The sequence below is a fragment of the Candidatus Jettenia sp. AMX1 genome (assembly GCF_030263775.1).
Classification (GTDB): Bacteria; Planctomycetota; Brocadiia; order Brocadiales; family Brocadiaceae; genus Jettenia; species Jettenia caeni.
Window position 1 is genome coordinate 1 of record NZ_SZPP01000036.1, and the last position, 41,581, is coordinate 41,581.

Annotated in this window: 41 protein-coding genes and 2 pseudogenes; 22 read left to right on the forward strand and 21 right to left on the reverse strand. The window is 38.5% G+C overall.

Annotated features, from left to right (window positions below):
* Nucleotides 1–308: 308 nt before the first annotated feature.
* Complete coding sequence (locus tag FBQ94_RS11445) at nucleotides 309–761, reverse strand: hypothetical protein (protein ID WP_007220097.1); 453 nt, start codon at nucleotides 759–761, stop codon at nucleotides 309–311.
* A 114-nt stretch (nucleotides 762–875) separates the two neighbouring features.
* Here FBQ94_RS11445 and FBQ94_RS11450 point away from each other — a divergent pair, with 114 nt between their 5' ends.
* The 3 genes from FBQ94_RS11450 to FBQ94_RS11460 all read left to right on the forward strand — a co-directional run bounded on the left by FBQ94_RS11450 (nucleotide 876) and on the right by FBQ94_RS11460 (nucleotide 2,665).
* On the forward strand, nucleotides 876–1,013 hold the full coding sequence (locus FBQ94_RS11450; protein ID WP_285442141.1) for a hypothetical protein: 138 nt from the start codon (nucleotides 876–878) through the stop codon (nucleotides 1,011–1,013).
* A gap of 589 nt (nucleotides 1,014–1,602) precedes the next feature.
* On the forward strand, nucleotides 1,603–2,247 hold the full coding sequence (locus FBQ94_RS11455; RefSeq protein WP_007220096.1) for an IS3 family transposase: 645 nt from the start codon (nucleotides 1,603–1,605) through the stop codon (nucleotides 2,245–2,247).
* Nucleotides 2,248–2,509: 262 nt separating this feature from the next.
* On the forward strand, nucleotides 2,510–2,665 hold the full coding sequence (locus FBQ94_RS11460) for a hypothetical protein (RefSeq protein ID WP_285442142.1): 156 nt from the start codon (nucleotides 2,510–2,512) through the stop codon (nucleotides 2,663–2,665).
* 688 nt (nucleotides 2,666–3,353) lie between these two features.
* On the opposite strand, the gene FBQ94_RS11465 is transcribed toward FBQ94_RS11460, so the two are convergent.
* The 13 genes from FBQ94_RS11465 to FBQ94_RS11525 form a co-directional block, all read right to left on the reverse strand.
* Nucleotides 3,354–3,806, reverse strand: a complete 453-nt coding sequence (locus tag FBQ94_RS11465; RefSeq protein WP_051006118.1) for a DUF6036 family nucleotidyltransferase — start codon at nucleotides 3,804–3,806, stop codon at nucleotides 3,354–3,356.
* Nucleotides 3,754–4,038: a hypothetical protein gene (locus tag FBQ94_RS11470; protein WP_007220093.1), complete on the reverse strand. Its 285-nt coding sequence runs from the start codon at nucleotides 4,036–4,038 to the stop codon at nucleotides 3,754–3,756. The genes FBQ94_RS11465 and FBQ94_RS11470 overlap by 53 nt, the downstream gene beginning before the upstream one ends.
* A gap of 368 nt (nucleotides 4,039–4,406) precedes the next feature.
* Complete coding sequence (locus tag FBQ94_RS11475; protein WP_007220092.1) at nucleotides 4,407–7,052, reverse strand: dynamin family protein; 2,646 nt, start codon at nucleotides 7,050–7,052, stop codon at nucleotides 4,407–4,409.
* A complete protein-coding gene (locus tag FBQ94_RS11480) occupies nucleotides 7,045–7,566 on the reverse strand; it encodes a hypothetical protein (protein WP_007220091.1) in 522 nt (173 codons plus the stop codon). The genes FBQ94_RS11475 and FBQ94_RS11480 overlap by 8 nt, the downstream gene beginning before the upstream one ends.
* A 4-nt stretch (nucleotides 7,567–7,570) precedes the next feature.
* Entirely contained in the window at nucleotides 7,571–9,604 is a 2,034-nt protein-coding gene (locus tag FBQ94_RS11485) for a dynamin family protein (protein ID WP_007220090.1), read from the reverse strand.
* A gap of 73 nt (nucleotides 9,605–9,677) precedes the next feature.
* Nucleotides 9,678–10,850 carry a hypothetical protein gene (locus tag FBQ94_RS11490; RefSeq protein ID WP_007220089.1) on the reverse strand — a complete coding sequence of 391 codons (1,173 nt, stop codon included), beginning with the start codon at nucleotides 10,848–10,850 and terminating at the stop codon, nucleotides 9,678–9,680.
* Between the two features lie 107 nt (nucleotides 10,851–10,957).
* Nucleotides 10,958–11,161 (reverse strand): hypothetical protein, encoded by a 204-nt coding sequence (locus FBQ94_RS11495; protein ID WP_007220088.1) that lies wholly within the window; start codon nucleotides 11,159–11,161, stop codon nucleotides 10,958–10,960.
* A gap of 310 nt (nucleotides 11,162–11,471) precedes the next feature.
* Nucleotides 11,472–12,137 carry a hypothetical protein gene (locus FBQ94_RS11500; RefSeq protein ID WP_007220087.1) on the reverse strand — a complete coding sequence of 222 codons (666 nt, stop codon included), beginning with the start codon at nucleotides 12,135–12,137 and terminating at the stop codon, nucleotides 11,472–11,474.
* A 619-nt stretch (nucleotides 12,138–12,756) separates the two neighbouring features.
* Complete coding sequence (locus tag FBQ94_RS11505) at nucleotides 12,757–13,137, reverse strand: helix-turn-helix domain-containing protein (protein WP_007220085.1); 381 nt, start codon at nucleotides 13,135–13,137, stop codon at nucleotides 12,757–12,759.
* 600 nt (nucleotides 13,138–13,737) lie between these two features.
* Nucleotides 13,738–14,907, reverse strand: a complete 1,170-nt coding sequence (locus tag FBQ94_RS11510) for an IS4 family transposase (protein ID WP_007220084.1) — start codon at nucleotides 14,905–14,907, stop codon at nucleotides 13,738–13,740.
* Between the two features lie 344 nt (nucleotides 14,908–15,251).
* A complete protein-coding gene (locus FBQ94_RS11515; RefSeq protein ID WP_285442143.1) occupies nucleotides 15,252–16,001 on the reverse strand; it encodes an RluA family pseudouridine synthase in 750 nt (249 codons plus the stop codon).
* Nucleotides 16,002–16,257: 256 nt separating this feature from the next.
* The gene (murJ, locus tag FBQ94_RS11520) at nucleotides 16,258–17,877 is read right to left on the reverse strand and encodes a murein biosynthesis integral membrane protein MurJ (RefSeq protein ID WP_083849122.1); all 1,620 of its coding nucleotides are present in this window, start codon (nucleotides 17,875–17,877) and stop codon (nucleotides 16,258–16,260) included.
* 308 nt (nucleotides 17,878–18,185) lie between these two features.
* Nucleotides 18,186–19,466 (reverse strand): glucose-1-phosphate adenylyltransferase, encoded by a 1,281-nt coding sequence (locus FBQ94_RS11525; RefSeq protein ID WP_007220081.1) that lies wholly within the window; start codon nucleotides 19,464–19,466, stop codon nucleotides 18,186–18,188.
* Nucleotides 19,467–20,459: 993 nt separating this feature from the next.
* Between FBQ94_RS11525 and FBQ94_RS11530 the strand changes: the two genes are divergently transcribed.
* The 6 genes from FBQ94_RS11530 (at nucleotide 20,460) to FBQ94_RS11555 (ending at nucleotide 26,921) form a co-directional block, all read left to right on the forward strand.
* A complete protein-coding gene (locus tag FBQ94_RS11530; protein WP_007220080.1) occupies nucleotides 20,460–21,284 on the forward strand; it encodes a prepilin peptidase in 825 nt (274 codons plus the stop codon).
* Nucleotides 21,285–21,393: 109 nt separating this feature from the next.
* Nucleotides 21,394–22,044, forward strand: a complete 651-nt coding sequence (locus tag FBQ94_RS11535; RefSeq protein WP_007220079.1) for an OmpA family protein — start codon at nucleotides 21,394–21,396, stop codon at nucleotides 22,042–22,044.
* A gap of 8 nt (nucleotides 22,045–22,052) precedes the next feature.
* The gene (hisH, locus tag FBQ94_RS11540) at nucleotides 22,053–22,676 is read left to right on the forward strand and encodes an imidazole glycerol phosphate synthase subunit HisH (RefSeq protein ID WP_007220078.1); all 624 of its coding nucleotides are present in this window, start codon (nucleotides 22,053–22,055) and stop codon (nucleotides 22,674–22,676) included.
* Between the two features lie 175 nt (nucleotides 22,677–22,851).
* Nucleotides 22,852–23,574, forward strand: coding sequence for a 1-(5-phosphoribosyl)-5-[(5-phosphoribosylamino)methylideneamino]imidazole-4-carboxamide isomerase (gene hisA, locus FBQ94_RS11545; RefSeq protein ID WP_040543138.1), 723 nt, complete (start codon nucleotides 22,852–22,854; stop codon nucleotides 23,572–23,574).
* Between the two features lie 177 nt (nucleotides 23,575–23,751).
* Nucleotides 23,752–25,794: an elongation factor G gene (gene fusA / locus FBQ94_RS11550; RefSeq protein WP_007220076.1), complete on the forward strand. Its 2,043-nt coding sequence runs from the start codon at nucleotides 23,752–23,754 to the stop codon at nucleotides 25,792–25,794.
* Nucleotides 25,795–26,345: 551 nt separating this feature from the next.
* Entirely contained in the window at nucleotides 26,346–26,921 is a 576-nt protein-coding gene (locus FBQ94_RS11555) for a DUF3786 domain-containing protein (RefSeq protein WP_007220075.1), read from the forward strand.
* Between the two features lie 146 nt (nucleotides 26,922–27,067).
* Here FBQ94_RS11555 and FBQ94_RS11560 read toward each other — a convergent pair.
* From FBQ94_RS11560 to FBQ94_RS17485, 3 genes and pseudogenes are all read right to left on the reverse strand, one after another.
* Nucleotides 27,068–27,901, reverse strand: a pseudogene (locus FBQ94_RS11560) (IS5 family transposase).
* Between the two features lie 192 nt (nucleotides 27,902–28,093).
* Nucleotides 28,094–28,705, reverse strand: a complete 612-nt coding sequence (locus FBQ94_RS11565) for an IS630 family transposase (RefSeq protein WP_285442147.1) — start codon at nucleotides 28,703–28,705, stop codon at nucleotides 28,094–28,096.
* Entirely contained in the window at nucleotides 28,629–28,979 is a 351-nt protein-coding gene (locus FBQ94_RS17485) for a helix-turn-helix domain-containing protein (protein ID WP_083849120.1), read from the reverse strand. Before FBQ94_RS17485 ends, FBQ94_RS11565 begins: the two co-directional genes overlap by 77 nt.
* Nucleotides 28,980–29,115: 136 nt before the next feature.
* Here FBQ94_RS17485 and FBQ94_RS11570 point away from each other — a divergent pair, with 136 nt between their 5' ends.
* Nucleotides 29,116–29,310 carry a hypothetical protein gene (locus tag FBQ94_RS11570; RefSeq protein WP_007220070.1) on the forward strand — a complete coding sequence of 65 codons (195 nt, stop codon included), beginning with the start codon at nucleotides 29,116–29,118 and terminating at the stop codon, nucleotides 29,308–29,310.
* 617 nt (nucleotides 29,311–29,927) lie between these two features.
* Here the strand turns inward: FBQ94_RS11570 and FBQ94_RS11575 are convergent.
* On the reverse strand, nucleotides 29,928–31,100 hold the full coding sequence (locus tag FBQ94_RS11575; RefSeq protein ID WP_285442144.1) for a putative metal-binding motif-containing protein: 1,173 nt from the start codon (nucleotides 31,098–31,100) through the stop codon (nucleotides 29,928–29,930).
* 451 nt (nucleotides 31,101–31,551) lie between these two features.
* Here FBQ94_RS11575 and FBQ94_RS11580 point away from each other — a divergent pair, with 451 nt between their 5' ends.
* The 12 genes and pseudogenes from FBQ94_RS11580 to FBQ94_RS11625 all read left to right on the forward strand — a co-directional run bounded on the left by FBQ94_RS11580 (nucleotide 31,552) and on the right by FBQ94_RS11625 (nucleotide 39,836).
* Entirely contained in the window at nucleotides 31,552–31,740 is a 189-nt protein-coding gene (locus FBQ94_RS11580; protein ID WP_007220067.1) for a hypothetical protein, read from the forward strand.
* The gene (locus FBQ94_RS17490) at nucleotides 31,725–31,880 is read left to right on the forward strand and encodes a type II toxin-antitoxin system RelE/ParE family toxin (protein ID WP_083849118.1); all 156 of its coding nucleotides are present in this window, start codon (nucleotides 31,725–31,727) and stop codon (nucleotides 31,878–31,880) included. The genes FBQ94_RS11580 and FBQ94_RS17490 overlap by 16 nt, the downstream gene beginning before the upstream one ends.
* A pseudogene (locus tag FBQ94_RS17495) lies at nucleotides 31,879–32,022 on the forward strand (type II toxin-antitoxin system RelE/ParE family toxin); the annotation flags it as partial. The gene FBQ94_RS17490 and the pseudogene FBQ94_RS17495, both read left to right, overlap by 2 nt.
* A gap of 535 nt (nucleotides 32,023–32,557) precedes the next feature.
* The gene (glmM, locus tag FBQ94_RS11585; RefSeq protein WP_040543318.1) at nucleotides 32,558–33,910 is read left to right on the forward strand and encodes a phosphoglucosamine mutase; all 1,353 of its coding nucleotides are present in this window, start codon (nucleotides 32,558–32,560) and stop codon (nucleotides 33,908–33,910) included.
* A gap of 3 nt (nucleotides 33,911–33,913) precedes the next feature.
* Nucleotides 33,914–35,101, forward strand: a complete 1,188-nt coding sequence (gene glmU / locus FBQ94_RS11590; protein WP_007220065.1) for a bifunctional sugar-1-phosphate nucleotidylyltransferase/acetyltransferase — start codon at nucleotides 33,914–33,916, stop codon at nucleotides 35,099–35,101.
* Nucleotides 35,102–35,262: 161 nt separating this feature from the next.
* Nucleotides 35,263–35,499, forward strand: coding sequence for a hypothetical protein (locus tag FBQ94_RS11595; RefSeq protein WP_007220064.1), 237 nt, complete (start codon nucleotides 35,263–35,265; stop codon nucleotides 35,497–35,499).
* A gap of 3 nt (nucleotides 35,500–35,502) precedes the next feature.
* Nucleotides 35,503–35,712: a DUF2283 domain-containing protein gene (locus tag FBQ94_RS11600; protein WP_007220063.1), complete on the forward strand. Its 210-nt coding sequence runs from the start codon at nucleotides 35,503–35,505 to the stop codon at nucleotides 35,710–35,712.
* A 553-nt stretch (nucleotides 35,713–36,265) separates the two neighbouring features.
* On the forward strand, nucleotides 36,266–37,054 hold the full coding sequence (locus tag FBQ94_RS11605) for a hypothetical protein (protein WP_007220062.1): 789 nt from the start codon (nucleotides 36,266–36,268) through the stop codon (nucleotides 37,052–37,054).
* A 433-nt stretch (nucleotides 37,055–37,487) separates the two neighbouring features.
* Complete coding sequence (locus tag FBQ94_RS11610; RefSeq protein ID WP_040543134.1) at nucleotides 37,488–37,952, forward strand: hypothetical protein; 465 nt, start codon at nucleotides 37,488–37,490, stop codon at nucleotides 37,950–37,952.
* A 226-nt stretch (nucleotides 37,953–38,178) separates the two neighbouring features.
* Nucleotides 38,179–38,340 carry a hypothetical protein gene (locus tag FBQ94_RS11615; RefSeq protein ID WP_007220060.1) on the forward strand — a complete coding sequence of 54 codons (162 nt, stop codon included), beginning with the start codon at nucleotides 38,179–38,181 and terminating at the stop codon, nucleotides 38,338–38,340.
* A gap of 257 nt (nucleotides 38,341–38,597) precedes the next feature.
* Nucleotides 38,598–39,263, forward strand: a complete 666-nt coding sequence (locus FBQ94_RS11620; protein WP_007220059.1) for a hypothetical protein — start codon at nucleotides 38,598–38,600, stop codon at nucleotides 39,261–39,263.
* 135 nt (nucleotides 39,264–39,398) lie between these two features.
* A complete protein-coding gene (locus tag FBQ94_RS11625; protein ID WP_285442145.1) occupies nucleotides 39,399–39,836 on the forward strand; it encodes a hypothetical protein in 438 nt (145 codons plus the stop codon).
* Nucleotides 39,837–39,922: 86 nt separating this feature from the next.
* Here FBQ94_RS11625 and FBQ94_RS11630 read toward each other — a convergent pair whose 3' ends face one another.
* From FBQ94_RS11630 to FBQ94_RS11640, 3 genes are all read right to left on the reverse strand, one after another.
* The gene (locus tag FBQ94_RS11630) at nucleotides 39,923–40,330 is read right to left on the reverse strand and encodes a type II toxin-antitoxin system VapC family toxin (protein WP_285442146.1); all 408 of its coding nucleotides are present in this window, start codon (nucleotides 40,328–40,330) and stop codon (nucleotides 39,923–39,925) included.
* Nucleotides 40,311–40,568 (reverse strand): AbrB/MazE/SpoVT family DNA-binding domain-containing protein, encoded by a 258-nt coding sequence (locus FBQ94_RS11635; protein ID WP_007220057.1) that lies wholly within the window; start codon nucleotides 40,566–40,568, stop codon nucleotides 40,311–40,313. Before FBQ94_RS11635 ends, FBQ94_RS11630 begins: the two co-directional genes overlap by 20 nt.
* A gap of 465 nt (nucleotides 40,569–41,033) precedes the next feature.
* A complete protein-coding gene (locus FBQ94_RS11640) occupies nucleotides 41,034–41,249 on the reverse strand; it encodes a type II toxin-antitoxin system HicB family antitoxin (RefSeq protein ID WP_007220055.1) in 216 nt (71 codons plus the stop codon).
* Between the last annotated feature and the right edge of the window lie 332 nt (nucleotides 41,250–41,581).

The window sequence follows — 41,581 nt, forward strand, 5'->3', positions numbered from 1 at the left end:
TTTATCTGTTCCTGCTAGTTTCTTTACGTCCCGTTTCTGTTGCTTCATACTGATATACTTATCCTACAAAATAATTTATGGTACTCTTTCCCTTATTCTTTTAGTATATCAGATATTTATCCGGCTTTGTGCAACAAAGCCACTGCAAACTAATCTACAAAACTTGATACATCAAGAAGGAAGACCTGACCTGTTTCCATTTTTTATAAGCAATCTAGATTCTTTAGCAAATTGGGAAGTTCTTCCACAGTTGTCTCAACTTGTACTTTGTACCGTTCGGAAAGCTTTGTACACTTTATTAAGTAACATCAAAATTCTTCTGTGATAATAGCATTACAATAGGGCACTGCGGTACAGAGAAAACCCAAATCTTTTGTGTCGTTAAGCTCAATTTTTCGAGGCTTTTCACGATCACGAGCAACAATAAGAGTTACAAAGACATCCATTGTATAAATATTTTGGAAGAAACTCATAAACTGATCGGAATTTTTAAAGTTTTTCATAAAATCGCTAAGAGTAATATTTAGACTTTGAAGTACTTCATCGAGTTTTTGGCCTGGTGTACCTTTTGTAAATAAATTAGCAAATTCGAACCGATGGTGCATATCAGTACTGAGCTTTAGTGTCTGCTTTCGGGTATTTTCGAGTTCTTCCAGTGCTTTTTCGTTTTCTTTGTAAACATTCTGGACTAATTTTTTATCGGAAGTACCTATCAGAAATTTTACAGAAAACTCTCTAGAGTTTAATACAGCTTCTGGCATCTTTTTGTTATTCTCAGAGATCCCTAAAATTATAATGGACTGGGATTTTCGGACCAGTAGTTAAGAGTCATTTTTGGTAAAATAGGAGATGAAAGGAGGTCAGAAAAGATAAGGATGAGAAAGAGTTTTCATTCAGAGTTTATGGCAAAAGTAGCTTTGGAGGCAATAAAAGAGGAAAAGACAATAGCAGAGTTGTCTTCAGAATATGAAGTACACAGGACACAGATAGTAAATTGGCAAAAACGAGCATGAGAGGGGATGGTAGAGATATTCCAGGGAAAGGGGGAGAAATTACGAGAAGAATAAGGAGAAAGTAATAGATGAGCTTTACCGGCAGATAGGTCAATTGAAGGTAGAGAACGAATGGCTTAAAAAAAATCTGTACCGTTTGAGCGTTGATGAGAAGAGGCGGTTACTAGAAGTAGGACATAATGGATTAAGTATAACCGACATTCAAGAGGTTTTTATGAGGAGAGGTAAAATGTAATTAATTTTTAAGGGAGTCAGATTTATCTCCCCGGTAAAAACCTTCAGATGTTTTTCTTTTAATCCCAAAGGGATGTCATGATTATAGCAAACAAGAGAACCAAGGGTTTAAACCCCGAAGGGGTGACATTGGTCTCCCATCATATCACCCCTTCGGGGTTATGCATTCATGGGTGTTCATGAGCTATAATCATACCAGCCCTTCGGGCTTAGATTCTCTCCGCTTTATTTTTCTCCGTACCATTACGGCATCTTTTCAGCCTCATTCCAAAGCGATACTACGGTTATAGCAAAAAACGTTATCTTGAACTCAAACATCTATCACATTTTCTATTTCTTCATGAGAACCTCTTGAATGTCAGGTATAAGGAAGCAGTGCGAGCTTTTGGGTCTGCATAGATCAAATGTTTATTATGAACCGGTAGAGGTATCAGATGAGACAATAGAGGTTATGCACCGAATAGATGGGATATTTACCGAGAGTCCATTCTATGGGAGTCGGAGGATAAGAGAGGCATTAAGACGAGAGGGAATTAATATAAGTAGGGAAAGAGTGCAGTCTTTTATGAGACAGATGGGACTGCGAGCAATATATCCGAGAGGGAATTTCAGCAAGAAACAACCTGGGCACAAAATATATCCCTACTTACTAAGTGATATGAGGATCAGTTATCCCAACCAGATATGGGCAAGCGATATCACGTATATTCGGTTAAGGCAAGGGTTTTTATATCTGGTAGCAATAATCGATTGGCACAGTCGTTATGTGTTGTCATGGCGTTTGAGTAATAGCATGGACGTTTATTTTTGTAGAGAGGCATTGGAGGATGCCTTGGGAAAGGGATGTCCAGAGATATTTAACAGTGATCAGGGTTCTCAGTTTACCTGTAATGATTTTACCGGGATTCTCGTGGGTAAAGGAATAGCGATCAGTATGGATGGTCGGGGTCGAGTGTTTGATAACATTTTTACGGAAAGGCTTTGGAGGAGTATAAAGTAACAGGTTCCTTCCATTACCCTTCTGTGCCTGATAATTCATGAATCAATGCATCTAAAAATGAGTAATAAATGGTCTTGACAAACCCGTCCACTTTAAATCTCAGGGTGGAAACCCAATGCAAACCACAAACCTTTCTGAATAATTTGTGTCCGTGTCGATATCTGAAGAGTGCCACCGAGTGCTTTGAGGACTGAGTTCTTGATTTCAGCGCTGAGAACGCAGGTATGTGGAACAATTGCAATATTGTTTTGAAAGATCAACTATGAGTTCTGCAAAACGGCGGCGACGTTCCCAATCTTTAAGTATAGTTGTCTCCATAACATGGATTGCTGATATAGGTACTATTGCTTTACCACTATCAATAGCAGTGCGAAGCGATTTTAATGCCTCTTTAAATGGTTCTCGGAGCTTTAGCTAAGTTCTGGTCTAAATAAATACATTTCGGAAATTCATCTTTTGATTTGGGTAGCATTTTTACGAGTTTGTTGTGAAAATAATTCTTTTTTTCATTTAAAAACTACTTTGGGAAAATACATCTTGTAAACTATAATTATTACATGTCTAAAATTTTCTTAAATCTTTTCAAAAATAAATTTCTAAATTATCTTTAATCTTTATCAAAGGATTTATGCGGTTTATTGAAATTCATTCATACACTTCCTTTTTTCATTAAGTAATGTTGTATGGTTATCTTCAATGTCTTCAATTACAAAGGCTTTGTTAGAAACCGCCTTCCTTTTCTTAATTTAATTGTTCTTCTAATAATATTCAAATAAGAAGTGTCTTTTACTCCAAGCCTATAAAATTCAATGTATTCAAAAGGCGAAGCGCCACAGTCGGGTGGGGCCGGTATTACTTAATAAAATAAATCTTTGTCGAACCCCATGCGGGTTCAAGTTTGCAACTTGAACCCTCTCTGTTTATATTGTTCAAAATTATGTAAATTGCAATACGTTGTTGTTCTACCAAATCATGGGTTCAGGTTGCAAACCTGCACCCGCCATAGTGAAAAGCCGAAAGTCCCTGAGCAATCGTGTCAGCATTTACAAATTCAGTTACTCCAAGTGTCCCTTTGAGCAAGGCTGGCGCAGTCGTTGACTTCCCTGCTACTCTTTTAGTTTTTTCAATTTCTTTACATCTAATAAATCCTGTTCTCTTCCGGTTGCTATTTTATTTTTAATCAATTGGTTTTTTCCTATGAAATAAGTAGAAATCTGAGATTCTCCGAAAGCCCCTTTTTTTCTGTTTTTCCATACTTCTTTCCACTCTACTCCTGTGATAGATGTGAGGATATCTATCCTTACCGGAGGCCTACCCAACTGAATAATTACTTCTGGACTCATGAGTTCTTTTGTTTCCAGATTTGATAAATTAAATCCAAATTCCTTAAGGGCTTCAATTACTTTTATTGCGTTATTTTGGGATGGTTCTATGAGAATATCCAAGTCTTTCGTGGCTCTTGGTATGAAGTATGCGCTTAAGGCATAACCACCTACTATTACGTATTTAGCTTTGTGGTAATTTAGCAATTTCAAGAACTCTTCGAAGTCTTTGTGCATTAATATTTACCCCTTTTTGTATCCAATAGCATTCTTCCCACAGGGAATAAGCCATTTCGGTTTTTTCAGAAATCGAAGCCGAAGCCCAATATTTTAAGTCTTCTTCCTCCTGTTTTTCCGCATCTTTAAGCCGGTATTTTCGTATTCTTTTTTCTATGGTAACCTTAGACGCCTTTTGTGGCCTGGTATTTTTTGCTGTAGACGTTTTTTTTGACTTATTAACTGATTTCATATCTTTTCCTATCTTTATTAACTGCAAACTTATCTACAAAACTCGTTACATCAAAAAGTAATACTGTGCTCGTTAGTACCTTGAATATTGATATTGTAGTATAGTAATGTTAAAACAAAATGTCGCTTTTTCATCTTCAAAAGCACTGTATTTTCCAGCAAAATTTGCTATGCTATGTGACATTTTGTTTTGAGATCACTATATTTGGGTTATTTGGATTTCTCAAGATTACCTTCATGTTTACGATACCCATAATTTGTTTATCCATCTAATAGCAGAAATGGAAATTTGATATACTGTCAGAAAACACAAACCTTTTTCAGTTATGGGGTTTAGGTTAAGTGAAGAAAAAAATCATTCTTACTTATCTATTTTACTGTCCGACGAGGTTCTATTAGCTTTGCAGTCATTGTTGTTAAATAAAGCTCTATTGGATTAAGTATACATAATGGGGTATATGGTTTAATTTCGTTTTTTTCTTCGAATTTAACCCAAACTGGACTATTGGTTTTTTGTGGATAATAAACTGTTTTATAATCATTAATTTCAAGCACAATTTCTTTCCATTCAGATTGTGGAGGATTTAATAAAATAAGTGTTCCCTCACTACGACCTTTTTTAAAAGAATGAATTCTCCCTTGTACATCTACAAGATAAGCCTTGAAATCACTTCTTTTTGATAACATTACTCTTTCATTTGCAGAAATAATATCATTTGTATAGTTTTTTATTTCTTTTTCCACTCTTTCACATATTTTATATAATCCCTCAATCTCTGCTAGTCTTTTTTTTAGACGCAACAGCAGATCCTTTTTGTTTCTCTGTTGTTCTTCTATTTGCCGTTTCTGTTCTTGAATTCTCGAAATTATTTGAGATTTTAGTGGAAATAGATTTTTATTACGTCTAGTAATAGCAGATCGAGTTATATCTATTGTTTTAACAAGTTCACGTTTTAAGGTATCCCTTGCTGCAGCCCTGCTTGAAGCGTTCCATTCTTTTATTGAACCAAGTAAAAAGTCCCATATACCTTTGAAAGTATACCCTAAACCTGTAATATTACCTTCCGCTTCTTTCTTCGCTGATTCTTCCAAGCCTAAAAGTCTTCTATCAAAGTCAATAACATAATTGTTTTTATAAAATAAAATATTTTCACCATTATTTATAATCTCCATCAAACTGTTGAATTGGTTTTCAGAATATGTCTTTATTGTGTCGAGAATATTTGTGATTGTTTTTGTGTAACCTGTGTTTATATATTCCATAATTTGCGATTTTGAATCGAGCATATTGATCTCTGAAATAGCTAAAGACTGTTTTGAGTTCAGTTGTTCAAGTATTTCTTGTTCTATTTGAGAAAATCTCCTGTTTGTTGATTCCTCATCTTTGTTAAGCCTTGTTATTTCATCATCAAAACTTCTATCTGAGTTACAATTGTTTATATCATCTTCTATTTTTAAAGCTTTATTCTTTACTAATTCCAAAAGACAATTTCCGATATCTTTCTTGAATTGCCACCTTTCTGCCCACATCTTAACGCCAATCCATCCACTACATTCATTTCGTAGTCCTTTACGAAGAGAATCAAGGCTGTATCCTATATCGTCAGGTACTGAATCTCCAAGCGCAAGTGTGTAAGAAACAGGTTCTATCTCACATCTAAAGCTTAACGATGATTCTAATAATTTACGAAGTTGACTACGGATTTTTTTAGAAAGCTCACTCACTGCAATTTGTCTGTAATTCGCATTTAAAAAAGACAACTCAGGTTCACGATCGTTTTCCATATAGTTACGTAGTAAAATATTCCAGAATGTTAAACCAAAAGTAATTCTTCTTAATTCAGATGAAGAAGATACAAATTGTTTAAGCACTTTTATTGCTTCATGATTTGTTGGACCTTCTAAATTTCTTGAATCTAAAAGAATTATTAATTTATCCGGCTTTCTTGATAAAAGTTCTTCTACAATACTTGTGTGAAAAGCATATGGAGAACATAATCCTGCTGTATCAAGTAAATTGAATGTCTTTAAATCCTTATGTGGCAATCTACACAAAGCTTTTTCAACTCGAATTGATTTTTGATAATCGCTAAGATAAGTTTTAAATTCGTTAACATCTTCTTTTTTCCTAAGATCAAAATTAATAGGTTCGCTATCTGCAAATTCAATTTTAAAGTTACGCGTAAATTTTTCTATAGCTGAAGGTTGTCCAGTAATCTTTCTTTTAATTTTTTCAGTTAATGAAATGGTTTTTACATTTGGTTCTATGTTATGAGGTTTAACATAACTAAGCAGTTCTTCTAATTGTGATTTTAGATGTACTATATCAATGGGTTTGAAATCAGTTTCAAAAAGTTCAAAAATGTTTTTAACATTAAATTTGTCAGGCGAAGATATCCAAGAATGTAATGTTAGCAGGACATCTTTATCGACATGCTGTTTATCAGCGGCAAGCAAACCCATTGTTACTATTTTTCTAAAATATAGGTTTGCAATTGGCTCATGACCGTAGCAAGTAACCGTTACAACACCTGTAGTTGGGGTTCTTTTAACTGTTAAGATGTCTGTATTAAGAATTCGGTTGATAAGTGTAGATTTGCCTGAAGAAAAAGCGCCAATGATCGCAACTTGTGGTGTGTCATGATTCCAATCTTTTATAAGTTTTTCAATATCATACTGAAAGGCTGTTATCGTATCCTGTCCTTCAATAACTTTTGCAAGAAAAAGAACTTTACTGAGAATCTCAATACTTTTTTCACGGAGTTTGGCATTACTGAAAGGAGCATTTTCATGCAACCCTTCACAAGGTATTCTTACGGGACAGGTATTTTCACCACAGTTACGTGGAGTTGTGATATTTTCGTTATTATTTTTTCCCGTAAGTTTACCAGATACCCCAAAACATTGTGGGTGTCCATTTAATTTTTGCCAATGCCGAATAAAATCTGTACGTGAATAGCAACTTATTGATAATTTATCATAACTATTTAACCAAAAAAGAGATGTATCAATCATGTTTAAAACCTTTAAAAAGAATGTCTTTAAACCACATATCCGCTGTATTAATACCTTCCCGTGAAAGCCATACTATTTCAACTGTTGCATCAACATTATCCGGAACTGCAGGTTTAGCCATTTTAGCGATTTCATCAATAGTTTCATTTGCTTCTTTTTCAGATTGATCATGTGGTAAGCACACAACAATTTGCAATTGCTTATCTGAAATATCAAAGTTTTCTAAAAAATGTCTGAATTCTGCAACTTCATATATAGAAGGCCCACGTTCGGGAACTAGCCATACAATATCACCGTCAGGCAGTTCATCTATTTTTGTATACTTTTGAGGAACAAGACAAATCGAAAATCCATTTTCCCCTTTTATAAATGCCCAATTACTACCCTTCCAATTCCACTTATTTATTATTGCTTTATTTTTTGCCCATCTCTGGGCAAAGTATTTCATGCTATAATAATCACCATAAAATACTGCAATATTTGACTGTTTGCTTTTATTTGACTTTTTGTTCATTCCATTACATTTCAATTCTTGATTTTAATTCGATACTAAGGGACAATAAATCATCACTACAATTGGATGCTTCAAGTGCCAGTTGTGTCCAATGTTCATCCTGTTTATTTACTTTTTCATCAAAAGCTACGATAATTCCATTAATATCATCTTCTACAATAGGCCAAAGTGCATCATAAATACGTGTTGCATAAATGGATTTTTCAGATTCGTATCTTAATTTTACATTGTTGGCAAATTCATTTTTCCCCTTTTTGAAATCTTTAAGTAATTTGTGTATGTCAAAAGGTATTAATACAAGAGAAAATATGCTTGCTGCTTTAGCAACAGTTGAAGCACCTGTAGATTTGGCTGCTTGTTGTGCTGTCTTTGTAGCAGTTTGTTGAGCAACCTTTTTAACAGTTTGTTTTGCTCCTTCTTTAGCTGTTTGAGAAGCAGCTCTACTTTCTATTGTTTTTGCAAGATTCTTTAAAGCAGCACTCACAATACCTTTTAGTGAAGCAGCTACAGCCTCTCCAAGTACACTTTGAGACTGGCATCCAGGTGATCCACTATATATTGGAATATTAATTGGCGCCATAAATTTATTATCAGTATCTATTTTTTCGTCAAATTTTATAAGTTCACTTTTCAATTCATCCATCAAATCACTTCTTAATCTTTCCGATGTGTCATCCAATCTTTTCCAATATTTCTGCTTAATCAATGCTTCTTGAATAAATTTATCAATCTTTTCATTTAATTCGTCGGCAACTGGATTACAAACCTTAATATAAGAAAATGCAGACTTGAAAAGTGTTCCTAAGAGATTAAAATTTGCGTTAACACAATCAGCAGCAGCATTTCCCATAATGGTAACAAGTTCTGATGCCCTTTCTTGTGCCATGGTTTTGATTTCTTCTTTAAAACGTAACTTTGCAGGTCTAATAACGTTACTTTTAAGGATTTCCCATGCCTGCAATTTTTCTTTTATCTTAGTAGATTTTCCTTCAAAAGCATCAGTTGTAGAGGCTGAAACCTTTGACAATTCATCTGTATGTGCGGAACAATTTAATATAACAGACCGTAATTTTGCTGTCTCAATCTTTTCATAATTTTCCCCAAGATGCCTTTGCAGATAATTTTGAAATGTGGTATAGCCACATCTTTCTAATTGCATCTTCATGTTGTTATCAAACTCAAGGTTCGGATTTTCTTTAATTTCATTAATTAATTTACGTGCAACAAGAGAATCGTATAATATTATATCGTCTAGGTAATCGCCTAAATGCTTTTTTATTGCCTCTGTTATTTCAACACATGAGCTATCATTGTAAGGATTATAGTTTAAATCATCTTCATGACCACTTAGAATATGAGTAACCACACCGAGTATAGTCCCTTTTCTTTGCCTAAGACTCTGTGAAAATCGTCCAAGTTCTTCTTTGTTGGCTGCTGTTTCTGGAACGAATGTCCATATAATTAAATCAGACTCTTCTTCCTGCAAGTATTGAAGTGTCGATTGCTCAAACTGTTCGAGTCTATCTCCAAGCCCCGGGGTATTGATAATTCTGAATTTTCTCAATAAAGGATCGTGAATATAAAGTCTTACCTCTTTGCATCTTAATTGTTCCAATCTTGGGGTCTCTTGCTGTCTCAGGAATTGAAGTCCTTTATCCAATGAATCAAATGGCTGTATCTCCCCATTTTTTAATATCTTTTTTGCTCCTTCAGATTCTTTACTATCAGCATACATGATTACTGATACAACACCATCTGTGGGACGATCAGAAGGCACAAGAAGTTTCCTGCCAAATAAAGAGTTTATAAAGGAAGATTTTCCTGATGACACTTGACCTATGACCATGACGCTAAAATCGGCAGATACTCTTGAAAATACGCGTTCTATCCAGTCCGAGTCACGTAATACAGGATAATTTTTACCCTCAAGACCAGCAGTTTTTGCCAAATCTCTACATCGGTATTCTAACTCTTTAATCCGTAATAATTCGGGATCATTATATAAATTTGAAAGTGCAATATTCAACGAGTTATTCATAATCTCAAATCTCCCTTTTAGTATTTAGTCAATTCTAAGTGCTTCCGTTTTAGTAGAAATTGAACGCTTAATATTATGAGAATTCAACATATTCTCCCTTAAAACGATCTCTAATACGCCCTTTGTAATTTAATATCTTTAACATGATACTTTCAATACTACAAACCAAAAGATTAAACAGATTTTTTTTATCTTCAAAGGAAAGGCTTATTTTGCCTTCATGTATTACTTCATTACGATATTCAACAAAGGACACATCACTATTACTAATATTAAAATACGTGTAAACTTCCTTAATTAATTCTTCAAAACTAAATTTTTTAGAACTATTGGGTTTTAAAAAATATCCGTTATTGTCTTTTTTATATTTTGCAATATTACTGGCATATTCATATTTAATAGCCTCCATCCATACACAACCTATTAAGATTTTTACCTCTATGAACTCTTGATTTGCCATAAGAACGTAATAATCGATAAGCGCTGGTAAGTTAATTTTGCCAATATAATTATCCCAAGCAATCCATGCACTTTTAAGAAAATTATGTACTATTTCAGGTAAATCTATTTTAAAAATTCCATTACCTTTATTTGAGAACCTACTTGGACAAATTTGAATCATATAGTTTTCCTGATCTTTCCATAATACTCGATATGGAGAATCAACAAAGTTCGCAGAAACAAACGAAAGCAAAAAGCAAAGTTTTTCAATTAGTTTTTCTCCAGAATTATTAAATTTATTCATTTTTATTGGAATGTATAAGTAACCATTACAATTTGCAATTTCAGGAATAGACACACTGTAAAGACACGTACTTTTTGAAACAAAATCAAGCATATTTACACACCGGTGATTATTTTGATCAAATTCTTCACCAGAAAATCTATTTATTCGTAAAGCACTAAATATCTCCACCTCATCTTCTTTGTCGATTTTGCCTTTTTGAATTGTTAATGTTAATATTTCTGCCTCAAAAGAGTCAACATGTCCATTTTTATTTAGCAGATTTACTAACCTGCAATTGTTGCAAACAATTTCATGTCCTTCTGCATCTTTTAAATATAAAGTTAATTCAGTTACAGAGCTGATTGTTTTAGGTAAACGTCCATTCCCACGAAAGCATGGACTAGAATCTTTAAAAAATATATCTCCGTAAATATTCATTTCTTCTTCGTTTACAACAGTAATTCCGTTAAGATTGCTGAAGTTTGTTTTTATAATGGGTATAACTTTTCTTTGCTCCATTGTAAAACTCCTAGAAGTAATAGTTAGTGATTATTTAACATTGCATCCAAAAATACAGTGTTAATTTTCTTCAAAAAATATTCAGCATATTTTGGGGAGATATCTATTTAATCTTCATCATCCTCTTCTATTTCGCCAGAACCGCTACAACTGCTGCAAACTTTTTCTATGTATCCATCATTACCACATGTTGGACAATCATTAAGATACCCTTCATCATCAACATACTTAGAGGGACGACCTTTACACGACGGACATACCTCGTTCGTATATCCACGGCCAACACACACATCACAGTCACGAGTCGCCATGTTTAGTTCCTTTCATTATAAAAGTGTTTTTCATGAATGGATTCAAAAAGCCCTGTAATAAATAACATTGATGTTTGCATTTTTAACCACGGATGAACACGGATGGACACTGATGGAGAAAAAGGCGGAAGTTGAGAGGTTGGGAAGATGGGATGTTGAAGATTTTTTTGTCCCCAACCTCCCAACATTTCGTTTTCTTAACCTCTGATTTGCTTGCTCTGTATAACCAACCCCTTTGTAGCGAACGATTGCCAGGATTTCAGCGTTTTTGCAATCCGTGCTTATCTGTATCCATCTGTGGTTCAATATATCATGTTTTTGAGAATGCGTTATTTAATAGCATCGCCCATAGTTTTTCAGATTTTACTTTCAGTTTGATAGTGGCTTTCCCTGCTTCACATGTTATATGGTCAATGGTGATGAATTGCAGATAGGGGCTGTTGAGGATCTTGTTGTTTTCTAATTTTGGGATCTTGTTTAAGTGGCAGGTGATGAGTTTTGTATTATCGGCTGCCTTGCTCAATTCAATGAACGGGAATTTTGTTGTGAGCGTTTTGAGGAGTGCGTTGGGAATGAAGGTGAGGTTTAACAGTTTTATGGTGATAGCCCTCGTATCCTCAGTAAAATTGCAGGTATCATAAGCGAGCATGGGCTTAACAAAATAGGGGGTGTTTAATATGAAGTGTCCGTCACCGAATTTTATGCTGAGGTCGGGCGTATAGTTTTTGATGATCTCATTTACGAGCGTCTCGGTGACGGTAAAGGTGCCTTTGGTTACACTTTTAATGAAGCTTCGCAGGGATTCAATACTTGTGCCTTTTATTATGCTCGACAGGTACGATTCTAATACCGCTTCTTCACCAGGGGTTGCAGTCTTGCAAGGCACACTTTCTGTCATATCCTGGATTTTATTTATGGTGTCCTTTGCCGTACCGATCTTGTCTCTATGTTTATTGATAAAGCCGTTTAAATCCACAGTTATACCCTTTCTTTTCTTAAATTTTTTGAGAGATTCCAAATGCTATAGTATTTTAAGGATGAAACCAAACATATCCCCAACAGAGGAAAGATTACTCCACCGGTCATTGCGAGGGCATTGTCCGAAGCAATCTCTTTTTGAGATACTGGAATGGACAACCCCCTTTGTCCCCCTTTGATAAGGGGGATTCTTCGGATACTACCACATAATGACATTTTTAAGGATCCCGTATGTTCCATACACCAGCATACAACCAAAGACCAACTTTCGCCATATTCTGTATTCTGTTCGGTTTCATCTCTTGGGTGCTATAGCATGATATGTTCACGTTTAGGAATTTCAATGTCGTTTGTAGGGGCGTATTGCAATACGCCCCTACGAGTGAACGTTGAAACAAGGTTGCCAAAGACATAATTTAATAGAACGCAAATCTACACCCACGTTACGCTCCAGAGGAGCGGCAGAGAAGGCACATATATATCGCTCCTCTGGAGCTTTATTCGCCTGTTGGGTCTTTGGGCTATTAATATTTCACCCCCTATGGGGTTGTTTTTTTTAAAACGAAAGTGTTACCAAAAATTGAAAAATTCATTTTGCATTATGTATTTTTCGTTTGTTATTCCTGGGTTTTGTTAGGTTTTTTGTTCTTCTTGAAAAGATCTAAGATTTTTCCTGCATGGGTGGATTTTTTTATTAGTGATGTCATGGCTGCACCCCATGGAGTAGATATGGTAAATCCTGCGATGATTGCCGTGGCAATGACCCCACCAATACCCATTAAGCCAAGCATTTTTTTGAGCTTTCTTTCATCAATATCCTGGTTTTCAAGCAATTGTTTTAGTGCGTCGAGTTGTTCTTCCTGGGTATCCGTAGGTTGTGCCTGCCCGCTTTCCCATCTGCTTACGGTTGAAAAGCTTATTCCCAATGCCTTTGCAAATTCAGTTTGAGTAGCCCCGAGTTTTTCACGGAGTTCTTTTATTTCTTTTGAACTGATCATGGTACTTCTCTCTATTAAGGGTAATAGTTTACCGCAAAGGACACAGAGAACGCAGAGAGAACAAATGGAAAAAAACCTGGGCAATTTTGCTGCCTATTCTTTAATAACCTTGACCTCAATGTCTCCAAGATAAACTAAACTATTAAATAAACGATAGTATAAAATTAGTAAAAATATACCATAGAATAAAAATAATGCAAGTCAAATAATTTGCATATGCAAAACAATTGCAAATACAAAGGGTTGGATGTGTTCTGGTACTATCAAACTTATCTTTACCCACAAGTCAGAGAGGTAAATGTGAGTAGTGCGATAAGACTAAACAGGGTGGCACGGACAAACTTGTTTGTCCGTGCTGTTCGAGCGCCCGTGAATAGTGAATATACCACACAGACAAACAGAGTTTGTCAGCGCCACCCAGGAATAGGCTTACAGAGAATAAAAATTTCTTTAGAAACTCCCCCGGCGAGACATCTCTTCATGGTATTCTAAAGATGTGGGTAAGGATTAGACTATCAAAGGAGGTCTGATTTATGAGATGTAGAAAGTAGAGAAGTTGTTTTAGAATGGATTTTTATATTTATTTTCACTAGTGTCCGGTTATAAGTTGAATAAAAGCAATTGCTTATAGGGAACGTATGGTTCGTTTTTGCAATCTGAATTCGTAAGTACTTGTAAAATAGGAACTTTTTCAAATAGGGTAACACTTAAAATTTGTAAAATTGTGTAGAGACTCATGTCTAAATTGAGACGCTTTTTGATAATTGCAACAAGCACGTAAATGGAGATTGCAATCCATATTTGAGTTTTAACTGAGTTTTCAGAAGTGCCATAAAATGCTTTTATTCTCAGGTGTTGTTTCATCCACTTGAAAAACAACTCGATCTGCCAGCGAGATTTGTAAATAAGAGCAATAGTCATAGCGGGCAAAGTAAAGTTATTTGACAGGAAAATTAGCTTTTTCTGGTTTTCAGTGTCGTAATAGCCCACTCGCCGTAGCTTTTCCGGGTAATCTTTTGCTGAATCAGCATTTGAAAGAACTATGGTCTGATCGCATATCAGACCGAGAGACTTATCTATCGGATGGAAATAGATTCTGTGAAATTTGAGATTTGTTTTGGAGCGAATAACAAAGAATGCTAAACACAAGGTTAAGTTATACAACCGTGCAAAATCGAGATACCCACGATCCATTACGTAGAAAGAACCAGGTTCTGGAATAAGATCATCAAGAATGTTTATATCATGAACCTTACCGTCTGTAATCTTGATAAACGAAGGAATACTCCCGCGCAAATCCATGAGAGTATGCAGTTTTATTGCTCCTTTATACTTTCTAAATTTTGCCCATGGAAAAAGGGAAAGGCATAAGTCAATTGTTGTTGAATCCAAGGCATAGACGGTCTGATCAAGGTCTATACAAAATGCATCGTTACTATAGAGTGCCCTTGCTCTATGAATCAATACTTGGGCAAAATCAGCGTACATACGCCAGCTTCTGTTCTCATTTGCGTCAGCCAGAGTACTGCGAGAAACCTTACCACGAATTCCCATATGGTAAAGTTTCTCCTGCATCGAGCGCAGGCAGGCTTCAATATCTCGGAGGCTTTCTCTGTAGGTTAATTGGGCAAATGCCATACAGAGAAATTGATCAAAACATGAAAAGCTTTTTACTTTGTGATTGCCCTCATAACGTTGAACACATTTGCGAAATTCATGCATGGGTAAAAAATCGATTACTTGTGAGAAAATAGTTTTTCCTGTATTCATGAGCCATTCCTTTCTGTATTTTATGAAGAAGAGAATGGCTATAGTATACTTTTAATTTCAAATCGATTACGACCTTTTTGGCTTGTATCACTCTTGAATTAAAATACTTACAACAAATCTTGATTAAAACGTCCGGACAGTAGTGATTTATTTTCAGTGAGAGGGTAGACCATATCTCAAACTGCTGGTTATAAGGCTGTATAACAGTTCAGCTCACCGCAGAGGGCGCTGAGGTCGCAGAGGGTGCAATAGAGAATAAGCGGAATAATCATACAGAATTTCCCCATTCCCTTTATTTCTCTGCATTCTCAGCGCCCTCTGTGGCGGGCTGTTACGCTTGTTTTTTATGTCTCATCAAAATAGCTTTTAAAGAAACCAGGAACTTCGGCCTCAAAGGTTAGCTCTTTGCCGGTGCGTGGATGTTTAAACGTTAGATAGTGTGAATGGAGGGCCAGACGGCTCTTCGGCTCGCCTTTCTTACCGTATTTATCATCACCAACGAGTGGATGCCCTTTCTCAGAGAAATGAACCCGTATCTGGTTTTTTTTGCCTGTTAATAATTCAATTTCAAGTAAGCTAAATCTTTTTGCTTCTTTCAACACTTTATAACGGGTTTTTGCCAATTCACCTTTTCTCGAATCCTTAACTGAAAAAACCTCATAATCCTCGTTTTCAGCTAAATATGAAGTGATTGTCCCGCTTTTTTCAGTTAATATTCCATGAACCACTGCTACATATTTTTTCTTAACACCTTTCCATTGCAGTTTAAGATTCTCTTTGGCTTCAGGACTCTTGGCAAACACAAGAACACCAGAAGTGTCACGATCCAATCGATGCACGACAAAAAGTTGTTTTTTTGATTTAAAGCTACCCTTCCGTATGTAGTTGGTTAAAATGTGATGAGCTGTTTTTTCTTTTTCATACGTTGCTTTTACCGTTAATAAGCCAGCGCTTTTATCGATGACAATAATATCCTGGTCTTCGTAGAGAATAGTTAAACCCCTGGGTCTGTGTCTATAAGGTATTGGCTTCATTTCTTTCATAGTACGAATATAATCGGTATAGCGGAATGTGTCAATGAAAATGATACACATAAGTACCTGACCACAGGTTTTTGTACATTCTCTTCGCAAACAGAACATAGAATTCAGAAGACAGAATCCAGAAGACAGGATACACAATGCTTGGTGCGCGATATTCTATCTTCTTGCTTCTGTTGATAATGAGGAATATACAAAAACGTATAGTCAGGCACTTATACCGCCAGAACTGAAAAAATAAAAAATGAATAAATTCCTATATCTTGTGTGATTACGAAGTTGTCAGGGGTGTGATTATAGGGACGTGGTTTTATATTTTTCTCAAGGACAATCGAACCATCTCTCCAAACTCTTCTGATTTGAGCAAGAAAGAGGTTACGGAGAACGCTGCGCATGCAGATAACATAGGTACAAAAAGCCGGATGCCCTTGAAATACAGGCTGCCACTTCCATTTAAATCGGGGAATAGCTTGAGGATGAACCAGCAGGTGAACGCCATCGCTATGGAGGCAACTACGGTCTTCTGTAATGAGATGATAACCTCATTTTCTATCTTAATGCGAAGTCTTTTTTGCAATATGGTGGTTAAGATAATAATTTGAACAATAGCGCTGACAGCAGTGGAGAGGGCTAAACCACCTTCCTGCAATACCCAGATGAGTGAAAGGTTGAGAATAAGGTTTAAACCAACACACATTGCGCCAACTTTTACTGGAGTAACGGTGTCTTTCACTGAATAAAATGCGCGAATTAGTACATGTAAGCCGCAGTATGCCCATATTCCAATCGCATAGAAGAAAACGACCCGCGATGTCCGGTAAGCAGATTCCGCATCAAATTGATTCCGCCGGTACAGAAGATCGATGATAGGTTCCCGAAGCATAATAATCCCCAAAGATGCGGGGATGCCGATAAAGAGGATAAATTTTAATGCCTTATTGAAGGTAGTTGAAAAATTGTTCCAGTCTTCTCGTACTGCATGGGTGGAAAAGAGAGGGAATACAGCCGTAGCCATGGCAATGCCAAACACGCCCAGAGGGAATTGGATAAGCCGGTCGCTATAGTACAAAACGGATGCAGCGCCAATCTTAAGCGGGAAATGGATGCTCATTCCTGCAAAGTTGAAATAAGCAGGTCCGTCCTGAGGAGCGGCAAATCCAACAGCAATGACACTATCAAGTAACACGTTGATTTGAACAACGGCTAATCCAAAGACAATGGGCGCCATACGGGTCAAAACCAGTTTCAGTCCGGGATGTGAGAATTGGGGTATGAACCGGTAGTATAGCTTATTCTGCCGAAGCACCGGAATATGAATAAATATCTGAACCAGCCCTGACAGGAATGTTGAGACGGCAACTGCATAGATCATCTTTTCCAGGGTATTGCCTGTATAAGGGGATAAGACAGCCCCTAAAATCCAGCATACATTCATAACAACCGGAGCGAATGCAGGCATGAAAAAGTGATGGATGGTATTCAGGACAGAACCGATAAAGGCCACCAGGCAAATAAATAAAACGTAAGGGAACATAACAATGAGCAGTTTATAGATGAGCTGCCATTTTTCCTGTATCTGAAATATTTTGGGGATTGCAAAGAAAGATACTTCACCGAGTAAGACGATTCCTCCCAGGATGATGATAAGTAATGTGGCAATGATATTTGCAAACTTCCATGCCTCTGCCTTGCCGTGTTTTTCTATCTGCTCTGTAAAGATGGGAATAAAGGCTGCACTGAGGGCGCCTTCTCCAAAGAGACGCCTAAAGAGATTCGGGATTTTAAAGGCAACCGTAAAGGCGTCCCAAACCATGCTTGTGCCAAAAATGCTGGCACATATCATGTCTCTTACAAGACCAAGTACACGGCTTAGGAAGGTGCAAACACTGATAACTCTTACTGAGCGGAATAGATTATATGGACCTGACATAGATGTATTGAATATTTATTAAATTTTATGTTTAGGAATTTCAATTCTGTAGGGCAACCCTTTCAGGTTGCTATCCCCATGCACGTGTTCCATCGGGAGAGCAAGGCTAAAGCCTTGCCCTACGTTTTTCTGCTAATGAAATAACCACAGAAATGCTGAGGCACAGAGAAGGACTATTCGTTTTGGAATATACATATTCAGAAATAAGAAGGAAATTGTTAGGGCTGTGATATGAGAATTTATGAGTTCAGTATTTCCTCTGCATCTCTGAATTTTTGCAATTCTCATTGGCTTTGGACAGCAAGAAGCTATATGGCAGTATTTGATGGTATAACACTGCCTTTCGGCACAATTACGATATGATCGCGGATCATATAGTTTTCTGCATCGAGCTGTTCAATATTGTTTGCGTTTTTTATCGTGACATTTTCTCCGATATGCACATTCTTATCGATGATAGCCCCTTCTATACAGGAATTGTCACCTATTCCTATGTTTGGTATTTTTTTAAATCGATTTGCCCGGATATGAGATGCTGATTCATAATAATCTGCGCCCATAATGATGGAATTTTGAATACGGGTATTTTTCCCAATGATACTTCTGATACCGATCACACAGTTTTGTATCTCTGCATCGTTGATAAAGCAGCCATCAGAGATAATGGAGTGGCTAATTTTGCATGAGTTAATAAGAGAGCCTGGCAAAAAAAGCGGGTTGGTATAGATCGGCGCCTTTTCATCGTAGAGATCAAAACTGGGGCTGGGAGAACCGAGTTTCAGATTTGCTTCATAAAATGATTTTATTGTTCCGATGTCCTCCCAATAGCCGTCAAAAAAATAAGCGCATACCCGTCTCTTTTTGATAATATCAGGGATGATTTCTTTACCAAAATCTGATTTACGGGTTTCTTTTAATATTGTATTAAGCACGTCGAGGTTGAATATATAAATACCCATCGAAGCTAAAAGGGTACGATCCCCGGCTTTGATACCATGCCTGTCAAAAACGGATGGGCTTACGGAAAAAGCGTCAATAATCTTCTCGTCTTTTGGTTTTTCAGAAAAATCAATAATACGTCCTTGTTCATCTACCTTTAAAATACCTAAATGTTCAGCTTGCGTTCTCTCTGCCGGAATTGCCGAGACGGTTACTTCTGCACCCGTCCTGATATGCTCTTTGATGATTTCCTGATAGTTCATCCTGTATAACTGATCACCGGAAAGTATCAAAACAAGATCAATGTTGGGTTGATTGAAGAATCGCAGGTTTTGCCGGACAGCGTCAGCAGTGCCCTGATACCAATCCATACTTTCTATGGTTTGATTTGCCGCCAGGATTTCAATAAAACCTTTGGAGAAATTATCAAATTTATATGCCCTTGTTATATGTCTGTGGAGAGATGCTGAATTGAATTGTGTGAGTACATAAATTTTATTTAAATAAGAATTTAAGCAGTTACTGATGGGAATATCGATGATTCTATATTTACCAGCAAGAGGGACCGCAGGCTTTGATCTCTCTTTTGTCAATGGGTAAAGCCGTGTGCCGCGTCCTCCACCAAGGATTACAGAAATTACATTATCCATATATCTTGCTCGCTTATCCTATACTCTTTTATGTAGTTTGCTAAAAAATTTTACCTCATTTACCGCCATTCCTATTTTCCAGAGAAAGGAGTAAAAGGAGTAGTTCGGTTACCGTAGTTACTCAAGATACCGATGAATTACAGGCAGGGGCAAACCTTGTGTTCGCCCACCTTTTGTGCAAATTCATAATCGGTATGTTTTCCATAACCAGGGCGAACACAAGGTTTGCCCCTGCCTCTTGATGTATAGGAATTTCAATATTTATTGTAGGGGCGAATCATTTGCCGTTATTGGCCTAAAATACTATGTATACGCTGAACGGTAAATGCTTCGCCCCTACGTCTGACCGCAAAATAAAAGTCGCCAAAGACCTAATTTAATGCATAGGAAGTTCAAACAAAGAGTTCCTCTCCCTTGATGGGGGAGGTTAGGTGGGGGTGAAGGAAAAGGACAACCACCCTCCCCTGGCCCCTCCCATCAAGGGAGGGGAAAAAGTCGCCGAAGGGCTATTTTAATGTTTAGGAAATTCAAAGTTTTTCGTTATGCCATGAACACACCCCTAACCCCTCTCAAGAGGGGAATAAACACACCCCCAACCCCCTCCCGAGAGGGGAGTAGAAAAGTCTCCTCTTGGGAGGGGATTGAGGGGTGGGTAAAAAGTCGTTGGGTTTTGTCTTTTAAAACCCAACCTAATTTAAGGCCTTCTCTCTTAAGAGTCCGGGAATTCCAAAATAGTGTAACATAAAATCTCGTATATTCAAGATAATTACGAAACACATAAAAGCATCGTTATAAGGCGTAATTCCTGATATTTACGGAACTGATATAAGGCTTTTCGTCTTGCAATTGCCAATCCGTTTTGATAGTATTCCTAAATTATTTTGGTTAACATATTTGAAACAGATGTTGTCTTAAAGGGGTATCGGTATCCGTAAAGATTTCCTGGATAGAATTGATTCGAATCCGTTAGTTATATTTTTTATCCTGGGGCTTATGATAGGCAGTTTCCTGAATGTCTGTATCTATCGGATTCCCCGGAAAGAATCCCTGGTGCTATCCCGTTCGGTTTGTCCGGGTTGCCATACGCCCATCAGGTGGTATGATAATATCCCTGTACTCAGTTACCTGCTGTTATGGGGGCGATGCCGGACTTGTAAGGCAAAAATATCGGTACGTTACCTGCTCGTAGAACTGCTGACAGGGTATGTATTTGCGCACCTGTATTATGTTTTTATACAGTCCAGGCACGAATCCCCCTGTGTTCTTATTGGTTATATAGTTCTTTGTTGTGCTCTGATTATATCGGCCTTTGTAGATCTTGAGTTATTTATCATTCCCAATGAGGTTACATTTGCAGGCATTCCACTTGCGCTTATTTTGAGTGTGATATGTCCGGATTTACATAATGCACGGCATACCCTGAGAAATTTTTCACTTGTTGATATCAGCCGGTTAGATGCATTGATTGCATCTCTGATCGGGTTGTTAGTCGGTGGGGGTTTGATATATCTCTGCAGTGTGCTGGGAAAAATGGTGTTTAAGAAAGAAGCTATGGGCTTCGGAGACGTGAAGCTTATGTGCATGGCAGGAGGAATTGTTGGCTGGAAGCTCTCGGTAACGATCTTTTTTGTTGCACCATTTTTTGGGATTCTTATGGCTATTCCTGTGCTCTTGATTAAGAAAAGCCATCTGATTCCTTACGGACCATTTTTATCGCTGGCTACGCTCGTATGTATTCTCATGCAAGATTATTTTATAAAAATTGTTAATGACTATATTCAAATTTTCTCTGTATTGTTTACAGGGTTTCATTCATAAATATTACCTGAATAAATCAGGAAAAAAGGCTTGTATGATTTGTAATGTACGATTTCGGTTGTTATTACAAGCATCATGATAAGATTCAATAAGAAGGGGGGAGCGGTATATGTTGGGAAAACGTGGCATTGTACGGGGTTTTTATTTATTTGGAATTTTTGGAATGCTGGCCATAGGCGCTGGTTGCGCTGAGACGAAGAGGTTGCGGCAGGAAAATCAGCAATTAAACGAAAATGTATCAGGTTTGCAACAGGAGAATGCCGAGCTATCTTCGAAGATTGGCATGTATGAACATGAGTTGAGCCGGCTGGAGAACTCAAGAAGGGAACTTGAGGCTAAATTAAAAGGCACCGGGGCAACCACGAGGATAAAAAATGGTGCTGTTTCCATATCGCTGCCGGGTACCATATTATTTGATTCAGGGAAAACAACATTACGGCCTCAATCCAAAGCAACACTCAGGAAGATATCTCAGGTGCTTAAGAGTGAGGTGCCGAATGAAATAGTCAGGATCGAAGGTCATACCGATAATGAGCCTATTAATAAGCAAAAGGATAAATATAAGTCAAATTGGGAGCTATCGGCAGCAAGGGCTACTGCTGTTCTTCATTATATGGTAGAGGAATGCGGTGTTTCTCCCACAAAGGTTTATATTGCCGGCTTCGGACAATATCAGCCTGTGTCAGATAATAGATCAAAAACCGGTAAGGCGAAAAACCGTCGTGTAGAGTTTGTCATAGTACCAAGAGGCGGTGGGTAGAATTTCCTATGATTATGATTGTAGATTATGGTATGGGAAATCTTCGGAGTGTAGAAAAGGGTTTTGAACGCTTTGGCTTTGATGTGAAGGTTACCGATAACTTTGCAGAATTCAAACATGCGGATAAGCTCGTAGTTCCCGGGGTTGGCGCCTTCCAGGATGCCATGGAAGGCTTGAAGCAAAGAGGGCTTATTGAGCCAATCGTGGATTGGATCCAATCCGGCAAGCCATTTCTGGGCATATGTCTCGGTTTACAATTATTGTTTTCCCTGGGGTACGAGGATGGTGAACATAAGGGTTTAGGCGTTATTCCCGGCAAGGTTATTCGCTTCGATTTTTCTGAAAATGAGAAAAATGCGGAATTGAAGATCCCGCACATGGGCTGGAATCAGATTAAATGTAAGAAGGAAAATATCCCTATCCTGAAAGATATACCTGATAATGCCTATATGTATTTTGTACATTCTTATTATGTTTGCCCGGAAGATGAAAATGTTGTTGCTACGGAGACGGAATATGGTATTTGCTTTACCTCTATGGTATGGCATAAGAACATCTTTGCAACGCAGTTTCACCCTGAAAAAAGCCAGGAGAACGGGCTGACTATACTGAAAAACTTTGGTAATTTGTAGTTGTTTTAATGGATAGAAAATTCAAAGTTCTTCATTATGCCATTAAACACATCCTTAACCCCAATTGTAGAGACGCAAGATGTTGCGTCTCTCCAGGGGTGGGTAAAAAGTCGTTGGGTTTTGCCATTTAAAACCCAACCTAATTTAAATAATATTTGTTTTGATTAAGGTATATATGCTTATTATTCCAGCGATAGACTTAAAAGGTGGTAAATGCGTGCGGTTAACACAAGGACAGAAGGATGCCGAAACGATTTTTTCCGATAATCCTGTTGACGTAGCCAGGTCGTGGCAGGATCAGGGCGCAGATTATCTGCACGTGGTTGATCTCGATGGGGCTTTTGAAGGCGCCCCGAAAAATCTGGGTATTGTAGAGCAAATTATCAAACAGGTAAAAATTCCTATTGAGTTCGGCGGTGGCTTGAGGACAACTCAAACTATCAAAATGGTACTTGACTTAGGCATAGATCGTGTGATTATAGGGACAAAAGCTATCGACTCTCCATCATGGGTGAATGAGCTTTGTACAACATTCCCAGGCCGTATTGCTGTTGGGATCGATGCGAAAAACGGTAAGGTTGCTGTTAAGGGATGGACCTCAGTATGTGAATGGACAGCCATGTCCTTTGCGCGAGAGATTGAAAAAGCATCGCCATGCGCTATAATCTACACAGACATCTCAAAAGACGGCATGCTTCAGGGCCCTAACATTTCGAGTTTACAGGAACTTTTCATGACAGTAAAAACTCCCGTTATTGCTTCTGGCGGAATTTCATCATTAAAAGATGTTGAGGCCTTGAGTAAATTACCTATTGCTGGTATGATTATTGGAAAAGCTTTGTATACAGGACACATCAAACTTTCGGAGGCAAAACAGGTATGTAATTCGCATACATAAGTGAACCACGGAAAAGCGCAGAATATCGTGGAAAAGGTATAGAGTTGAAACCAGAGTCAGAATGCTACCGATGAGTTTTCTGTATGCTGAATTCTGATTTTCATCCAGTGAAATTCTGTGAGTATCTGTGGTGAACTATGGTAATAATTCCAATCACCTTGTGTTGGAGGGTAACCTATGATTCCGTATGAGATAAAAGACATTCGGACCATTGTATTCCTAGGGCACGGTGCTTCAGGAAAGACTTCGCTGGTAGAATCTATGCTCTTTAAGGCAGGCGTAACTACACGTCTTGGTAGTGTTGAAGACGGCACTTCGGTTGCTGATTATGATGCTGAAGCAAAGGAAAAGAGGCATACGATAGACTCTTCCATCCTTCACTTCAATTGGAAGGGGCGTGAAATTACCGTTGTTGATACACCTGGTTATCCTGACTTTATTCGAGACACAATCACTTCTCTTGTTGCCGCAGAAACGGCCCTCATTACTATATCCGCCCCGGATGGAATCCAAGTCAATACCAAAAAACTTTGGGATTTTGCCTGCCAAAAAAAACTTGGAAAGATACTTGTTATAACAAAGATCGACAGCGAAAATATTAATTACCAGGCCTTGATTAAGTCTATCCAGGATACTTTTGGAAACAGGTGTGTACCATACGTCTTGCCCATAGGAACTGGCCATGATTTTCAGGGTGTTGTTAACGTATTTAAACTACCTGACCCTTTGCCGGATGGGATTGTGGGTAATGCGAATGCAGCGCACGATACCTTGATCGAAGCCGTTGTTTCCAATGATGATGTATTGATGGAAAAATACCTTGATGGGAAAGAGATTGATACAGCATCTTTACAAACTTGCTTTATCAATGCTATTGCGAGCGGGCATATTGTGCCTATTCTCTGCTGCTCTAACAAAAAAGTCTTAGGGATTGAAGAAATACTGGATGCTATAGCCAACTTTTCTCCTTCTCCGTCAGAAGGAGTTAGGAGGACTGCTCTTGATATACAAAGCAATCAGGAAATTACCCCGGAAGTTTCGGAAAATGCCCCTTTCAGCGCCTTTGTATTTAAATCTGTCATTGATCCTTTTGTGGGAAAATTAAACTATTTCAGGATTATCTCAGGTAAATTGGATAGTGAGATATCATTTTATAATGTGACCAGTAAGAAGATAGATAAGGTTGGGCATATCTACCGGGTTTTTGGAAAGGAGCAGAGGCCAGTCTTAAGGGCTATTCCGGGAGATATAATTGCGGTATCAAAACTGGAGGATTTACATATATCTGATACAATCTGCGATCCTAAACACCCTATAAAATTTCCCGGGATGGCATTCCCGGTCCCCATGTCATCGTTAGCTGTGATACCGAAAAGCAAGGGGGCGGAAAAGAAGATTAGTGAATGTCTCCACAAGCTTACTGAAGAAGACAGAACGTTTAGAACCTCCCATGATACATTAACGAATGAATTAGTTGTTACCGGTATGAGTAATCTCCATCTCAACGTTATGATAAACCGGCTAAAACGGCGTTTTGGAATTGAAGTGGAAACGCATATCCCCAAAATCCCTTACAAAGAAACCATTACAGCAAATGCCCAGGCACAGTACAAGCATAAGAAGCAAACGGGAGGGCATGGACAGTATGGTGAGGTTCATATCAAGATTGAACCGTTATCAAGGGGGTCAGGCTTTGAATTTGTGGATGAGATTGTAGGCGGAACAATTCCGCGCCAATACATCCCTGCCGTAGAAAAAGGTATTCGGGAGGTTTTGGATAAGGGCATATTGATTCATCATCCCATTGTAGACCTTCGGGTACGATTGCACTACGGGTCTTATCATGATGTAGACTCCTCCGAGGCGGCCTTCAAGATAGCAGCATCACATGCATTTCAGGATGCCTTTAATCATGCGAAACCTGTACTTCTTGAGCCTATGGTAAATATCGAGGTTACCATTCCCACGAAATTTATGGGTGAAATCACAGGCAATCTTTCCAGTCACCGAGGGCACATTAAAGGAATGGAATCTATGGGTGATCTACAAATCATACGCGCCGCCATTCCCTTGTCATCCATAGCTAACTATGAGGCTGAACTGAAATCCATGACCGCCGGGCAAGGCTCATTTACCATGGAACATTCCCATTACGATGCCGTCCCAGCTCACCTCATGCAGTCCATTATTGCCCAGTCTCATACTGCTCATGCAAAATAGAAATTAGCAAGTTTGGCAATCCTTTAGTTTTTTGAAAAATAACCCCGTAGGGGTGAATTATCAATAGCTAAAACAGCAAACACGAGAATAAAGCTCCAGAGGAGCGATATATTATCTACATATCTTATATGCCGCTCCTCTGGAGCTTAACATTGGTGTAGATTTTTGTTCTATTAACATACCGCTCCTAACGGAGCTTTTCAGAATTTTTTTAAACTAGAAAGTTACCATTTTTATTTAAGGGGAAAAGGTTGTTTCTACCTTACTGGAAAATAGTATCGTGATGTTAAAACGAAATATTGCTTTTATGGTCTTTAGAAACTCAATATTTTTTAAGAAAATCTGCTATGTATTCTCTGACCGCTTGGAAAAAATTTACCGTCGTTCTCTCCCCGAAAAAAACGAAAAAAGATTGCTTTCTTCTTCATCATTTTATATTATCACTTTTGGCAAAAAGCAATTTTCTATCATTATCCTCTCGTCATTATAACAACCGCATGGAGCAGACTTATTGTCATTGGATCAAATAGAAATGGCAAAATAACTTCAACATGAAATTAGATTCAGCAATAACAGTGTCTTGGGGTAACCTCTTAGGTTCGGGTATATCAAATAATGCAAAAGTGCAATTTCTTGGTGATGAGTACATAGTTAATATTAAGCTCCGAAAAGTATTATCATTACCCCATAATACACCAATAGAGGATCATCTAACGGTATTAATCCTTCATTATCTTTCTCAAAAGATAGCAGGTTTACCGGTAGTCAGTGGAGAATATCTTAGTTTTCATGGGCTCTCTGTTATAAACAGCTTTGCCGAAGTGTTTAAGAAACGATCTACTGATGTGATAATGGAAAGGTATGGAGATAATATATTCGATATATTATCAGTGTTGCATAATTTGCCTGCCAAAAAAATAGATCGCGCAGACGTAGCAATTGTGGTTGAAGCATTTGAAGGTGTCCCCATATTTATTGAACTCTGGGAGGCGGATGAAGAGTTTGGCCCTGAGGCAAATATACTTTTTGATAAAACCATAATGAAGATATTCTGTGTTGAGGACATAGTAGTATTGGCGGAAGTTGTTGCGCGGGTCGTATCTTATAAGAATGACTTATATGACTGACTAATGGTATAAAGGCATTGACTGCAATAAGAATGATGGTTTGATAACAAGTCATTGCAGTGAACGAGTACCACAGGACACTTTTTCAAATGAGCGATGATTCTCGATTTACAAATCGTCTTTTTTGCTTTCTGATGACTTAGAGCCTATCCGAAAACCATAGCAGCACGAAAAGAGATAAAGGCACAAGCCAGTTCAAGGAAAGCCAAGTAATTTTCAGCTTTCTTTTCCCGTCAAATCAACAGGCGGCGGAATCGATTCATCCAGGAATGGGTTCTCTCTGCCACCCATCGTCTTGCCCGGTATCGGGTATTCTTCCCGTGTAAGCGCATTTCTTCACCCCGGGTACGGATATGCGCACGGTAACGCTGTGCAGCAACAGCCTCTCGTATTTCATGAACATCAAATCCCTTATCCAGACATAAATTCTGTGGTTTTTCTCGTGTTGGTTTTGGTCGTTTTATCACGATATTCTTAATCGTAGCTTCTGCCATTTTCATATCATGTCGATTAGCGCCAGCAACCGTTATTGACAGGGGAACCCCGTGTCCATCAGTTACTATACACATCGCTTCGTGCCTGTTTTAGCCCTATCTGTGGGGTTTGAACCTGTTTGCGCATCCCCTTAAAGGAGCTTTGATTATGGCGGCATCCATTGCTTGCCACTTCCAGTCAATACCAACTATTTTCTCATATTCGAGAAGTCCTGCTCTCCAGAGCTTCTGAAATACTCCTGCAGTGTTCCACTCTTGAAAACGATCATGGGCGCTACTGCCAGCTGCAATACTTCGTGGCAATGCTTTCCATTGCACGCCGGTTTTCAGCACATAAACTATTGCTTCCATCATCCTGCGATCATTATTACGGGGACGTCCACCTTGGGGCTTCGCTTGCTGTGGTGGCAATAGTCTTTGAATCTTCTCCCATAAACCATCTGGTATACGAAATCTCTTTGGTATTTCTTCTTTTTGGTCTTTCATCGAGTACCTCCACTTCTGTGAAGTTTACCCGATTTCCAGGTTTTCGGATAGGCTCTTAGTACCTGACCATAAATTATTGTACAATATTTAGGGTGTTTGAGACGAGATTTTATAGTGAGAGCCAAAGAACTTAAGAATATGTTCTACCGAACGAGCTAAATGTCGAAAAGAAGTATAAGCAGTAAAGGGCAACTATTGGTATTTCATCAACCGCCAAAGGTTTTCAATAAGGTTGAGTCCTGGGCAATAGGGTGGCAAATATTTAATAATAAGGTTCTTTTTAGCCCAGGAAGGAATATGCCGGATAAATTCCTTGGAAGTATGAATGGGGGCATTATCAAGAAGAACAAAGGTCTTCTTCTTGATATGATTGGCAAATTGGTTAAAGCACGCTCTGATAATGGACGTATCGACTTTCCCCTCGATAACAAAAGGATAGAGTCTGTTGTGTCTGTTGAGAAAGCCCAACACATAGAGACGATTACTGCGGGAAGAAGGAATCTGGAGAGTTTCTTTAACCCTTTGCCATGCATAAGGAACACAGGGTTCTAGGGAAAATCCCATGCCATCAAAATAGCGAAGATCAATTTCTTCAGCCTTTTTCCGTTGCTGAAGCTTCACAATTATTTGTTGCCGCTTTTGATACAGATGAGGATGAGGATGAGGATGTTTTACAGGAACTCTCTTGATTCGTTTCCATACAAAGCGAGCTCTCTTGGCAATTCGTTTAATCGTTTTCGTGCTCACTTGTTTCGTGGTTTTCTTCTGGTGGGCAACAACAACCTTTTTTAAATCTCGGGGGATATTTTCTGAGGTATTTTAAAGCTGTTTGCTGCTCTGCTGGGGCAAGGATACAAGGACGTCCACTTCTGGGAAGATCGTAAAGGCCAACTAATCCAAAGCCCTGCCAACGATCAATCCAGGAAGAAACGCTTCTGCGGTCCACGTGATAAATCTTGACAATCTCAGGAATGGAAAACTTTTGATGACACGAGAAGAATACTATGAGCTCGCATTCGAACCCATCGAGAGCTATGACGTTGATACAATTCTTGTAATGTCCGAATTTCTTCTTGATTCAGAGGAGATACGTATTTCATAATTCTTTTTCCTATGAAAATTCTTCAAAAACTAACTCTGTAAGCTTATATTACTAAATCTCTTCTTTTTATACAAATACTTATGGTCAGGTACTTATAAATTAGGAGGAAGTTATGACCCTTCATCCACAAATTATAGAAAAGGATGGTAAAAAAGAATTTGTTGTATTGCCCTACGAGGAGTTTTTGCTAATCGAAGAAGCATTAGAAGATTTTGAAGATCTAAAAGAGCTTAGAAAAGAAAAAGAAGAATCAAAGGATCTGCCTACTACTCCTCTTGATAAGGTTGCTAAAGAGCTCAATCTATAAAAAAGGTATAACAACTCACTGTACCAGTTCTGCTTACCCTAGTGTTGAATTGAGGGTCCCTCGCTTCGTTCTATGTCTTTGATTTCGCACAATTCTGGGGACACCGCACTTAATTGTTGATATTGTTTTTAAAATAGTTAAGATGTGTGCATGTCCAGAATTGCTCGTGTAGTTGCTCTATTGAACTGAATTCTGTAAGGGCAAATTTGGTTAAGAAACCATAGGAGTATCGATGGAGCAGTGCATTTGCATATATTTTGGAAGAATACTTCATAAGCAGAAACCTGGTCCAAGGGTAACTCAAAGGAAAATGTGGTGATAGAATTATTTTTGTGAGATTTTTTGTTATTCATTAGTCAATTTCATAAACCCAAAAAATTAATCATATCGGTAGGACAAGCGTCTGTCATTCCGGGCTTGACCTGGAATCCCGTGTTTTTCTGAATTCCCTCTGGAGTTTATCCTCGTGAAAGCGGGGGCGAGAATGACATGCTCGTCCCCGTGAAACTAGTCCTCATGAAAATGGGGAACGGGAATTCGTATCTGATTAATGGCGCTGTGTATAGTTTCAAATTCGTCTGCTTAATGCTGAGTCGGCATATCACACCTTTGTCTCTTCATTGGTCACCTCCTGTATCGTCTACATCAAAGGAACAACTGTTCTTCCATTCTTTCTGAGGAGCGCCTGAAATTATTCTGCCACCCAGATTGTCACTGTATTTAATGTATGCAATACTGCGCTCTCTGGTATTCAGTATCTTGGCACGCAATGCACTACAAATATCTAAGGATTCCTCATCCTTAAGGTACCAAAGACATTCACCATGGCGAACCATATTCTTTGCATGTTCATAAGCTGCCTCACGGTCATTAGCATCTTTAAGCACGCCCTGGAACTCTTTAGCATAGTAAGTAAGGGCCAATCGAAGTTTCTTATTATCGGGATAGGTAAAGTATATGTACCGTTGAATGTCATCACGGACCCCATCCCCATCCGTATCTACTCCCAGCAATGTCTTCTTTCCTTCTTCCCCGGGATCAGGTGGGAGATTCATTCCCGTATCATCATCCGGCGTCGATGCGTTACAGTCATCATCAACACCATTCTTCTTTATCTCTGTAACTCCCGGATTTACCGCAGTATTGGTGTCGTCACAGTCGGTATTATTAGCAACATAGCCTGAAGGCTGGCTGCATGCCTTTGTGGTAACCTGCAGGTTCCCATATCCATCACCATCGGCATCCTCATAAAATGTGGTTTTCAGTCCCTCATCAATCTGTCCATCGCAGTTATTGTCCACGTCATCGCATATTTCCTGAGCCTTTGGGTTTACAGAGAAATTTTTATCATCACAGTCCCCCTCGTCTCTCGTAAAACCATCGCTGTCAAAGTCGACATCTCCATCTTCGGCAAGTACCTGGACGGTTAATGCTCCTCCCTGTTTGCCTTTTACGGTAACTTCAATCGTATTTATTTTGCCGTCAAGGGTCTTCTCTATGTCTACTACCTCTACCTTTTTATTAAAATTGGATGAGTCGATGATGGTCTCTTTGTTTAATACAATATCTGCACTGCTTACCTTCTTGTTGTCTGCTTTCTCAAGACCGCCATTGGTTACCCGTATAGTAGTGAGGCCTTTAATGCCGGGGAATGTGTCTGTCTGCGTTTTGGGTGATCCGGTCTGGCGCACATAGGTGCGTTCAAAAATCGTAACGACATCTGCCATCAGGGTTGTTGCCAGAGAAAAAAGAAGAACCATTATGTTCGCGTATAGAATAAACTTTCTCATATTTTGCTCCTGTCAGGAATCATGAGGGTTAATGGAAACTATCGTCAGGTGAAACGCATAACAACGGTATATGATGAAATTATTCAACACGGATTCAAATTATTTTTAGACAGGATTTACAGAATTTACATTTATTGAGTAGAGATAAGGCAATACCTTGTCTCTACCGAAAGACTGCATACATAAAATGAAAATTCCTATACAATCAAGTTCCTTGCTTCCTCTGTATGTCTTTTGGTCAGTTGGCACAAATGGTATTCCAAAGATGTTTTCAAGGGGAAAAAAGGTATAAAGTTTTTTAACGGTAAGAATGCTCAACGGTTAAAACAACCGAGTGGAAATAGGTATTGTGTCTCCGGAATTCTCCACCAGTTCCGTTCGCGGCCACGCTGATGCGGAGCATTAGATTTTACTTTATCCTATAGGAGAAATTTCCTATAATGTTACTACTATGAGTACTTTAAAAGACACCATTGCAAAAATGATTCGTAACTTGCCGGAAGACTCCACACTGGAAGACATCCAATACCATCTTTATGTGCTAGAAAAGATCAGAAAAGGCCAGGAATCTGTAAAAAACGGTAAAGGTATTTCCAACGAGGAAGCCAAAATTCGGCTTTCAAAATGGATTACAAAATAATTTGGTCACCCGACGCTTTGGAGGATATAGAGGCTATTGGGAAGTTTATCGCAAGAGATTCCGAATTTTATGCTGAATCTACAATTCAAAAGATATTTGAAGCTCCTCAGTCATTAATCCACCACTCTAAAATTAGGTAGAGTCGTGCCAGAAGTTGGCAATGAATCTCTTCGAGAATTATTTATTTCCCAATATCGTATCGTCTATGAAATCAAAGCCAATGAGATTCATATTCTCACCGTAATACATGGAAAACGTATATTCGATAAAGAAAAAATCTAACAAGTTACTGGAGATTGGCGCCCAACAGCAAATCTCCGTTCAAGCGACTGTTAAGCATCGACAGTTTAGCTTATTCAAAACTACTTGCAATTCCGGGAACACCATACTTAATTATTGATTTTGTTATTAAAGAAGTTAATATGTGAGCATGCCCAAAATTGCCCGTGTGGTCGCTCTATTGAGCTGAATTCTGTAAGGGCAACTATGATTAAGAACCCACAGAAGTATCGATGGAGCAGTGCATCTACACATCTTGCTGGACGAGATGATCGGCTTGTGTATGTAGCTCTGCTGCTTGAAATGTTTGGCAAGTGGGGTGATTTTCTTTTTTGCGCAAACACAATATTTGGTCTTATACATACGGTAATTCATAGAGTTCTTTACCATAAAATACATTGCAATCTCATGAAATTTTGCTTTAATATTTTAACCCGAATGAATCGGAAAAGACCGTAGTGGCAAGGCGCACCTTGCTACTACAAAATATTTTTCATAAGGTACTACACGGTTATTTTTGAACAGATAATAAATGAATATGGAAAAATTATTTGGAACAGATGGTATACGAGGTATAGCAAATACATTCCCTATGACACCTGAAGTAGTGCTAAACATTGGGAAAGCCACTGCTCATGTTTTTAAAGAAAAAAACGGGAAGAAAAGGCCTAAACTCGTTATCGGAAGAGATACCAGGCTCAGCGGCTGTATGATAGAAAATGCTTTAACATCCGGGATTTTATCCGTAGGAGCCGATGTCTTCCTCGTTGGTCATATGCCAACGCCTGCCATTGCTCATGTAACAAAATCGCTGAATGTTGATGCAGGTATGGTGATTAGCGCTTCACATAATCCTGCCGCAGATAATGGAATAAAGATTTTTAGTGGTGATGGCTATAAGCTGTCCGATGATGTCGAAGAGGAAATTGAAAAATATATCTTAACAGAAAAGGTAAAAACAGAACAGATAACAGGAGGTTTCATAGGAAATGCATATAGCATTGACGATGCAAAAGGAAGGTATATAGAATTTGCAAAAGCCTCTATGAAAAACCTGAGCATACGAGGACTAAAAATTGTCTTAGATTGTGCTAACGGCGCCGCATATAACACTGCGCCACAGGTATTCAGAGAGTTAGGCGCAGAAGTTATTGTGCTCAACGATAAACCGGACGGACTCAACATAAACCTGAATTGCGGGGCGCTGCATCCTGAAATAATGCAGGAAGTTGTGAAAAAAGAAAAGGCGGATATTGGAATAGCGCTAGACGGTGATGCGGATAGGGTTATCGTTTGTGATGAAAAGGGAAATAATGTGGATGGCGACCATATCATTGCAATATGCGCAATGTACCTGAAAGAGAAAGGCGCATTAACGAAAAACTGCGTTGTTACCACGATCATGACGAATAAAGGATTCGACATTGCGATGGATACAAAGAATATCCGTATTGTTAAGACAAAGGTGGGAGACCGATATGTTATTGATGAGATGAGAAAGAAAGGATATGTTCTGGGCGGGGAACAGTCCGGACATATAATCTTCTCAAATTATACAACAACAGGTGACGGAATAATCTCTGCCTTACAATTGTTGGGAATTATGAAGGAGAAAGGCGAAAAATTAAGTAAGTTAGCGGAATGCATGAAATCCCTGCCCCAGGTGCTTATTAACGTTAAGGTAAAAGAAAAAAAAGACATCGATACCCTGGAAGTAAAGAAGCATATCCGGAAGACAGAAGAAAAATTAGGGGAAAAAGGAAGGGTGCTCGTCAGATATTCAGGAACAGAGAATTTATGCAGGGTTATGATTGAAGGTGAGTATAAAAAAGAAATTCAAAAAATGGCGAATGAAATTGCCCAGGGTATAAAAAGAGAGATTGGGGTTTAAATTATGATACAAGCCGTCATTTTAGCTGCGGGAAAAAGTACAAGGACATGGCCACTGACCTTAACAAAGCCAAAACCATTACTCAAAGTAATGAATAAAGAGATACTGAAACATAACCTGGATGCTTTGCAGGGATTGGTGAGCGAGGTTATTATAATCGTAGGATTTAAAAAGGAAATGCTCATAAAAGAGATAGGGCATACCTATGGGAAATTAAGCATTCAGTATAGGGAACAAAAAACACAGTTGGGTACGGGGCATGCCCTGAAGTCTGTTGAAGATTTGATGAAAAATAAATTTCTCGTTTTAGGCGGAGACGATATCTTTTCCAGAAAAGACATACAAGCATGTTTAAAGCATAAATACGCTGTCCTGGGATGTGAAGTTGAAGATCCGGGCAGATTCGGCGTTTTTGTTTTGTCAGGTAAAGGGGTGAAAAACATCGTTGAAAAACCCCGGACATATGTGTCAAACATAGCGAATACGGGATTATATGTGTTTGATAAAAATGTGTTCAAATTTAAGCTGAAAAAAAGTCCACGGGGTGAATACGAAATAATTGACTACATCAATGAGCTTGTCAAAGAAGAGAAAGTAGTCTGTGAAAAGGTAAAAGGGCATTGGTTGTCGGTAGGGTACCCCTGGGATTTAATTCAGGTAAATAACGTTTTAGTCTCTGAAATAAAAAATGAAATAAAGGGAAAAGTAGAGAAGAACGTTGTCGTAAAAGGGAAGATACACGTAGGAAAAGGGACGGTAATCTTACCGGGAACGTACATTGACGGGAATGTTGTTATTGGCGAAAACTGCACCATAGGCCCCAACTGTTTTTTAAGAGGAAATACCTCTATCGGAAATAATTGTCATATTGGACAGGCGGTTGAGATAAAAAACAGTATCATTATGGACAAAGCAAAAGTTCCTCATCTTTCTTATATTGGAGATAGCGTTGTTGGAGAAAATAGCAATCTGGGCGCTGGAACAATAACCGCTAATTTAAGACATGACAATAAAAACGTGAAATCTGAAGTGAAAGGCGAACTGATTGACACCGGCAGAAGGAAGTTTGGGGCTATAATCGCTGATGATGTTCATACAGGAATAAATACAACAATCTATCCGGGCAGAAAGATTTGGCCAGGAGTAGGCACAGGGCCTGGCGAGATTATTGATAAAGATAAGAAGGTTTAAATAATCGAACCAATTTAGCGAAAAGATGGAAAATGTTTAATACGAGACAAGTTATAATGCGTGACAAGAAAATCGACAGCTTCTTAAATATATCAGAACAGTCTGTGTTTGCTGTTTTATACAGGGATTACAATCATTGTTAAGCAGAATAAAATAAATAAATGAAATACACACAATACTTTCTCTATACACGCCAAAGACCTGATAGGGCATATATAAAAGATGAATGGATTGATTTCACTATCAAGAATCCTGTTCAAACTCAAATACAATCCGATGGGCGAATAAGAAAATGGGCAAAAATTGAAGAGGAAGGAAAATATTTACGTGTTATATTGCTTGAAGACGGAGAAACAATTCACAATGCTTTCTTTGATAGGGACTTTAAGGAGGTGTAAGTTATGAAAATAAAGTATTTTAATGATACGGATACTGCTTTGGTGGAATTTACAGAAAACCTGGTAAAAGAAACTCGAGAAATATCAGAAAATATATATATTGATATTGATGAGAATGGCAATCTTGTTAGCATGACGATTGAACATGCGAAAACAACAGCGCATCTGCCAGACATATCCTACCAACAAATAGAGAAAAAAGTTACTGCATGATGAGGGGGATTGAATGAAAATCTTTTTGCCAGGATCAAATGGGTCACACCTTGATTAGTAATTACGGGAAAATGAGCGAAGGAATATTTTCAATAATCAAGAAACTTGTCCTCATGAAAATGGGGATCGGGAATTTGTTTGGACTTGGTTATTCTTCCCAAGGCCGTGAGTATCTATTATGCAATCAACGATATCAGAAGATGATGAAATTCTTAAACGATTAGAAAAAATTAAATCACTAATCAAGGTGTGCCCCTCCCTTCTCCCTATCTTTATTTCTCTGCGTTCTCTGTGCCATCTGCGGTGAACCATTACAAACAATCGAACCGATTTAACTCTGAAAAAAAGTTTGCATTCTTCTTCATGTTTGTGTATAAATCGGAATGGGCAATTTAGCGAAAAGATGGAAAATGTTTAATACGAAACAAGTTACAATACGTGACAAGAAGATCGGTAACTTCTTAAATATATCAGAACAGTCTGTGTTTGCCGTTTTATACGGGCTGTATAATCATTGTTATGTTGAACTAAATGAAATGCGAAAAGGCGCTATATGAAAAAAATGATAATTTATGTTTTACTTATCCTTACGGTCAATTATGTCATCTATAACGAAACATCTTTTGCTGAGACTATTCATTCAGACTCATATGGCTTCTCAATTAACATTCCAGATGATTGGTCTAAAAGAAAGCCAACAAAATCTTGGACCTATTTAGTCTATGCAAATTTGAAATCCGGCGTAAATCTGAATATTAATCTTATGGATGCGAAGGGTCATTCCTCGATAAAACAGCTAACATTAGAGCAGATTTTTAGCCCATATTATGAATATGCAGAAATAATAGATAAAACTTACGAAACTGATTCCTTGTCAAATGTTGATTTTTTCAAATGCATATATAGATGGAAAAACAGTGATTTTAAGAAGCAGTTTGAAGGAAAGCATAAGTTACAGTATTATGCAGTCCAATGGGTTAAGAATGAAAAGTTATTCACCCTAACTTTTACAGATTCAGAAAGAAGCTTTTCAAAAAATATTCAGCAGTTTAAGAACATAGCCAATTCTATTAAATTTTCCGCAAACAATGTTGAATATTGGGAGGGTAAAAACATTCTTGTTGATGAAAGAGAAAAAGTTATTTCCGCGTGCGAAAAAGGTATTTCAAGCAGAGGATTTCCACATGCAAAAGTCCAAAAATATTGTGAGTGCGCAGTCAACTATATGACCGAAATAGCAACTAAACACACTAAAGAACAGATTAAAAAGATGGCGGAAATTAAAGGAAAGGATTTTATTGAAAAAGAAGCATTCCAAAAGTGCAAACATCATTTGGAGTGAAATAAAAACATAACAACCGCATCAACTCGGATTGGCAATTTCGCTCCGCTCTATTGCCAGCCGGTTATGTGGAGCGTTAGTGCATGGAAAAAGATATGAAGAAAATTCTCGCATGTTCTCCTCTGGTTGATTTTTTCTTTGGCGTTATTGACTATTCTGAGAAACATTGCAAGATACGAGTTTCCAGAGTATGCTGCAATCACCATGGGGATTGCCTTCGCTGCTGTTATGTATGTATATGCCTACTTCCTAATCAAAGGGCGGTTCTCGATAAGGGACGGAACCTAAACCCGCCGCGCCCCTTAGCTTTCGCGTCAGCGATTAAGGACCAATCATGGTAAGTCTCATTGCATGCGGTCATTGTAGAGCGAAAATCTCCGACAGTGCTTTAAGATGCCCAATCTGCCTAAAGGAGACCGGTGACCAGCAGACTTTGGCCAAGAAAATAGGTTTATCGGCTGCTGGTACTGCTGCGGTGTTACTTACAGGGCCATTAGGGATTGCCGCCGCATTGATGAGCGGCATTTTTACATTGTATGTAAATCGGCAACTGAAGAATCTGGCGAAGAACCTATGTGCAATTGATTCGTTCGAACTTACGGGTGGTATCTCAGTATTTGTCACAGAAACACATTTTATTATGATCCTTAGCGGAGCAGGCAGTTCTATTGATTTGCCAGGATTCCTACGAAGTGACTTACACAACGCCTTTATTGATGAGGGCAGATCCAAGAGTCGAGGATTTATCTTTAAAGAACGTACGGTTTTGCATCTGGACTACTTTGATACAAATTATCGAAAAAGAGAAGTACACGAAGACTATAAATTCAAAGGAAAGAACTCACGGCCCATGGCCGAATTAGCATTTCTGAAATTCATGGAATATCAAATCCGCTAACAACCGGCTTCAGGCGACGCTCAAGAGCTGCGCGCCTGAGCCGCAACGTTAGCGACATCCGAATGCGAAATAAAAAAGGTCTCGTGCTCGAATCGATGGATTGAGAAAATTCTAAACAAAAAGTATTGATGGAAATCTCATGAGACAAAGTTAAGTTTCAAAGTTAGAACAATTTTCATAAAGGTACTGAAGCCTAACAGTTGAATCTTTGAAAAGGAAGTTAAAAATGAGTAATCAGCAGCAGTTTGCAGCGCGGCCTTCCGGCAATCGGGTACTGCGGCTTACGTTTGAGTATGAAGGTAGCATGTGCGGTTACTCTCTCAGCAGATCGTTGCCAATTCCGGGGATACCATACGTAATTATTGACCCGGCGGGATCTGGTTTGTAACCTGACCCCTGAGTTTGTTTGGGTAATAACGCTCTGTGCAAACGATGGCAAAATTAACACTCTAAAACGTTGGGTTCGGGTTACAAACCCGATCCTGCCAGAGTATAATGATAAATTTTAGAATATTATATTGATATTATGGTGGATTGTTAGCGTATTCATCCCTATTTTCACTTTTTACTCTTTATTTTACACAATGGCACACTAGCAATTGTAGAATAAAGATAAAAGTGAATATTCGACAAAAGGAGATATTTATGAGACTTTGGCATACCATAGTTTTGACACTGATACTGCACTTCAGTCAATCAATCACTCCTTTAGCAGCGCAAACATCGTGGATTACATACCGAAACGAAGACCTTCGGTTCCGTTTCCTTTATCCTCCTGACTGGTACTGTGGCACTGCCCGTGGCCCCAATGTCAAAGCGACACTTTTCCCGCCAGGCAGCAAACCTCGCGCAAACTGCAACATAGTGGTACGGTCGAATCCCGATACGAAAGGAACGAACCAGTCAACACTTAATGACGCGATTTCCAGCACCACACTTACAGAGTTAAACTGGATGGAGATGATGGGACAGAAGTGGCCCGATTTCCGTCTCGTTGAATCAAAACATGTCAAAGTCGACAATCAGCCAGCTTTTTACGCAGTAGTGGAATACTCACACCAAACAGTTGATAGAAAAACCTATATCAAGGGAATTATACTTACCACATTCACGCCTGGACATACATGGATCTTCGGTTGTGTAGGAAAAGGAGACACCCCATCCGAGGGGCAGCAGAGCTTTGTCTACTGGAGGCCAACATTTGAAAGAATACTTGGCTCTCTTGTTTTTGAAAGCCGATTCGATCCGGCCAATGCAGAATCTACGACTCAGACCAGAAGATCAAAAAAAGCAGATGAATTATTCAAATAATATTTTATATTTTAGCCAAAAGACTATATTACCTGACATTCAAGAGGTTTTCATACAAGGGGGCAAAGGGTAACACCTTGATTAGTGGCATATCCAGCGAAGGGTAAGCTTTCTAGTCGGTTCTTATCGGCAAACATGAAAAAATCTAACTATGTTTTCAACCGGACGCGGTGTGACAACGGCACAATGCTTTGGTTTCGTACCCTGCCTGCGCCGGTTAAAACGGCGTTGGACAACAAGAAAGGACGGGCAGAAATGAGTGACGACAAGAAACGCATCACGAAAGTCAGAGTAATCCTATCTGTGATTCTGCTCACGATTATTGTAGCCGCAGCCGTTACTTGGTACAGATACTATCGAGCCAACCGTTGGATAACAGTACAGGACAGCTCGGAAGACTGGGTGACCGTTGAAGGTCGGCTTGCTGAAAAGAATTCTGCTCCTTGTCCGCAAATGATACTGAAACAAGGCAGGGCCAAGTTTCTGCCAGACACAACAGGCAAGAGCGAGAAGCTCTTGGGCTACAAGCTTGCTGTTGCAGCGGAAAAGAAGGATGAAGGGGTCACACCTTGATTAGTGATTATATGATTAGGAAAGGGGTCAAATCTTTATCGTTGCAGAAGGATTTTCTATTTGAGAGACTTGACCACTTGTGAATATTAAGGCTCCGAGAAATCAGCCTTCAATTTCTTGAAATCCGCTTTATCAAAGGAAATGATCTTGCTGCCCTTCACTCTTGCCAAAACCGCCAGAAAAATATCCTGGATGTCTCCTGCGTGAATGGCGTACAATTTCAGGCTCTCTGAAAAGATTTCTTTGCTGAAAACGGTTTTTAAGCCATGATAATTTAGTAATTTCAGAAATATCGGGCTGATCTCTTTCCTCGGAATGCTATAAACTTTCTGTAGGACCCAGACGACTTCGGCAAATACGATCTCCGTCAAAAGGGCGTCATCTTCCCCGAATTCAAGTTTCCTGAAAAACTCCTTTGACCTCTGGAATTTCTCCTCATCATCTTCGAAAAAAAATCTCAATATTACGTTGGCGTCAATTATCTTTTTCGGCAATTTCATGGGCAGTAATCTCAACGGCTTTCTCTACGTCTTCATTCGCTGTAAATTTCTTTTTAAGGGTATATTTTTTAAAGCAGCCCGCAAGGTCGTCTGTTACAGATTCGGGTTTTCTAACGATAGCTTTCCTGTCCTTGATTTCAACCTCTATGCGGTCTTTTACTTCAAGGACTTCTCTCAATTTCTTCGGAAATGTAACTTGTCCCTTCGGTGAAACTTTCAGTATGTATTCCATAAGTTGTACCTCACTAAATAGTCATACTTTGATAAATGTTATACTTCATAGTATAGTAATGCGTATCTTTTGTCAAGTAGGTTTTGGCTCTTGGGGGTCATCATGGGTCAATGGGATCACGCCTTGTGCTATCTTGTCTGCCATGACAAGACAATGGCGCATAGAATTTGAAGGTGCTTACTATCACATATTATCACGGGGAAATGAGCGAAGGAATGTTTTTAAGGAATTCTGGGGCTACCATACATAATTATTGATTCCATGTAGCCATAGCTTCTTTTTATGAAATATCGTATCTTATTTCATAGAATTTTGAGCATCTGGTAAAGGTATCACATCAAATCGTTATTCAACGTTTATATGAACCTCTAAGAATGTTATCTACAAAATAGGGATAGCGACCGTTTGTTTTAATACATGAGGTGTTATCCCTAGGTAAATAGAGTAGTAGTTAGGCTACTAATGTTATGCATACATTAAACGGCCCTTGGGCTCTGGTATTTGAATACCATCTTCTTTTGCCGTTTTTAACCACAACGCTACTGCTTTTTCCGCGTTTTCAAGCGCTTCTTTTTTTGATTTACCATGCGCTATGCACCCTGGTAGTTCTGGTACGTCAGCAATATAAATATTGTCTGTTTTATCCCAGTAAATAATCATTTCGTATTGTGATTCACTCATCGTTTTTCCATATATTAAATTTATAAGTTGTTAATATTTTTCTTATTTGCCTCACCTGATAGCCCTTTGCCTTTGAGCCTTCCGATTGCAAATTGATCCTCTCAATTATTCCATCTTTTGTAAATATTTTATGACTTCCTTCCTCTCTCATTTTAAATCCGAGTGAAAGCAAAAGATTTACAAGTTCATTGAATGAAATGTTGTAATCTGATTGACCTGATAAAATTCGTCTTAATACACATAAGTTGCGCAGAAATAGGATAAATTTGTCCAAGAGTAGCCAAATACCAGGAAATTAAGGACCGTATGGCTGAAAAAGCCTGAAAAATAAG

What these genes read in the sequence shown, in the direction of transcription:
- FBQ94_RS11445 (WP_007220097.1), bottom strand. Translation starts at nt 761, where the DNA reads ATGCCAGAAGCTGTATTAAACTCTAGAGAGTTTTCTGTAAAATTTCTG.
- FBQ94_RS11450 (WP_285442141.1), top strand. Translation starts at nt 876, where the DNA reads ATGAGAAAGAGTTTTCATTCAGAGTTTATGGCAAAAGTAGCTTTGGAG.
- FBQ94_RS11455 (WP_007220096.1), top strand. Translation starts at nt 1,603, where the DNA reads ATGTCAGGTATAAGGAAGCAGTGCGAGCTTTTGGGTCTGCATAGATCA.
- FBQ94_RS11460 (WP_285442142.1), top strand. Translation starts at nt 2,510, where the DNA reads ATGAGTTCTGCAAAACGGCGGCGACGTTCCCAATCTTTAAGTATAGTT.
- FBQ94_RS11465 (WP_051006118.1), bottom strand. Translation starts at nt 3,806, where the DNA reads ATGCACAAAGACTTCGAAGAGTTCTTGAAATTGCTAAATTACCACAAA.
- FBQ94_RS11470 (WP_007220093.1), bottom strand. Translation starts at nt 4,038, where the DNA reads ATGAAATCAGTTAATAAGTCAAAAAAAACGTCTACAGCAAAAAATACC.
- FBQ94_RS11475 (WP_007220092.1), bottom strand. Translation starts at nt 7,052, where the DNA reads ATGATTGATACATCTCTTTTTTGGTTAAATAGTTATGATAAATTATCA.
- FBQ94_RS11480 (WP_007220091.1), bottom strand. Translation starts at nt 7,566, where the DNA reads ATGAACAAAAAGTCAAATAAAAGCAAACAGTCAAATATTGCAGTATTT.
- FBQ94_RS11485 (WP_007220090.1), bottom strand. Translation starts at nt 9,604, where the DNA reads ATGAATAACTCGTTGAATATTGCACTTTCAAATTTATATAATGATCCC.
- FBQ94_RS11490 (WP_007220089.1), bottom strand. Translation starts at nt 10,850, where the DNA reads ATGGAGCAAAGAAAAGTTATACCCATTATAAAAACAAACTTCAGCAAT.
- FBQ94_RS11495 (WP_007220088.1), bottom strand. Translation starts at nt 11,161, where the DNA reads ATGGCGACTCGTGACTGTGATGTGTGTGTTGGCCGTGGATATACGAAC.
- FBQ94_RS11505 (WP_007220085.1), bottom strand. Translation starts at nt 13,137, where the DNA reads ATGATCAGTTCAAAAGAAATAAAAGAACTCCGTGAAAAACTCGGGGCT.
- FBQ94_RS11510 (WP_007220084.1), bottom strand. Translation starts at nt 14,907, where the DNA reads ATGAATACAGGAAAAACTATTTTCTCACAAGTAATCGATTTTTTACCC.
- FBQ94_RS11515 (WP_285442143.1), bottom strand. Translation starts at nt 16,001, where the DNA reads ATGTGTATCATTTTCATTGACACATTCCGCTATACCGATTATATTCGT.
- murJ (WP_083849122.1), bottom strand. Translation starts at nt 17,877, where the DNA reads ATGTCAGGTCCATATAATCTATTCCGCTCAGTAAGAGTTATCAGTGTT.
- FBQ94_RS11525 (WP_007220081.1), bottom strand. Translation starts at nt 19,466, where the DNA reads ATGGATAATGTAATTTCTGTAATCCTTGGTGGAGGACGCGGCACACGG.
- FBQ94_RS11530 (WP_007220080.1), top strand. Translation starts at nt 20,460, where the DNA reads ATGATAGGCAGTTTCCTGAATGTCTGTATCTATCGGATTCCCCGGAAA.
- FBQ94_RS11535 (WP_007220079.1), top strand. Translation starts at nt 21,394, where the DNA reads ATGTTGGGAAAACGTGGCATTGTACGGGGTTTTTATTTATTTGGAATT.
- hisH (WP_007220078.1), top strand. Translation starts at nt 22,053, where the DNA reads ATGATTATGATTGTAGATTATGGTATGGGAAATCTTCGGAGTGTAGAA.
- hisA (WP_040543138.1), top strand. Translation starts at nt 22,852, where the DNA reads ATGCTTATTATTCCAGCGATAGACTTAAAAGGTGGTAAATGCGTGCGG.
- fusA (WP_007220076.1), top strand. Translation starts at nt 23,752, where the DNA reads ATGATTCCGTATGAGATAAAAGACATTCGGACCATTGTATTCCTAGGG.
- FBQ94_RS11555 (WP_007220075.1), top strand. Translation starts at nt 26,346, where the DNA reads ATGAAATTAGATTCAGCAATAACAGTGTCTTGGGGTAACCTCTTAGGT.
- FBQ94_RS11570 (WP_007220070.1), top strand. Translation starts at nt 29,116, where the DNA reads ATGACCCTTCATCCACAAATTATAGAAAAGGATGGTAAAAAAGAATTT.
- FBQ94_RS11575 (WP_285442144.1), bottom strand. Translation starts at nt 31,100, where the DNA reads ATGAGAAAGTTTATTCTATACGCGAACATAATGGTTCTTCTTTTTTCT.
- FBQ94_RS11580 (WP_007220067.1), top strand. Translation starts at nt 31,552, where the DNA reads ATGAGTACTTTAAAAGACACCATTGCAAAAATGATTCGTAACTTGCCG.
- FBQ94_RS17490 (WP_083849118.1), top strand. Translation starts at nt 31,725, where the DNA reads ATGGATTACAAAATAATTTGGTCACCCGACGCTTTGGAGGATATAGAG.
- glmM (WP_040543318.1), top strand. Translation starts at nt 32,558, where the DNA reads ATGGAAAAATTATTTGGAACAGATGGTATACGAGGTATAGCAAATACA.
- glmU (WP_007220065.1), top strand. Translation starts at nt 33,914, where the DNA reads ATGATACAAGCCGTCATTTTAGCTGCGGGAAAAAGTACAAGGACATGG.
- FBQ94_RS11595 (WP_007220064.1), top strand. Translation starts at nt 35,263, where the DNA reads ATGAAATACACACAATACTTTCTCTATACACGCCAAAGACCTGATAGG.
- FBQ94_RS11600 (WP_007220063.1), top strand. Translation starts at nt 35,503, where the DNA reads ATGAAAATAAAGTATTTTAATGATACGGATACTGCTTTGGTGGAATTT.
- FBQ94_RS11605 (WP_007220062.1), top strand. Translation starts at nt 36,266, where the DNA reads ATGAAAAAAATGATAATTTATGTTTTACTTATCCTTACGGTCAATTAT.
- FBQ94_RS11615 (WP_007220060.1), top strand. Translation starts at nt 38,179, where the DNA reads ATGAGTAATCAGCAGCAGTTTGCAGCGCGGCCTTCCGGCAATCGGGTA.
- FBQ94_RS11620 (WP_007220059.1), top strand. Translation starts at nt 38,598, where the DNA reads ATGAGACTTTGGCATACCATAGTTTTGACACTGATACTGCACTTCAGT.
- FBQ94_RS11625 (WP_285442145.1), top strand. Translation starts at nt 39,399, where the DNA reads ATGAAAAAATCTAACTATGTTTTCAACCGGACGCGGTGTGACAACGGC.
- FBQ94_RS11635 (WP_007220057.1), bottom strand. Translation starts at nt 40,568, where the DNA reads ATGGAATACATACTGAAAGTTTCACCGAAGGGACAAGTTACATTTCCG.
- FBQ94_RS11640 (WP_007220055.1), bottom strand. Translation starts at nt 41,249, where the DNA reads ATGAGTGAATCACAATACGAAATGATTATTTACTGGGATAAAACAGAC.